59 protein-coding genes and 1 tRNA gene (1 of these 60 only partly in view) are annotated in these 55055 nt (G+C 63.2%); 40 read left to right on the top strand and 20 right to left on the bottom strand.

Annotated features, from left to right (window positions below; all coding sequences use genetic code 11):
- Nucleotides 1-425 carry the 3' portion of a DNA repair protein RecO gene (gene recO / locus AC5I5I_RS16630; protein WP_495975019.1) on the top strand. The gene continues 310 nt to the left of window position 1, outside the view, so the window shows 425 of its 735 coding nt (coding positions 311-735); its start codon lies beyond the left edge, outside the window; the stop codon is at nt 423-425.
- Nucleotides 426-494: 69 nt separating this feature from the next.
- Here the strand turns inward: recO and AC5I5I_RS16625 are convergent, their stop codons facing one another.
- Together AC5I5I_RS16625 and AC5I5I_RS16620 are read right to left on the bottom strand one after the other, a co-directional pair.
- Nucleotides 495-755, bottom strand: coding sequence for a hypothetical protein (locus AC5I5I_RS16625; RefSeq protein WP_495975017.1), 261 nt, complete (start codon nt 753-755; stop codon nt 495-497).
- A 247-nt stretch (nt 756-1002) separates the two neighbouring features.
- Nucleotides 1003-1278: a hypothetical protein gene (locus tag AC5I5I_RS16620; RefSeq protein ID WP_495975015.1), complete on the bottom strand. Its 276-nt coding sequence runs from the start codon at nt 1276-1278 to the stop codon at nt 1003-1005.
- Nucleotides 1279-1649: 371 nt separating this feature from the next.
- Here AC5I5I_RS16620 and parC point away from each other — a divergent pair, with 371 nt between their 5' ends.
- Both parC and AC5I5I_RS16610 read left to right on the top strand, forming a co-directional pair.
- Complete coding sequence (gene parC / locus AC5I5I_RS16615; protein WP_495975013.1) at nt 1650-3911, top strand: DNA topoisomerase IV subunit A; 2262 nt, start codon at nt 1650-1652, stop codon at nt 3909-3911.
- Between the two features lie 158 nt (nt 3912-4069).
- Nucleotides 4070-4960 (top strand): outer membrane protein, encoded by an 891-nt coding sequence (locus tag AC5I5I_RS16610; RefSeq protein ID WP_495975011.1) that lies wholly within the window; start codon nt 4070-4072, stop codon nt 4958-4960.
- Between the two features lie 24 nt (nt 4961-4984).
- On the opposite strand, the gene AC5I5I_RS16605 is transcribed toward AC5I5I_RS16610, so the two are convergent.
- Both AC5I5I_RS16605 and AC5I5I_RS16600 read right to left on the bottom strand, forming a co-directional pair.
- The gene (locus tag AC5I5I_RS16605; protein ID WP_495975009.1) at nt 4985-5728 is read right to left on the bottom strand and encodes an arginyltransferase; all 744 of its coding nucleotides are present in this window, start codon (nt 5726-5728) and stop codon (nt 4985-4987) included.
- A 51-nt stretch (nt 5729-5779) separates the two neighbouring features.
- Nucleotides 5780-6328 (bottom strand): RDD family protein, encoded by a 549-nt coding sequence (locus tag AC5I5I_RS16600; protein WP_495975007.1) that lies wholly within the window; start codon nt 6326-6328, stop codon nt 5780-5782.
- 92 nt (nt 6329-6420) lie between these two features.
- On the opposite strand from AC5I5I_RS16600, the gene AC5I5I_RS16595 reads away from it, so the two are divergent.
- Nucleotides 6421-7641 carry a threonine ammonia-lyase gene (locus tag AC5I5I_RS16595; protein ID WP_495975005.1) on the top strand — a complete coding sequence of 407 codons (1221 nt, stop codon included), beginning with the start codon at nt 6421-6423 and terminating at the stop codon, nt 7639-7641.
- Nucleotides 7642-7758: 117 nt separating this feature from the next.
- Here the strand turns inward: AC5I5I_RS16595 and hemB are convergent, their stop codons facing one another.
- The gene (hemB, locus tag AC5I5I_RS16590; RefSeq protein WP_495975003.1) at nt 7759-8814 is read right to left on the bottom strand and encodes a porphobilinogen synthase; all 1056 of its coding nucleotides are present in this window, start codon (nt 8812-8814) and stop codon (nt 7759-7761) included.
- Nucleotides 8815-8989: 175 nt separating this feature from the next.
- Between hemB and AC5I5I_RS16585 the strand changes: the two genes are divergently transcribed.
- Genes AC5I5I_RS16585 through mmsB form a run of 4 tightly spaced genes read left to right on the top strand, consistent with a single transcriptional unit; the run spans nt 8990 to nt 12583 of the window.
- Nucleotides 8990-10129 carry an isobutyryl-CoA dehydrogenase gene (locus AC5I5I_RS16585; protein WP_495975001.1) on the top strand — a complete coding sequence of 380 codons (1140 nt, stop codon included), beginning with the start codon at nt 8990-8992 and terminating at the stop codon, nt 10127-10129.
- A 1-nt stretch (nt 10130) separates the two neighbouring features.
- The gene (locus tag AC5I5I_RS16580; protein ID WP_495974999.1) at nt 10131-11192 is read left to right on the top strand and encodes an enoyl-CoA hydratase/isomerase family protein; all 1062 of its coding nucleotides are present in this window, start codon (nt 10131-10133) and stop codon (nt 11190-11192) included.
- Complete coding sequence (locus AC5I5I_RS16575; RefSeq protein WP_495974997.1) at nt 11189-11647, top strand: DUF6163 family protein; 459 nt, start codon at nt 11189-11191, stop codon at nt 11645-11647. Before AC5I5I_RS16580 ends, AC5I5I_RS16575 begins: the two co-directional genes overlap by 4 nt.
- Nucleotides 11648-11695: 48 nt before the next feature.
- Entirely contained in the window at nt 11696-12583 is an 888-nt protein-coding gene (mmsB, locus tag AC5I5I_RS16570) for a 3-hydroxyisobutyrate dehydrogenase (RefSeq protein ID WP_495974995.1), read from the top strand.
- Nucleotides 12584-12598: 15 nt separating this feature from the next.
- Here mmsB and AC5I5I_RS16565 read toward each other — a convergent pair whose 3' ends face one another.
- Nucleotides 12599-13189 carry a dihydrofolate reductase family protein gene (locus AC5I5I_RS16565; protein WP_495974993.1) on the bottom strand — a complete coding sequence of 197 codons (591 nt, stop codon included), beginning with the start codon at nt 13187-13189 and terminating at the stop codon, nt 12599-12601.
- A 148-nt stretch (nt 13190-13337) separates the two neighbouring features.
- Here AC5I5I_RS16565 and AC5I5I_RS16560 point away from each other — a divergent pair, with 148 nt between their 5' ends.
- The 6 genes from AC5I5I_RS16560 (at nt 13338) to ldtR (ending at nt 16896) form a co-directional block, all read left to right on the top strand.
- Nucleotides 13338-13763 (top strand): DUF4174 domain-containing protein, encoded by a 426-nt coding sequence (locus tag AC5I5I_RS16560; protein ID WP_495974991.1) that lies wholly within the window; start codon nt 13338-13340, stop codon nt 13761-13763.
- A 45-nt stretch (nt 13764-13808) separates the two neighbouring features.
- On the top strand, nt 13809-14519 hold the full coding sequence (gene folE / locus AC5I5I_RS16555; RefSeq protein ID WP_495974989.1) for a GTP cyclohydrolase I: 711 nt from the start codon (nt 13809-13811) through the stop codon (nt 14517-14519).
- A 7-nt stretch (nt 14520-14526) separates the two neighbouring features.
- Nucleotides 14527-14958 (top strand): BLUF domain-containing protein, encoded by a 432-nt coding sequence (locus AC5I5I_RS16550; RefSeq protein ID WP_495974987.1) that lies wholly within the window; start codon nt 14527-14529, stop codon nt 14956-14958.
- 157 nt (nt 14959-15115) lie between these two features.
- A complete protein-coding gene (locus AC5I5I_RS16545) occupies nt 15116-15853 on the top strand; it encodes a Crp/Fnr family transcriptional regulator (RefSeq protein ID WP_495975326.1) in 738 nt (245 codons plus the stop codon).
- Nucleotides 15854-15986: 133 nt separating this feature from the next.
- Entirely contained in the window at nt 15987-16199 is a 213-nt protein-coding gene (locus tag AC5I5I_RS16540; RefSeq protein ID WP_495974985.1) for a hypothetical protein, read from the top strand.
- 181 nt (nt 16200-16380) lie between these two features.
- Entirely contained in the window at nt 16381-16896 is a 516-nt protein-coding gene (gene ldtR, locus AC5I5I_RS16535) for a transcriptional regulator LdtR (RefSeq protein WP_495974983.1), read from the top strand.
- A 107-nt stretch (nt 16897-17003) separates the two neighbouring features.
- On the opposite strand, the gene AC5I5I_RS16530 is transcribed toward ldtR, so the two are convergent.
- The gene (locus tag AC5I5I_RS16530; RefSeq protein ID WP_495974981.1) at nt 17004-17162 is read right to left on the bottom strand and encodes a hypothetical protein; all 159 of its coding nucleotides are present in this window, start codon (nt 17160-17162) and stop codon (nt 17004-17006) included.
- Nucleotides 17163-17435: 273 nt separating this feature from the next.
- Between AC5I5I_RS16530 and AC5I5I_RS16525 the strand changes: the two genes are divergently transcribed.
- From AC5I5I_RS16525 to AC5I5I_RS16460, 14 genes are all read left to right on the top strand, one after another.
- On the top strand, nt 17436-18722 hold the full coding sequence (locus AC5I5I_RS16525) for a L,D-transpeptidase family protein (RefSeq protein ID WP_495974979.1): 1287 nt from the start codon (nt 17436-17438) through the stop codon (nt 18720-18722).
- Nucleotides 18723-18746: 24 nt separating this feature from the next.
- Nucleotides 18747-18935 (top strand): DUF6898 family protein, encoded by a 189-nt coding sequence (locus AC5I5I_RS16520; protein ID WP_495974977.1) that lies wholly within the window; start codon nt 18747-18749, stop codon nt 18933-18935.
- Between the two features lie 124 nt (nt 18936-19059).
- Entirely contained in the window at nt 19060-20361 is a 1302-nt protein-coding gene (gene glyA, locus AC5I5I_RS16515; protein ID WP_495974975.1) for a serine hydroxymethyltransferase, read from the top strand.
- 12 nt (nt 20362-20373) lie between these two features.
- The gene (gene nrdR / locus AC5I5I_RS16510) at nt 20374-20859 is read left to right on the top strand and encodes a transcriptional regulator NrdR (protein WP_495974973.1); all 486 of its coding nucleotides are present in this window, start codon (nt 20374-20376) and stop codon (nt 20857-20859) included.
- Nucleotides 20856-21959, top strand: a complete 1104-nt coding sequence (ribD, locus tag AC5I5I_RS16505; RefSeq protein WP_495974971.1) for a bifunctional diaminohydroxyphosphoribosylaminopyrimidine deaminase/5-amino-6-(5-phosphoribosylamino)uracil reductase RibD — start codon at nt 20856-20858, stop codon at nt 21957-21959. Before nrdR ends, ribD begins: the two co-directional genes overlap by 4 nt.
- The gene (locus tag AC5I5I_RS16500) at nt 21960-22568 is read left to right on the top strand and encodes a riboflavin synthase (RefSeq protein WP_495974969.1); all 609 of its coding nucleotides are present in this window, start codon (nt 21960-21962) and stop codon (nt 22566-22568) included.
- Nucleotides 22569-22633: 65 nt separating this feature from the next.
- Nucleotides 22634-23209, top strand: a complete 576-nt coding sequence (ribH, locus tag AC5I5I_RS16495; protein ID WP_495974967.1) for a 6,7-dimethyl-8-ribityllumazine synthase — start codon at nt 22634-22636, stop codon at nt 23207-23209.
- Entirely contained in the window at nt 23206-23703 is a 498-nt protein-coding gene (gene nusB / locus AC5I5I_RS16490; protein WP_495974965.1) for a transcription antitermination factor NusB, read from the top strand. The genes ribH and nusB overlap by 4 nt, the downstream gene beginning before the upstream one ends.
- 12 nt (nt 23704-23715) lie before the next feature.
- Nucleotides 23716-24705, top strand: coding sequence for a thiamine-phosphate kinase (gene thiL / locus AC5I5I_RS16485; RefSeq protein ID WP_495974963.1), 990 nt, complete (start codon nt 23716-23718; stop codon nt 24703-24705).
- A 51-nt stretch (nt 24706-24756) separates the two neighbouring features.
- Nucleotides 24757-25992, top strand: coding sequence for an alpha-hydroxy acid oxidase (locus tag AC5I5I_RS16480; RefSeq protein WP_495974961.1), 1236 nt, complete (start codon nt 24757-24759; stop codon nt 25990-25992).
- A 70-nt stretch (nt 25993-26062) separates the two neighbouring features.
- On the top strand, nt 26063-27280 hold the full coding sequence (locus AC5I5I_RS16475) for an MFS transporter (protein WP_495974959.1): 1218 nt from the start codon (nt 26063-26065) through the stop codon (nt 27278-27280).
- Nucleotides 27281-27368: 88 nt separating this feature from the next.
- The gene (locus AC5I5I_RS16470; protein ID WP_495974957.1) at nt 27369-28352 is read left to right on the top strand and encodes a Bug family tripartite tricarboxylate transporter substrate binding protein; all 984 of its coding nucleotides are present in this window, start codon (nt 27369-27371) and stop codon (nt 28350-28352) included.
- A gap of 2 nt (nt 28353-28354) precedes the next feature.
- A complete protein-coding gene (locus tag AC5I5I_RS16465; protein ID WP_495974955.1) occupies nt 28355-30130 on the top strand; it encodes an adenine deaminase in 1776 nt (591 codons plus the stop codon).
- 279 nt (nt 30131-30409) lie between these two features.
- Complete coding sequence (locus AC5I5I_RS16460; protein WP_495974953.1) at nt 30410-32536, top strand: sodium-translocating pyrophosphatase; 2127 nt, start codon at nt 30410-30412, stop codon at nt 32534-32536.
- A gap of 109 nt (nt 32537-32645) precedes the next feature.
- On the opposite strand, the gene AC5I5I_RS16455 is transcribed toward AC5I5I_RS16460, so the two are convergent.
- Both AC5I5I_RS16455 and AC5I5I_RS16450 read right to left on the bottom strand, forming a co-directional pair.
- Nucleotides 32646-34055 (bottom strand): allophanate hydrolase, encoded by a 1410-nt coding sequence (locus tag AC5I5I_RS16455; RefSeq protein ID WP_495974951.1) that lies wholly within the window; start codon nt 34053-34055, stop codon nt 32646-32648.
- 39 nt (nt 34056-34094) lie between these two features.
- Nucleotides 34095-35720, bottom strand: coding sequence for an ABC transporter substrate-binding protein (locus tag AC5I5I_RS16450; RefSeq protein WP_495974949.1), 1626 nt, complete (start codon nt 35718-35720; stop codon nt 34095-34097).
- Nucleotides 35721-35915: 195 nt separating this feature from the next.
- Here AC5I5I_RS16450 and AC5I5I_RS16445 point away from each other — a divergent pair, with 195 nt between their 5' ends.
- Entirely contained in the window at nt 35916-36824 is a 909-nt protein-coding gene (locus AC5I5I_RS16445; protein WP_495974947.1) for a LysR family transcriptional regulator, read from the top strand.
- 37 nt (nt 36825-36861) lie between these two features.
- Here the strand turns inward: AC5I5I_RS16445 and AC5I5I_RS16440 are convergent, their stop codons facing one another.
- Nucleotides 36862-37335 carry an outer membrane protein assembly factor BamE gene (locus tag AC5I5I_RS16440; RefSeq protein WP_495974945.1) on the bottom strand — a complete coding sequence of 158 codons (474 nt, stop codon included), beginning with the start codon at nt 37333-37335 and terminating at the stop codon, nt 36862-36864.
- An 83-nt stretch (nt 37336-37418) separates the two neighbouring features.
- Here AC5I5I_RS16440 and AC5I5I_RS16435 point away from each other — a divergent pair, with 83 nt between their 5' ends.
- From AC5I5I_RS16435 to AC5I5I_RS16410, 6 genes are all read left to right on the top strand, one after another.
- Complete coding sequence (locus AC5I5I_RS16435) at nt 37419-37964, top strand: ubiquinol-cytochrome C chaperone family protein (RefSeq protein WP_495974943.1); 546 nt, start codon at nt 37419-37421, stop codon at nt 37962-37964.
- The gene (locus AC5I5I_RS16430; protein WP_495974941.1) at nt 37961-38518 is read left to right on the top strand and encodes a YceD family protein; all 558 of its coding nucleotides are present in this window, start codon (nt 37961-37963) and stop codon (nt 38516-38518) included. Before AC5I5I_RS16435 ends, AC5I5I_RS16430 begins: the two co-directional genes overlap by 4 nt.
- A 109-nt stretch (nt 38519-38627) precedes the next feature.
- Nucleotides 38628-39686, top strand: coding sequence for a phosphate acyltransferase PlsX (plsX, locus tag AC5I5I_RS16425; protein WP_495974939.1), 1059 nt, complete (start codon nt 38628-38630; stop codon nt 39684-39686).
- Nucleotides 39680-40657, top strand: coding sequence for a beta-ketoacyl-ACP synthase III (locus AC5I5I_RS16420; protein WP_495975325.1), 978 nt, complete (start codon nt 39680-39682; stop codon nt 40655-40657). Before plsX ends, AC5I5I_RS16420 begins: the two co-directional genes overlap by 7 nt.
- 165 nt (nt 40658-40822) lie before the next feature.
- The gene (locus tag AC5I5I_RS16415) at nt 40823-41152 is read left to right on the top strand and encodes an integration host factor subunit alpha (RefSeq protein ID WP_495974937.1); all 330 of its coding nucleotides are present in this window, start codon (nt 40823-40825) and stop codon (nt 41150-41152) included.
- Nucleotides 41153-41173: 21 nt separating this feature from the next.
- Entirely contained in the window at nt 41174-41665 is a 492-nt protein-coding gene (locus tag AC5I5I_RS16410) for a MerR family transcriptional regulator (protein WP_495974935.1), read from the top strand.
- 156 nt (nt 41666-41821) lie between these two features.
- Here AC5I5I_RS16410 and AC5I5I_RS16405 read toward each other — a convergent pair whose 3' ends face one another.
- Complete coding sequence (locus AC5I5I_RS16405) at nt 41822-42775, bottom strand: cupin-like domain-containing protein (protein ID WP_495974933.1); 954 nt, start codon at nt 42773-42775, stop codon at nt 41822-41824.
- A complete protein-coding gene (locus AC5I5I_RS16400; RefSeq protein WP_495974931.1) occupies nt 42772-43983 on the bottom strand; it encodes a GNAT family N-acetyltransferase in 1212 nt (403 codons plus the stop codon). The genes AC5I5I_RS16405 and AC5I5I_RS16400 overlap by 4 nt, the downstream gene beginning before the upstream one ends.
- Before the next feature lie 297 nt (nt 43984-44280).
- Between AC5I5I_RS16400 and AC5I5I_RS16395 the strand changes: the two genes are divergently transcribed.
- Complete coding sequence (locus AC5I5I_RS16395) at nt 44281-44475, top strand: hypothetical protein (RefSeq protein ID WP_495974929.1); 195 nt, start codon at nt 44281-44283, stop codon at nt 44473-44475.
- Between the two features lie 62 nt (nt 44476-44537).
- On the opposite strand, the gene AC5I5I_RS16390 is transcribed toward AC5I5I_RS16395, so the two are convergent.
- Nucleotides 44538-45071: a VOC family protein gene (locus AC5I5I_RS16390; RefSeq protein ID WP_495974927.1), complete on the bottom strand. Its 534-nt coding sequence runs from the start codon at nt 45069-45071 to the stop codon at nt 44538-44540.
- Nucleotides 45072-45358: 287 nt separating this feature from the next.
- On the opposite strand from AC5I5I_RS16390, the gene AC5I5I_RS16385 reads away from it, so the two are divergent.
- A complete protein-coding gene (locus AC5I5I_RS16385) occupies nt 45359-45760 on the top strand; it encodes a hypothetical protein (RefSeq protein ID WP_495974925.1) in 402 nt (133 codons plus the stop codon).
- 5 nt (nt 45761-45765) lie between these two features.
- Here the strand turns inward: AC5I5I_RS16385 and AC5I5I_RS16380 are convergent, their stop codons facing one another.
- Nucleotides 45766-46554: a DUF2189 domain-containing protein gene (locus AC5I5I_RS16380; protein WP_495974923.1), complete on the bottom strand. Its 789-nt coding sequence runs from the start codon at nt 46552-46554 to the stop codon at nt 45766-45768.
- Between AC5I5I_RS16380 and AC5I5I_RS16375 the strand changes: the two genes are divergently transcribed.
- Both AC5I5I_RS16375 and AC5I5I_RS16370 read left to right on the top strand, forming a co-directional pair.
- A complete protein-coding gene (locus tag AC5I5I_RS16375) occupies nt 46553-46984 on the top strand; it encodes a c-type cytochrome (RefSeq protein WP_495974921.1) in 432 nt (143 codons plus the stop codon). The genes AC5I5I_RS16380 and AC5I5I_RS16375 overlap by 2 nt on opposite strands.
- Before the next feature lie 141 nt (nt 46985-47125).
- The gene (locus AC5I5I_RS16370; protein ID WP_495974919.1) at nt 47126-47386 is read left to right on the top strand and encodes a PilZ domain-containing protein; all 261 of its coding nucleotides are present in this window, start codon (nt 47126-47128) and stop codon (nt 47384-47386) included.
- 431 nt (nt 47387-47817) lie between these two features.
- On the opposite strand, the gene AC5I5I_RS16365 is transcribed toward AC5I5I_RS16370, so the two are convergent.
- The 5 genes from AC5I5I_RS16365 to AC5I5I_RS16345 form a co-directional block, all read right to left on the bottom strand.
- Nucleotides 47818-48789 carry an ABC transporter substrate-binding protein gene (locus AC5I5I_RS16365; protein WP_495974917.1) on the bottom strand — a complete coding sequence of 324 codons (972 nt, stop codon included), beginning with the start codon at nt 48787-48789 and terminating at the stop codon, nt 47818-47820.
- 22 nt (nt 48790-48811) lie between these two features.
- On the bottom strand, nt 48812-49633 hold the full coding sequence (locus tag AC5I5I_RS16360; protein ID WP_495974915.1) for an ABC transporter ATP-binding protein: 822 nt from the start codon (nt 49631-49633) through the stop codon (nt 48812-48814).
- Nucleotides 49630-50370, bottom strand: a complete 741-nt coding sequence (locus tag AC5I5I_RS16355) for an ABC transporter permease (RefSeq protein WP_495974913.1) — start codon at nt 50368-50370, stop codon at nt 49630-49632. The genes AC5I5I_RS16360 and AC5I5I_RS16355 overlap by 4 nt, the downstream gene beginning before the upstream one ends.
- Complete coding sequence (locus AC5I5I_RS16350) at nt 50363-51712, bottom strand: amidohydrolase family protein (RefSeq protein ID WP_495974911.1); 1350 nt, start codon at nt 51710-51712, stop codon at nt 50363-50365. Before AC5I5I_RS16350 ends, AC5I5I_RS16355 begins: the two co-directional genes overlap by 8 nt.
- Before the next feature lie 351 nt (nt 51713-52063).
- Nucleotides 52064-53020 carry a LysR family transcriptional regulator gene (locus AC5I5I_RS16345; RefSeq protein ID WP_495974909.1) on the bottom strand — a complete coding sequence of 319 codons (957 nt, stop codon included), beginning with the start codon at nt 53018-53020 and terminating at the stop codon, nt 52064-52066.
- A 210-nt stretch (nt 53021-53230) separates the two neighbouring features.
- On the opposite strand from AC5I5I_RS16345, the gene AC5I5I_RS16340 reads away from it, so the two are divergent.
- Nucleotides 53231-54451, top strand: coding sequence for an acyl-CoA dehydrogenase family protein (locus tag AC5I5I_RS16340; protein ID WP_495974907.1), 1221 nt, complete (start codon nt 53231-53233; stop codon nt 54449-54451).
- 475 nt (nt 54452-54926) lie between these two features.
- On the opposite strand, the gene AC5I5I_RS16335 is transcribed toward AC5I5I_RS16340, so the two are convergent.
- Nucleotides 54927-55004: transfer RNA gene (locus tag AC5I5I_RS16335), tRNA-Pro, on the bottom strand.
- Nucleotides 55005-55055: the final 51 nt, after the last annotated feature.

Raw genomic sequence — 55055 nt, 5'->3', positions numbered from 1 at the left:
GCGATCCGCATGAAATCGTGTTCGACGGTCTGGAATCGATCGTATCGCATCTGCATGACCCTGCGCTCTGCGCCGCGCTGATCGTGCGGTTCGAATTGCTGATGCTGACCGAACTCGGTTTCGGCCTCGATCTGGAGTCCTGCGCCTCGACCGGCGCGCGCTCCGAGCTGATTTATGTGTCGCCAAAATCCGGCCGCGCGGTGTCGCGTGAGGCGGGCGCGCCGTGGCGCGAACGGCTGCTGTCGCTGCCGGCCTTCGTCACCGGCGATGTCGAGCGCGTCGGCGCCAGGGACATCACCGATGGCTTTGCGCTGACATCGTTCTTTCTTGCACGGCATGTTCTGGAGCCGCGCGGGATTACGCTGCCGGATGCGCGGGCCCATTTTATCGCCGCGATATGCCGGCGGCTGCCGGACGCCGCGTAGCCAGTCCGGAAAAGAAAAAGGCCGGCCCTGACGGACCGGCCCGATCTTGGATCGTCTGCGAAATGCCGATTAGCGGCAGACGCGTTCGCGCCAGCAGCGCTGATAGGGGTAGTAGCCGGAGCAACGGCGCTCGTACCAGCAATGTTGACGATAGCCGTAGCCACCGCCGCCGTAACCGCCGCCATAGCCGCCACCGTAGTACTGGGCCGGTGTGAACTGACCCTGCACATGCAACTGGTTGCCAGTTGCACTGAGCGGTGCGGCAGAGGCCGCGCCGGCGCCGAGGCCAAGCCCTGCTGCAACGATCAGGGCGGTAACAAACTTCTTCATGAGCTGATCTCCATCAATCGACGACGCGCAGCGGTGTCCACTGCGCATTGACCGGCAGCGAAAGCCACCGGACGCGTGATCCGCGACCCGAACGTGAATAGGCGCGGTTTGAAGCCACCCTGCCGCAAAATTGATCCCCTCCGCGGCCGCGCCACATAATTACCATAAAATTTGGCGGGCAGCGCACGTTTTTCGCTGCCCGCCAATAACGCATGCGTGACAAGGATGCTGTCAGCCTGGGTGCCTATCAGTAGCGGTAGTAGCGGTACGGCCGGTAGTAAGGCCGATAGGGCCGATAATACGGGCGGTAATAACGCGGCGCGGTATAGAAGCAGCGACGCTTGCAACCATAGGGGCCGCACCAGCGGCGGCAGACATAGGCGGTCGCTTCAGCCTGACTGCCGATGACGTCGGCCATCGCAGCCGGTGCCGTCAGGGTCATGGCTTCCGCCCGGTTCGGCGCGAGAGACCCGAACGAAAGGATCGCGGCGGCGGCCGCGATGACGAACATCAGTTTTCTCATGTTTCACTCCGGATGATGGGTCGCCCGGACGATATCGTATGTCGCCGCGGCGCTTCGTCCCCGTCGTGAATTAAGTCATAGAATCAATGAACTGCGTGGGTCTGCGATGTTCAGCGGCGGTTCATTGCGAGCCGGTGGCGAAACCCCGAGTTTCGCCGCACCATTAATGTCGACGCCTCGCCGGCGAGCCGTCTTCTTGTCGCGTCAATAGCGGTAACCCCGGTAGAGACGGTCTGCACCCATCCCCTGCGACGCTAGCGTCATCGCCTGCGCGGGTTTTGGTGAAACGATGCTGGTCAGACGGCGTCGGAGAGGCGCCCGCTCGCGCGTGCGTCACTTGTTCGCGACGGCGATGCGCGGTACCGAAACTCATGGGTACCAGGCTGATTCCTCCGCCGGACAAGGACGTCCAGGACATTGCGCTGCAAGACGCGCTCGAAGAGCGTTATCTGGCTTATGCGCTGTCGACCATCATGCATCGCGCGCTTCCCGACGCGCGCGACGGGCTGAAGCCGGTCCATCGCCGCATTTTGCATGGCATGAATCTGTTGCGGCTTGATCCGGGTTCTACGCCGAAGAAATCCGCCAAGATCGTCGGCGACGTCATGGGTAACTTCCACCCGCATGGCGACCAGGCGATCTATGACGCGCTGGTGCGGCTGGCGCAGGACTTCTCCTCCCGCTATCCGCTGATCGACGGGCAGGGAAACTTTGGCAATATCGACGGCGATAACGCCGCCGCCTACCGCTACACCGAAGCGCGCATGACCGAGGTCGCGCGGTTGCTGCTTGAGGGCATCAACGAGAACGCGGTCGACTTCCGTCCGAACTATGACGGGCTCACGGAAGAGCCGGTGGTTCTGCCGGGCGCGTTCCCCAATCTCCTGGCCAACGGTTCGCAGGGCATCGCCGTCGGCATGGCGACCTCGATCCCGCCGCACAATGCAGCCGAACTCTGCGACGCCGCATTGTTCATGATCGACAACCCGAACGCGCGCAGCAAGACGCTGCTGAAATACGTTCCGGGGCCGGATTTTCCGACCGGCGGCGTGGTAGTCGATTCGAAAGAGGCGATCGCCGAGGCCTATACGACCGGGCGCGGCTCCCTCCGGGTGCGGGCGCGCTGGAGCAAGGAAGACACCGGCCGTGGCGGCTACCAGATCGTGGTCACGCAGATTCCCTACCTGGTGCAGAAGTCACGGCTGGTGGAGCGCATCGCCGAACTGCTCAACGAGCGCAAGCTTGCGCTGGTGGCCGACATCCGCGACGAATCCGCAGCCGATATCCGTCTTGTGATCGAGCCGAAGTCGCGCACCGTCGATCCGGTGCTGCTGATGGAATCGCTGTTCAAGGTGAGCGAGCTGGAAAGCCGCGTGCCGATGAACATGAATGTGCTGGTCAAGGGCCGGGTGCCGAAGGTGCTGGGCCTCGCGGAGGCGTTGCGCGAATGGCTCGATCATCGCCGCGACGTCCTGGTGCGACGTAGCCAGCACCGGCTGGAAGCGATCGAGCATCGCCTCGAAGTGCTGGGCGGCTACCTGATCGCCTATCTGAACCTCGACAAGGTGATCAAGATCATCCGCACCGAGGACGAGCCGAAGCCGGTATTGATCCGCACCTTCAAGCTCACCGACGTCCAGGCCGACGCCATCCTCAACATGCGGCTGCGCAACTTGCGCAAGCTCGAGGAAATGGAGATCCGCAGCGAGGACAAGAATTTACGCGACGAACTGAAGAAGCTGAAGGCGCTGCTTAAATCCGAAGATGAGCAGTGGAAGACGGTTGCCAGCGAAATCCGGAAGGTGCGCGAGACCTTCGGGCCCAAGACCGAGCTCGGCAAGCGCCGCACCAGCTTCGGGCAGGTGCAGGACGTCGAGCAGGAACTCGCCGAAATGCTGGTCGAGCGCGAGCCGGTCACGGTCGTGGTGTCGGAGAAGGGCTGGGTGCGGGCGTTGCGCGGTCATGTCACCGACCTGTCGGCCGTTGCGTTCAAGTCCGACGATTCGCTGCAATTCCATTTCCACGCCGAGACCACGTCGAAATGCGTGTTCTTCGCCTCGAACGGAAAGTTCTACACCATCGATGCATCGAAGCTTCCGGGCGGCCGCGGCCACGGCGAGCCGGTGCGGCTGTTCTTCGATCTCGAACAGGACGCGTCGATCGTTGACGCCTTCAAGCACCAGGGCGGACGCAAATTCCTGCTCGCGTCGGCCGAGGGCAAGGGCTTCGTGGTGCCGGAGGATGAGTGCCTCGCCAACACCCGCAAGGGCAAGCAGGTGCTGAACGTCAAGGCGCCGGACAAGGCGGTGGCGATCACGTTGGTCGAGGGCGATCTGGTCGTTGCCATCGGCGAGAACCGCAAGATGATCGTTTTTCCGATCAACCAGGTGCCGGAGATGACGCGCGGCGCCGGCGTGCGGTTGCAGCGCTACAAGGACGGCGCCCTGAGCGACATCATGACGTTCGAGTCCAAGGGCGATGGCATGAACTGGTTCGACTCAGCCGGCCGCGCGCAGCTGACGTCGTTGAAGGACCTAGCGGAATGGCGGGGCAATCGCGGCGATGCCGGACGGGTCAGGCCGAACGGATTTCCGAAGACCAACAGGTTCGGCAAGACGATCGGCCAGGGCTGACCGGGTGAGCCAGTAGGGCTTTGCGTTTGTCTCGCGTCGCCTTGTTTGCGTAGCTGCATCTGCTGGGGCGCGGACAGCAGTTCATCTGGTCTTCGTTGCGCGAAGTGGGATGCGCGGCTGCAACTGCCGCGTTGGCGCGCTGTCACCTTGAGGGGCTTATGAAAAATTTCGGGCTGATTTTGTCGGCGCTCGCGGCGGGTTTCGTCGTCGGCGGCGCGGGGATGGCGCGGGCGCAATCCGCCGATCCATCCGGGTCCGGTATGCCGCGATCCGCGTTTTATGTTGGCGCCGGCGCCGGCTATGCTTTCGGCCAATTCGGTACGCAATCGTACTACAACAAGGGATATTCAGAAACCTATCAGGGTGGGGTGCTGGTTGCGACAGGAACGGCGGGCGGCCCGCCGGTTCCTGTTTCCCTTGGCAGCGACTCCAGCCTCACTCCCGGGGTTCAATTCGGATATTACCAGCATCTCGGCAATACGGACTGGCTGCTTGGCGTGAAGGCCTCGTACAATTATCTCGGTTTGAAACGCTCGATGTCGGATGTGAACGTGCCGCAATACGGCACGTCAACCCAGAACGGCGGCTCGACATTCGACGGCAATGCAGTCACGAATTCGTACTCCGTCGAGGTCCGGCACCAGTTCGCATCGCTGCTTTATGCGGGGCGCTCCTTCGGCAACGGGTTCGTCTATGCCGGCGGCGGCTTGTCGTTTTCGCAGATGAAGTTGCAGGTGGACGATGTCGTCGGCTACGCGACGCTCAACGGTGTGCTCACCAATGTCTCCGGCGCGCCGCAGAGTTTTTCCGATACGGACTGGCGGGTGGGTGGCGCCGTGACGGCCGGCATGACCTATTTCGTCACGCCATCGTGGTTCGTCGATGTCGCCTATCTGGTCAGTTTTCCCGCATCCCGCACGTTCGACATAAGATCGCCATTCAACAATCCCGGCAATCCGGACACGTTCAAGGGCTTGCTGACGGGGACGGCGACGTCGAACGTCGAAAATGTCCAGACCATTACGCTGTCGCTGAACAAGGCGTTCTGACGCTTCGCGCGTGAGCGCGGAGCCTCACATCTCCGCGCGCACCCAACCCTGCGACATCAGCCGCTCCTGCGGCAGGAAGCGGCTCTTGTAGTCCATCTTGCGAGAGCCGCGTACCCAATAGCCGAGATAGACGTAGGGCAGCCCCATGCGCTTCGCCCGCTCGATGTGATCGAGGATCATCAGCGTGCCGAGCGAGCGGTCCTCGTGGTCGGGATCGAAGAACGAATAGACCATCGACAGCCCGTCGCCGAGCACGTCGGTCAGCGCCACCGCGATCAGTTCGCCGCTGCGGCGGCCGGCGGGCTGCTTCGGCGTGACGCGGTATTCGACCATGCGGGTCTCGACATGCGAATCCTCGACCATCATCGCGTAATCGAGCACGGTCATGTCGGCCATGCCGCCATCGCGGTGACGCTCGTCGAGATAGCCGCGAAACACCGAATATTGCTCCGAGCTCGGCACCGCCGCGCGCATTTCGCCGGAAACATCCGCGTTGCGCTGGGCGATCCGGCGCATCGAGCGGCTGGGGACGAAATCGTCCGCCACCACCCGCACCGACACGCAGGCGCGGCAGGTCTCGCAGGCCGGGCGGTAGGCGATCGACTGGCTGCGCCGGAAACCGCCATGGGTGAGCAGATCGTTCAGGCCCGGCGCGCGGTCGCCGACCAGATGGGTGAATACCTTCCGCTCCTCCTTCCCGGCGAGATACGGGCAGGGCGAGGGCGCCGTCAGGTAGAATTGCGGCGTATCGCGGGAATGCTGGGTCACGGTCCGGTCAGTTGCTCCGAAACAGAGTCTGACCCGGCAAGGGCGCTCTCGTCAAACGGTACCACGATCCGGTCCTTCCGGACGCACGGTCGCGGCGCGGCCGGTGTTGTTGACCACCACCGTGCCGACGAGGAAATCGTGCATCAGGCGTCCGCGCTTGTTGAAGAAGCAGACCAGCAGGATCAGCGGCGTCAGCACGCTGGTGGAGACCCAGAACAGGCCGGCATGGATCACCGCCAGCACGAAATAGGATGCGCCGCCGTCGGCGGTGCGCATCTCGATATCCAGGGCGCGCATGCCGATCGTGGCAGAACGCGGGCCACCGAGAGTGGTGCCGTAATAGAACGCCGCCCAGATCAGGGTAATCAACGGCATCAGCGCGAACAGGCCGAAGCCCAGGCCCAGCGTCACGATCCCGATGGCGAAAAAGAACAGCCAGACCAGGATCAGCGGAATCGCCATGATCACCAGGTCGATGATGAAGGCGAGCACCCGCCGCGCCGGCACGCCGTCGAACAATTCCGGATGGATGTCCGGGTCATAGACGTGCGGCTTCGCGTTGTAACCGACGCCGGCCCGGTCGCGTTCGTCCGTCATCATGTCCCTCGAACCTGTCGATCACGGCTCCCGAAGAGTCTAACGCATCGCCACTCGCGCGCCTATAGTACGGCCGGAGAGGCGGACGAGGATCCATGATCAGGCTGAGCGACATCGAGGATGCCCAGACAATTCTCGACAGGCGGATTTTGCGCACACCGATGCTGCCGGCGCCGCGGCTGTCGGAACTGACCGGCGCGGAGGTCTTCGTCAAATACGAGAACCTGCAGGTCACCAATTCGTTCAAGGAGCGCGGCGCGCTCAACAAGCTTGCGAGCCTCTCGGCCGCCGACCGCGCCCGCGGCGTGATCGCGATGTCAGCCGGCAATCATGCGCAGGCGGTCGCCTATCATGCGGCCAAGCTCGACATCGCCGCGACCATCGTGATGCCGGTGACGACGCCCGCAGTGAAGGTCGCGGCGACCCGGGCCTATGGCGGGACCGTGGTGCTGCATGGCGAGACCATTGCCGAAGCGCAGGCGCGCGCCGAGGAACTGCAGACGCGGAACGGGCTCGTGTTCATTCACCCCTATGACGACCCGCGCATCATCGCCGGGCAGGGCACCATCGCAATCGAGATGCTGGAAGAGCGCCCCGATCTCGATTGCCTGATCGTGCCGATCGGCGGTGGCGGCCTCATTTCCGGCAATGCCATCGCCGCCAAGGCGATCAATCCGGCAATCGACGTGGTCGGCGTCGAGGCCGAGCTCTATCCGTCGATGTGGAATGCGCTGCACGGCGAGAGCAGGCCGTGCGGTGGCGCGACGCTCGCCGAAGGCATCGCGGTGAAGAATGTCGGCAAGCTGACCCTGCCAATCATCCGCGACCTCGTGTCCGACGTCGTGCTGGTGAGCGAGACGCATCTCGAGCGCGCGGTGAATGCCTATCTCACCTTGCAGAAGGCGATGGCGGAGGGCGCGGGCGCGGCGGGACTTGCGGCGATGCTGAAGGAGCCCGCGCGGTTTGCGGGCAAACGCGTCGGCCTGATCCTGTGCGGCGGCAATATCGATCCGCGCATCCTGGCGTCGATCATGGTGCGCGAACTGGAACGCGGCGAGCAGATCGTGTCGTTCCGCCTCACCATTCCCGACCGGCCCGGCGTGCTCGGTCAGATCGCGAGCCGGCTGGGCGACCTCGGCGCCAACATTCTCGAAGTCGACCACAAGCGGCTGTTTCTCGACGTGCCGGCAAAGGGCGCGCGGCTCGACGTCACGGTAGAGACCCGCGACCATGCGCATGCCGAGGAGATCATCGCCGCGCTGGCGGCGGAGGGCTTCCACCCGGTGCGCATTCACGCAAGCGACGTGATGGAGTAATCGGGAACGCTCGCTCCAGGTCGTCGTTTCCGCGATGGCGGGGACCCGTAGCCACCGCTCTGGGATATAGGTCCCCGCTTTCGCGGGGACGACGACGTTGCTTGATAGCTGAGATTGTTATTTCCGCAGCATCTCGGCGGCTTTCGGCGCGAAATAGGTCAGGATGCCATCCGCGCCAGCACGCTTGAACGCGAACAGGCTTTCCAGCATCGCCTTGTCGCCATCGAGCCAGCCATTCTGCACGGCGGCGGTGATCATCGAATATTCGCCCGAGACCTGATAGGCGAAGGTGGGTACGCCGAATTCGGACTTCACGCGGCGCACGATATCGAGATAGGGCAGGCCGGGCTTCACCATCACCATGTCGGCGCCTTCCTCGAGATCAAGCGCGACCTCGCGCAGCGCCTCGTCGGAATTGCCGTAATCCATCTGATAGGTGCGCTTGTCGCCGGTCAGCGTTTTGGACGAGCCGACCGCGTCGCGGAATGGCCCGTAAAAGGCCGAGGCATATTTCGCCGCATAGGCCATGATGGCGACATTCTGGTGTCCGGCATCGTCAAGCGCCATCCGGATTGCGCCCACGCGTCCGTCCATCATGTCGGACGGCGCGATGATATCGCAGCCGGCATCGGCCTGGACCAGAGCCTGTCGCGTCAGGACCTCGACCGTTTCGTCATTCAGAATCACACCGTCCTGCAGCAGCCCGTCGTGGCCGTGGCTGGTGAACGGATCGAGCGCCACATCGCAGAGGATGCCGACTTCAGGCACCGCCTGCTTGATCGCGCGCACCGCGCGGCAGACCAGGTTCTCGGGGTTGACGGCTTCGCTTCCGCCTTCGTCGCGCAATCCAGGGTCGGTATAGGGGAAGATCGCGACACAGGGGATCGCGAGTTTGGCCGCGCGTTCGACGTCGCGCACCGCTTCCTCGATCGACAGCCGGTCGACGCCCGGCATGGATGGCACCGGAGTACGCTTGGCCTTTCCGTCGACCACGAAGATCGGCCAGATCAGGTCGGATGCCGTCAGCTCGTTCTCGCGCACCATGCGGCGCAGCCACTCGGTCTGCCGCAGCCGCCGCGGCCGGTGCGACAGGTCGAGCGGCAGGTGAGGGGGCGTTTCGACCGGAACCACGCGGGTCCGGTGTTCGAGCGGGCGACCGTATTTGATTGCCATTTCTATTTGCCTTCACTCTCGGTCCGCTCGTCCCCGCGCCGGCGGGGACAAGAACTCACGCGCACTGGACTCCCGCTTTCGCGGGAATGAGCGGGCAAACATTAGCCGTTCGGACGGCAGACCGCTACCGGTCGCCACAATTGACGCCGCCCGCGGCCAAACCTATCCGTGAGTGATGGACTTCACCCTCACCGAGGACCAGCGCGCCTTCCAGGCCACCGCCCGGCAATTCGCCCGTGACGCGATGATGCCGCAGGCGGCGCATTGGGACGAGTATGAGATCTTTCCGGTCGAGACGCTGCGGGAGGCCGCCGCGCTCGGCTTCGGCGGCATTTACGTAAAGGGCGACGTCGGCGGCTCGGAGCTGACCCGGCTCGATGCCGCGATCATCTTCGAGGAACTGGCACAGGGCTGCACCTCGACCGCCGCCTATATCTCGATCCACAACATGGCGGCCTGGATGATCGACGCCTTCGGCAATGAGGCGCAGCGAAAGCGCTTCCTACCGAAGCTCTGCACGATGGAGCATTTCGCGAGCTATTGCCTGACCGAGCCGGGCGCGGGTTCGGATGCGGCAAGTCTTTCCACCCGCGCGCAACGCGACGGCGATTATTACATCCTCGACGGCTCCAAGGCCTTCATCTCCGGCGGCGGCACCTCCGACATCTATGTGTGCATGGTGCGGACCGGCGGCGCGGGGCCGAAAGGCATTTCCTGCATCGTGGTGGGGAAGGGCACGCCGGGACTGTCATTCGGCGCGCGCGAGAAGAAGCTCGGCTGGAAGTCGCAGCCGACCGCGATGGTGATGTTCGAGAATTGCCGCGTACCGGCAGAGAACCTGATCGGCAAGGAAGGCGACGGTTTCAGGATCGCGATGATGGGGCTCGACGGCGGGCGGCTGAACATCGCGGCCTGTTCGCTCGGCGGCGCGCAATTCTGTCTCGACCGCACCGTTGACTACATGCGCGACCGCAAGCAGTTCGGATCGCGGCTGTCGGATTTCCAGGCCCTGCGATTCAAGATTGCGGATTATGCGACGGAGCTGGAGGCGGCGCGGCTGATGGTGCGGCGTGCCGCGCATGCTGTGAGCGAGGGCGAGCCTGGCGCGACGCGGCTTGCGGCGATGGCGAAGCGTTTCGCAACCGATGTCGGGTTCGACGTAGTGAACGGATGTCTGCAATTGCATGGCGGCTACGGATACCTGCGCGACCATCCGATCGAGCGCGTGCTGCGCGACGTGCGCGTGCATCAGATCCTCGAAGGCACCAACGAGATCATGCGCCTGATCGTCAGCCGCGATCTGCTGGACAATTGACGTGAGCGAAACCGACGACATCCTGTTCGAGCGGCGCGGCTCTGCCGGCATCGTTATTATCAATCGGCCGAAAGCGCTGAATGCGATCACCCGTGATATGGTGCGTGCGCTGGCGGCCAAGCTGCACGACTGGGCGCAGGACGACGCGGTGACGCGCGTTATCGTCACCGCCAACGGCGAGCGCGCCTTCTCCGCGGGCGGAGACATCCGCGCGCTCTACGATCTCATCATCGCCGGCAGGCACCAGGAGGCGCTGTCATTCTTCCGCGAGGAATACACGCTCAACGCCGCGATCAAGCGCTATCCGAAGCCTTATGTCTCGCTGATCGACGGCATCGTCATGGGCGGCGGGGTTGGAATCTCGATCCACGGTTCGCATCGTGTCGCGGGTGAGAAGTATGCGTTCGCGATGCCGGAGGTGGGCATCGGCTTCTTTCCGGATGTGGGCGCGACCTATGCGTTGCCGCGGCTGGCCGGCGAGATCGGGACCTGGCTCGCGCTGACCGGCGAGCGGATGAAGGCGGCGGACGCGGTGCTGTCGGGTGCTGCAACGCATCATGTGAAGTCGCATCGCCTCGCCGATCTGAAAGAGGCCTTGTGCGGGACCGATCCGGTGAACGCGGTGCTCGCCGATTTCATGGAGAGCGCGGGACCCGGCGAAGTGATGCCGCGGCGGCGGGTGATCGATCGGACATTTTCGTGGGGCAGCGTGGATGCGATTGTCGACGCCCTGCATAGGGAGTCGCAGATCATCTCCGACCAGTCGGAATGGTCTGCAAGAACTTTGCGGGCCATCCGCGCCAAATCCCCCACAAGTCTTGTTCTGGCGCTGGCCCAGATGCGCTACGGGCGAACGCATTCCTTCGAGGCCTGCATGGCCGCCGAGTTTCGCATCGTGTCCCGGATCGTCTATGGTCCCGACATGGCCGAGGGGGTACGCGCCGTCATCGTCGACAAGGATAACGCCCCGCGCTGGTCGCCGGGCGATCTGTCCGCCTTGCCGGACGATCTGGTCGCGCGGCATTTTGCGGTTCTGCCCGCCGATGAACTGGAGCTGACATGAGCGAACCCGCTGCGACCGCACCACAGCAGCAGCCCGAGGAGCTTGCGCCGGTCCATGCCGACGACGAGAACAAGGGCGTCGGGCAATGGACGCGCTGGCTGATCTGGTTTCTGCGCGCGATGGCGGTCGTGTCGATGCTGAAGGGGCTTTATCACTGGTCCGTGGTTCTGGGCATCGGTGAAGGACCTGATTCACGCTTTTCGACGGAATCGATTCCGTGGCAGACGGCGACGGTCTATTTCGCGATCATCGATCTGGTGGCGGCCGTTGGGCTGTGGCTCGCGGCTGTCTGGGGCGCCGTGGTCTGGCTGACGGCGGTGGTCTCGATGGCGGCGGTGCAGGTGTTTTTCCCACAGATCTACGGCGGATCGTGGTTTGTGGTGGTGATAGAATTGGTCCTGCTCTGCAGCTATCTGGTGCTGGCGCTGCAATCGGCGCGCGAGCACCCGCATTGATGTCATGCTCGAAGAAGCAGGGAAGCTCGGACCGGAGGATTGGGTGAGATGGCGCAGATAGCCTTTATCGGCCTCGGGAATATGGGCGGCCCGATGGCGCAGAACCTGATCAAGGCCGGTCACGCGGTCCTGGGCTACGACATCAGCCTTGACGCGGTCGGCAAGCTCATTGCCGCCGGCGGGGTCGCTGCCGGCAAGCCGGGTGCGGCGGCGGACGAGGCCGAGGTGATCGTCACCATGCTGCCGTCGGGCGCCGAGGTGCGCGAGACCTATCTCGGACCGGATGGTCTGATCGAACGCGCCCGCGCCGGCGCGCTGCTGATCGACTGCTCGACCATCGATGTCGAGACCGCACGCGAGGTTGCAGCGGCCGCCGAAGCGAGAGGCCTGCTGATGGTCGACGCGCCGGTCTCCGGCGGGGTCGGCGGCGCGCAGGGCGGCACGCTCACCTTCATGGTCGGCGGTTCGAACGCCGCCTTCGAGGCGGCCAGGCCGATCCTCGAAGCCATGGGCAAGACCATCGTGCATGCCGGCGGCGCCGGTAACGGCCAGGCCGCGAAGATCTGCAACAACATGATCCTCGGCATTTCGATGATCGGCGTGTCGGAGGCCTTCGTGCTGGCCGAGAAGCTAGGTCTCGACGCGCAGAAGCTGTTCGACATCTCGTCGAAGTCGTCGGGCCAATGCTGGTCGATGACGAGCTATTGCCCGGTGCCGGGACCGGTACCGACCTCGCCCGCCAACCGCGACTATCAGGCCGGCTTCACCGCGAACATGATGCTGAAGGATCTGAAGCTGTCGCAGGATGCGGCGAAAGCGGCGAAGGCGCCGACCCCGCTCGGCGCCGGTGCGGCGGCGATCTATGAGCGCTATGTAGAGGCCGGCGAGGGCGCCCGCGATTTTTCCGGCATCATCCGGTACCTGCGGGGGGAGTGAGGCGGCGCAATACGCCTAGGGTGAGCTCTTCCGCTCGCCGACGCTCCGCCGCCACGTCACGACACTCGCGCCCGTCGCATCATCCAGTATTCGCCGCGGGCCGGGTGTCAGTCCATGCGCGGATAAAATCTCCTCCGGCGTCTGGTCAGGGACACCGGGAAAAACCGCGCGCCCGCCGGGGAGGCGAAGCCCCGGCAGGCGGGACAGATGGAAGATGTCGTAGTGCGGCAGGAAGCGCCCATAGACCTCGGTGCCGCCGAGAATGGCCGCCGTGCCGCTTTCGACCCCGAGCCGACTGGCGGCGTCGTCGAGCGACAGGCCGGCCGGATTCCAGTACAGGGCGTTCGGCATTCCGGCGACGGGCCCGCTGGCGACCACGCCACGGGTGGCGATCAGCCTGCGCCGCCGGAGTGACGGTGGCTGGCTTTCAAAGGAATTGCGCCCATGCACCAGGATCGCGGCGCGATCCAGGGCGGCCGACAGGAACGCCTGATCGGCATCGACCAGCAGGGCCGGCGGCATCACCCCGTTCGAATCCGCCAGCATCCCGTCGTCGGAAACGATCGCCAAGCCTTCGATTGTCAAGCCTTCGACCTGCAGCCCCATATCAATCGTCGACCGCCATAATGACTTGTTCAAAGCCTGACCTTGTTCTTATCCACCATGACAGCCACATCCGGTTCTGGCTACGTCCGCCTTCGACCTTCGCAGGCTTCTGGCCAAGCCCTCTATCTAGGCCCCTCTGGAGTAACCGATGACATCGCGTTCCGGCGCCGCCGCAATCCTGGCTGTCCTTGCCGGTACGGCGCCGGCATTCGCAATGACCGATTACAAATGGAAATACCGGCCACTGCTGGTGTTCGCCGACAGCGAGGCGAGCGGGCCGCTCTCCGATCAGCGCGGGATCGTGGCCGCCAGCCGTTCCAGCCTCACCGAGCGCAACGTGGTGGTCATCTGGGTGGTGGGAGACAAGGTCTCGGCTGAGCTCGGGCCGCATCCGCGGGAGAGCGCCAAAGCGCTTCGCGCCCGGTTCGGCGCGTCAACGTCCGGTTTCCGTGTCGTTCTGGTCGGCAAGGATGGCGGGACGAAACTGAACACCGTTTCGCCTCTCGGCACCGGCGCGCTATACGCTACCATTGATGCGATGCCGATGCGGCAAAACGAGATGCGCCGCGAATGATCAGCGTGCCGTCGTCGTGACGATCGGCAAGCCGCAAGGGTGACCATGGCTGACAGTGAAGACAAGCCGGACACGCCGGACCTCCCGGTCTCGGCGAAAATCCGGGACCGCCTGCGGCGTGCCGGCCGGCGGTTCAACGCCAACGATAACATCGCGGCCTTCATCGAGCCGGGCGAAATCGAGCGCCTGCAGGATGAGGTGGCCGCCAAGATGCGGACCGTGCTGGAAAGCCTGGTGATCGATATCGACAACGATCACAACACCCAGGACACCGCGCAACGGGTCGCGAAGATGTATCTGAACGAGGTGTTTCGCGGGCGTTATTGGCCGTCGCCCCGGGTGACAGAATTCCCCAATGTCGAGAGCCTCAACGAGTTGATGATCGTCGGCCCGGTGACGGTGCGCAGCGCCTGCAGCCATCACTTCTGTCCGATCATGGGACGATTATGGATCGGGCTGATGCCCAACCAGCATTCGAACCTGATCGGCCTGTCGAAATATGCGCGCATTGCCGAATGGATCATGACGCGGCCGCAGATCCAGGAGGAAGCAATCACGCAGGTAGCGGAACTGCTGATGGATATGGTCAGGCCGGACGGGCTGGCGGTGGTGATGGAGGCCGATCACTTCTGCATGCACTGGCGCGGCGTCAAGGACACAGCGGCCAAGATGACGAACAGCGTAATGCGCGGGTCGTTCCTGAAAGACCCGTCGCTTCGCCGGGAATTCCTGTCGCTCATCGCGATGAACAGCTGAGGGTGTGATGCTCGTTCGATGTCTCTATGCCAGCCGGCCGACGAAACCGGTACAGGCCGATCTGCTGGACCGGATTCTGGAGCAGTCGCGCCGGAACAATCCGCCGCGGGGAATTACCGGACTTCTGTGCTTCACCAGCGACGTATTCGTTCAGGTGATCGAAGGCGGACGCGACGAAGTCTGCGACTTGTACAATGCGATCGTGCGCGACCAGCGGCACGGGCATATCCGGCTGCTGTCCTATGAAGAGATCGGCGAGCGGCGCTTTTCCGGCTGGACCATGGGACAGGTCAATGTGGATACCGTCAACCGCGCGCTGCTGCTGAAATATTCCGAGAAGGCGGCGCTCGATCCATTCGGCTCGCCCGCCCAGGCGACCATGGCGCTACTGACCGAACTGGTCGCCAGCGGCTCGATCCTGACGCGCCAGGGCGTGTGATGTCTGCTGGCGATCGCTGGACCTCATCACTTCGCGCGCGTTAGATAGATATCGCGCGTCAGATCGCGTTCCGCTCCAGCCTGCGATTGTTCGAATGCCTACCGTATCCAAGAAGCGCACTGCCGCTCACAACAAGCCGGGTACCGGCGTGGTTGCCATGCCGGGCCGGCAGGTGCCGTGCGAGCATTGCCCTCTGCGCCCGATGCCGGTGTTGCGGGACTTCACGCCCGAGGAACTCGATTTCGTCCGGACCTTCAAGTCGGGCGAACTCAACATCGAGGCCGGCAGCAGCATCCTCCTGCAGGGCACCAACTCCGCCTATCTCTACACCGTTCTGGTCGGCTGGGCGTTCCGCTACAAATCGCTGCCGGACGGACGGCGCCAGATCCTCAATTTCTCGATGCCCTCGGACTTCCTTGGGCTGCAGGGGACAATCGCCGACGAGATGCAGCATTCGGTCGAAGCGCTGACCGACATGACGCTGTGCATCTTTCCGCGCGAGAAACTCTGGGGCCTGTACAGCCGGTTTCCCGCGCTGGCCTATGATGTGACCTGGCTCGCCGCGCGCGAAGAGCAGATCCTCGACGAAAGCCTGCTCAGCATCGGCCGTCGTACCGCGATCGAGCGCATGGCCTACCTGTTCCTGCATCTGTTCGTGCGTGCGAAGGAGGTGTCGCTATCCAAGGGCCACACCATCCAGTTTCCATTCACGCAGCAGCACGTCGCCGACACGCTCGGCATGTCGCTCGTCCACGCCAACAAGACGTTGAAGAAATTGTCCGCCACACGCACCATGCGCTGGAAGGGCAGGGTATTCGAAATTCTCGATCGCGAGGGCCTCGCGCGTATTGCGAATTTCGAATTCCCGGGCGAGCACAAGCGGCCGTTCATCTAAAGCGCGACAAGGCCGAGACAGGCGACGCGCCGCACGCAGCAAGGCGGCGCGGTCGCATACGGGTGTGTCAAACTTAATTCGCGATCTGTTCCGCAGCATCTAGGTTCGTCCCGAAGAGGGACAGGCTGCAACAATGGCGACAATCTATACCTCGTGTCCGAATACGGGACACGACATCTCCACCGGCATCGAAATCGAGCCGGAATGTTTCGCGGATCTGCCGGATGTGATTACCCGCGTGCATTGCCCGCATTGCGGCGAACGGCACAATTGGTCGAAATACAACGTGTTCTTGCGCGAGGGCGCGGACGTGCAATTGCCCCGTGCGACGACGGGCGAACGGTGAATCGCGAGTTACGAAAGACGCTGCAATTGCAGCTTCAATTGACCGTTCACCGCGCCAAATAAACCTTCTCTTTATGTTGTTGTTTAAGTCGATTTTAGATCATCGTCTGTAGTTTCGGTTCTTAAGCGGGGAAACAGGGCCTCGCACAAAGACTGAAAAAAACTACACAGGAAGGCGTCACATGAAAGCCGTTATGAAGCCGGCCGAGCAACCCGCGCAGAATGCGCAGCGCTTCGAGCATATCCGGCCACTCTATCTTGAAGCACTGACCTTGGTGGAGCGTCTGCACCGGCGGCTGCTCGACGTGATCAAGGACGAGTTCGATCGCCGCGGCCGCGCCGACATCAATTCGGTCCAGGCCCTTCTTCTCTACAACATCGGCGACAAGGAGCTGACGGCGGGAGAACTGCGTACGCGCGGCTATTATCTCGGCTCCAACGTGTCCTACAATCTGAAGAAGCTGGTCGAGATGGGCTTCCTCGATCACCAGCGTTCGCGTGTGGATCGCCGTTCGGTCCGCATCAAGCTGACCGACAAGGGCCGGGAGGTTCGCGACATTGTCGAGAACCTGTACCAGAAGCATGTCCGCACCGTCGAACAGGTGGGCGGCATCGCGGCCGAGGAGTTCAGCACGCTGAACAAGTCCCTGCACCGGCTCGAGCGTTTCTGGACCGACCAGATCCTGTATCGGCTCTGACGCGCACCTGTTCTCAATAAGCCAGAATGTGTCGACCTTAACTGCCCCGGCGGAAACGCCGGGGCTTTTTGCGTCGGGGACGCGCGAGGCTCGTCGCGACGGAGTCGCTACTTGGCGTAGCCCTGCGACCGAAGCCAGCCGATGCGCCGCTCGCCGTTGAGCCAGTCGTCGACATCGGCCTTGCTGGTCAGGCCCTTGATGATACGGTCTTCCACGCCCGGATATTCGGCGATGATCTGCCAGTCATCCGCGGCGATCCGCTGCATTCTGAAGTTCACTTTTGCTTTTGCCATTGCCCCTTATGCGCGGGCGGGGCGCGAAAATCGACTCCCTTGTTCAAGGCGCGGTGCACAGCCCCAGTCGGCCGGACCATCTTGATGCCGCATTGAGCGTTATCGTCGGTTCTATTCCGATTTCTCGGGCGCGGGCGCTCTCCGGCCGCGACGGATGCCGGATCCGCGGTCGATTTCCGTCAGGGCCATTGCCAATCCGGCGGCTCCGGTCTTAATTCCAGCAGTCAAGGGCTCACGGACCAGCGCATGACCGACCGGCCGGACCTCTCTCGATACTGGAACCGTCGCACGCTGCTGCGCCATCTTGGCCGCGGCGCGCTGGGGGCGGGCGCGGCGCTCGCCGCAGGCCGGGCCGAGGCCCAGGACCAGATGCTGCAACTGCTGATGGAGCAGACGCGGCGCAGCGATTTCGGCCAGACCTACGATTCGGGCATCCGCTCGGTGCGGATGCCGAAATCGTCGCTGCCGACATTGTCGCCTGCGACCGTCCAGACCACCGAGGCCGCAATCCCTCGCTATGAACAGCTGGCCTCCGAAGGCGGCTGGCCGATGGTGCCCCCGAACGAGCGGATGCGGCTCGGCAATCGGAGCAAGGCTGTGGTCGCGCTGCGTCAGCGGCTGATCGCGGGCGGCGATCTCGCGACCAGCGCCGGGGTCTCGGACGTCTTCGATTCCTATGTCGAGGCCGGGGTGAAGCGCTTCCAGGCGCGGCACGGCCTGACTGTCGACGGCCTGGCGCGCGAGGCGACGCTTGCCGCGATGAATGTTCCGGCCGAGGCGCGGGTCGCGCAGCTGAAGACCAACCTGGTCCGCCTGAAGAACTTGTCCGGCAAGCTCGGGTCGAAATTCGTGATGTGCAACATCCCGGCTGCCCAGATCGAGGCGATCGAGAACGGCGTCGCGGTGACCCGCCACACCGCAGTGGTCGGCAAGCCAGACCGCGCCTCGCCCGACATCAACAGCCGCATCGTCGAGGTGAATTTCAATCCGTTCTGGACCGTGCCGGTGTCGATCGTGCGGCGCGACCTGATCCCGAAGATGCAGGAAGAGCCTGATTACCTCACCAAGCAGCGGATCCGCATCATCGACGCGCGCGGCAACGAATTGCAGCCGACGCAGATCGACTGGAGTACAAACGAGGCGGTCAATTACAAGTTCAAGCAGGACCCGGGCGACTTCAATTCGCTCGGCGCGATCCGCATCAATTTCCCGTCGGCGCATGGCGTCTACATGCACGATACGCCGTCGCGCAATCTGTTCGGCGAGGATTTCCGCTTCCATTCGTCGGGCTGCGTGCGGGTGCAGAATGTGCGCGAACTGGTGACTTGGCTGCTGGCAGGAACGCCGGGCTGGACGCGGCAGCAGATCGACGACGTGATCCGCTCCGGCGACCGCAAGGATGCCCGGCTCAAGGCGGCAGTGCCGCTCTACTGGGTCTATGTCACCGGCTGGGCGACGCCGGACGGCGTGGTGCAGTTCCGCGACGACATCTACGGACGCGACGGTATCGGCTCACCCATCAGTCGCGGGTAGACCAGTGGCGCGGCGCAGACGGGCATGACCGAATCCCGCGAGGTGCTGTTCGAATTCACCGCCGTGGGTGCGGTGATGAAGGTTGCCGCCATCGACGCCGCGACGGGTATCGAGGTGATGGTCATGGGACCGGTCCACGCCTCGCGCGCCGATTTGCAGAAGCTGGCGCTGGCCAAGCTGCGCCGCCGGCTGCAAGGCTCGGATTCCCGCTAGATATTGCGGCTTATCGTCTGATAGAAGCTATTGCTTGGCGGCCGGCGGGCTCTCGTGGTAGTGCGCCCGTCCCGGGACGCCCGGAAACCTGAGCCCGAATTGCCTGAAGCCCAAGGAGAGCAGCATGTCGGCAACCGATGCCGCCGGCGCTGAGCGCAGCGATATGTTCACCGCCACGCTGCGCCAAAGCGACCCCGAAATCGCGGCCGCGATCGCGAGCGAACTCGGCCGCCAGCGCGACGAGATCGAGCTGATCGCCTCGGAAAATATCGTCAGCCGCGCCGTCCTCGAGGCGCAGGGTTCGGTGCTGACCAACAAATATGCCGAAGGCTATCCGGGGCGGCGCTATTACGGCGGCTGCCAGTTTGTCGATATCGCCGAGCAGCTCGCGATTGACCGCATCACCCGATTGTTCGGCTGCGCCTTCGCCAATGTGCAGCCGCATTCCGGCGCCTCGGCCAATGCGGCGGTGTTCTTCGCGCTGATGAATCCGGGCGATACCTTTCTTGGCCTGAATCTGGCTGCCGGCGGGCATCTGACCCACGGCATGAAGATCAATTATTCCGGCAAGTGGTTCAACGCGGTCGCCTATAATGTGCGGCCGGACGACCACCGCATCGACATGGACGAGCTGCGCACGCTCGCGCATCAGCACAAGCCGAAGGTCATCATCGCCGGCGGCTCGGCCTATCCGCGCATCATCGACTTCAAGCGTTTTCGCGAGGTCGCGGATGAGGTGGGGGCCTATCTGTTCGTCGACATGGCGCATTTCGCGGGGCTTGTTGCCGGCGGCGTGCATCCGTCGCCGTTCCCGCATGCCCATGTGGTAACCACCACGACCCACAAGACGCTGCGCGGACCGCGCGGCGGCGTCGTGCTGACCAACGACGAGGAGATCGCCAAGAAAATCAATTCGGCGGTGTTTCCAGGCCTGCAGGGCGGGCCGCTGATGCATGTGATCGCGGCGAAGGCCGTGGCCTTCGGCGAGGCCTTGCGGCCGTCGTTCAAGGTCTACGCGAAGAACATCGTGGAGAACGCGAAGGCGCTCGCCGAAACCTTGAAGGCGGCTGGCTATGACATCACCTCGGGCGGCACCGACACCCACCTGATGCTAGTCGATCTGCGGCCCAAGCGGCTGACCGGCAAGGTGTCGGAAGCGGCGCTCGGGCGCGCGCATATCACCTGCAACAAGAACGGGATCCCGTTCGATCCGGAAAAGCCGACGATCACCTCGGGCATCCGGCTCGGTACGCCGGCCGGCACCACGCGCGGCTTCGGCGTCGCCGAATTCAAGCAGGTCGGCGACATGATCGCGGAGGTCCTCGACGTGCTGTCGCAGAAGCAGGCGGACGAGGATTCGCTGGTCGAAGCTGCGGTCCGCGACAAGGTGAAGGCGCTGGTCCAGCGGTTTCCGATTTATCAATAGGCGAAACGCGTCATGCGCTGTCCGAGCTGCGGCAGTCTCGATACCCAGGTGAAGGACTCGCGTCCGACCGAGGATTCCAACGCGATCCGGCGCCGCCGTGTGTGTCTGACCTGCCAGTTCCGCTTCACTACCTTCGAGCGGGTGCAGTTGCGCGAACTGGTGGTGATCAAGCGCAACGGCCGGCGCGTGCCGTTCGACCGCGACAAGCTGATGCGCTCGCTGCAGATCGCGCTGCGCAAGCGCAATGTCGATCCGGAGCGGCTTGAGCAGATGGTCTCTAAAATCGTCCGCGAACTGGAAAGTCTTGGCGAAAGCGATATCTCCACCGACGCCATCGGCGAGGCGGTGATGGCGCATCTGCGCGAACTCGACGATGTGGCTTATGTCCGCTTCGCCTCGGTCTATCGCAATTTCCGCGAGCCGAAGGATTTCGAGGACGCGCTCGCCGAACTCGCCAGCGAAGAGGATGGCAAGGCCGTACCGCCGCAGCGCAAGTGAGTGCCGCACCCGACGATCTTCGCTTCACGCAACTGGCGCTGACCCTCGGGCGGCGCGGGCTTGGCAACACATGGCCCAATCCCGCGGTCGGCGCGGTGGTCGTGAAAGAAGGCGTCGTGCTCGGACGCGGCTGGACCCAACCCGGCGGGCGCCCGCATGCGGAGACCGAGGCTTTGCGGCGTGCGGGCGAACGGGCACGCGGCGCGACACTTTACGTCACGCTGGAGCCCTGTTCGCATCACGGCAAGACGCCGCCCTGCGCGGATGCGGTCGTCGCGGCCGGAATTGCGCGGGTAGTCTGTGCGCTCGGCGACCCCAATCCGAAGGTGGCCGGCGACGGTTATGCGCGGCTGCGGGAGGCCGGCATAGCGGTGACCGAAGGCGTCTGCGCTGAAGAAGCGCGACGCGACCATGCCGGTCACATCCGCCGCATTCTCGATGGCCGTCCTTATGTCATGCTGAAGCTTGCGGTCTCGGCAGACGGCAAGGCGGCGCTGCCCGGCGGCAGGCCTGTCGCGATTACCGGCGAGGCGACGCGTGCGCGCGTGCATCTGATGCGTGCGATGAGCGACGCGATCCTTGTCGGGATCGGCACGGTGCTGGCCGACGATCCGGCGCTGACCTGCCGGCTTCCCGGAATGCTGAAGGCATCGCCGGTGCGGGTGGTGCTCGATCCGGGTTTGCGCATACCGGCGCGGTCGCAGCTTGTCTCCAGCGCCAGGGAGGTTCCGGTATGGGTCTTCTGTGCGAGTGACGCGCCGGCCGAGCCCGAGCGCATGCTGACCGGTCTTGGTGTGACGGTGATCCGGAGCCCGGCCGGTGAGGGCGGTCTCGATCTTCACGCGGTGCTGCGGGCGCTGGCGGAGCGCGGGATCACGCGGCTGATGGTGGAGGGCGGTCCCAAGGTCGCGGCTTCATTCCTGCGTGCCGGCCTCATCGACGAAGCGGTGCTGCTGCACGGATCGCTGACGATTGGGCCCGATGGCGTGGATGCGCTTGACGGGCTTGCGCTCGGCGCTCTAACCGCTTCCCCTGTTCTCGTGCTGTCCGATACCCAAACGATCGGTGGCGACAAACTCGAACGATATGAGCGGCGTTAGATGTTCACCGGCATTGTCACCGATATCGGCGAAGTCGCTTCGGTCGAAGCGAAGGCCGACGGGCTGCGACGCATTGTCATCGCTTGCAACTACGACCGCGACACGATTGCGATCGGTGCATCCATCGCCTGCGCCGGGGTGTGCCTCACGGTCGTGGAGACCGGGCTGACCGGAAACCGCACCTGGTTTGCGGTCGATGCCGCGGCCGAGACGGTCCGTCTCACCAACGTGCGTGAGTGGCAGAACGGCAGCCGGATCAATCTCGAGCGCGCGCTGAAGATCGGCGACGAGCTCGGCGGGCATATCGTCACCGGCCATGTCGATGGCGTCGCCACGATCAAGTCGCGTGAAGACCTCGAAGGCCAGGTGCGGTTTGTGCTCACGGCGCCGCAGGCGCTTTCTGCGTTTATTGCAAAGAAGGGGTCGGTGGCGCTGGATGGTGTGTCCCTCACCGTGAACGAGGTCGATGGCAATGACTTCTCGGTTATGATCATCCCGCACACGCTGGCGGTAACCACGCTGGAGAACTGGCAATCCGGCACAGCGGTCCATCTCGAGGTTGACATGATGGCGCGCTATGCTGCGCGTCTGATGGAGGCGCGGAGATAGCGCCCCTGGCGCCCTTGCGGTGCGCCGCGCGGTGTAGTTAGTGGCGCCGCAACGGAGATCAGGGAATGGCCGGGCCACGTCAGGCAAAGAGCGACAAAGCGGGCACGAGCGTGGCGGGCGCGAACCTTAAGGGCGCGCGCATCCTCGTCGTCGAGGCGCGCTATTACGAGAAACTGGCCGACGAACTTCTCACAGGTGCAACCCGCGCGCTGGACGCGGCGGGTGCTGCCTTTGACGTCATCACCGTCCCCGGCGCGCTCGAAATCCCGACCGCACTCGCCATCGCGCTCGATGCCGCCGCCGCAAAGAAGAAGCCCTATGACGGCGCGGTCGCGCTCGGCTGCGTGATCCTGGGCGAGACGTTTCATTTCGAAATCGTGTCGGAACAGTCGGCGCGCGGGCTGATGGATGTGTCGATCGCACGCAAGATTCCGATCGGCAACGGCATCCTAACCGTGGATACCGAGGCGCAGGCCTGGGCGCGCGCACGGGTGAGCGAAGGTGACAAGGGCGGTGGTGCCGCGCAGGCGGCGCTGGCGCTAATCGAAATCAAGCGCGCCGTCTCCAAAACCGCTGTCTCCAAGACCGCCGCTTCCAAGACTGCCGCCTCCAAGACCGCCGTTGCGAAGGCGAAGCGATGAACGCTCCGCGCAGCGACGAACGCAAGGACGAGCGCAAGGCTAACCGGCGTGGCGCCGCGAGGCTGGCCGCGGTGCAGGCGCTCTACCAGATGGACATTGCCGGGACCGATCTGAGCGAGATCCTCGCCGAATATGAGAGTCATCGCCTCGGCGGCGAGGTCGATGGCGACAAGTATCTGCCGGCCGATGCCAACCTGTTCCGCGAGATCGTGCGCGGCGTCGTCGCCGATCAGCGCGCGCTCGATCCGGTGATCGACAACGCGCTGACCAAGGGCTGGCCGCTGAAGCGGGTGGAGGCGCTGGTGCGCGCGGTGCTGCGCGCGGGCTGTTTCGAGCTGCAAAACCGCAAGGACATTCCCGCCCGGGTGATCGTCTCGGAATATGTCGACGTCGCCAATGCCTTCGTCGACCGCGACGAAACCGGGATGGTGAATGCCGTGCTCGACATGCTGGCGCGCAGTGCGCGGGTGGACGAGTTCGGCGCGTCTCCATAACCGGTATCCGCCATGCCGTCAGGCGAAGACGAACTGATCGGACGCTATTTCAGGCCGCTGGCGACGGCGCCGGGAGCGCTCGGACTCTCTGACGACACCGCCTTCTACACCCCGCCCGACGGCCATGACCTCGTTCTCACCGCCGACGCCATCGTATCCGGGATCCATTTCCTTCCCGACGATCCGCCGGAAACGGTGGCGCGCAAGGCGCTGCGGGTGAACTTGTCCGACCTCGCCGCCAAGGGCGCGCATCCGGCCGGCTGCCTGCTGACGCTGGCCTTGCCGGCGGGCATCGCCGAGGCATGGCTGCCTGGCTTCGCATCGGGGCTGCAATCGGATTGCGATCTGTTCGGCTGTCCGCTTTATGGCGGCGACACGGTGCGAACCGAGGGACCGGTGTGGCTCTCGGTGACGGCCTTCGGCATCCTGCCGCGCGGAACCATGGTCAGGCGCGCCGGCGCCAGGCCGGGCGACCGCATCGTCGTGACCGGCACGATCGGCGATGCCGCGCTGGGCCTTCGCATGCTGCGCGAGCCGGACCTGATCGGACAATGGTCGCTCGGCGAAGACGACGCAGCGCATCTCGCGGGCCGTTACAGAGTGCCGCAGCCTCGCAACGCGCTGGCGGATGCGGTGCGTGCATTCGGCTCGGCAGCAATGGATGTATCGGACGGGCTTGCCGGCGATCTTGCCAAACTGTGCGATGTCTCCGGCGTGTCGGCGCGGATCGAGGCGGCGCGCCTGCCGCTGTCGGCTGCGGCGTGCAAGGCGCTGGCGGCAGACCCGGGTTTGATCGAGTCGATCGGAACCGGTGGCGACGATTACGAGATCCTCGCCGCCATTCCCGCCGACAGGCTCGCGGCGTTTCGCGAGCAGGCCAACGCCGCCGCGATCCCGGTGACCGAGATCGGCGAAATCGTCGACGGCCGCACACCCGTGCGGGTGATCGGTGCCGACGGCACAGAGCTGACATTCGCGCGCGGCTCGTTCAGTCACTTCTGAATGTCTGCCAGAACATGGGCGCGCTACAAGAACGCCGGGGAGAGAGACGCCATGCATGACCGCACCGCAGTAAAGGCCGCGCCGACCGGCTGGGGCGTGTCCGGCAATGCGCGCGAGGCGCAGCTGCGCCGGCGTTTTCCGACCGTCGAGGATCTGCGCAAGGCCTCCGAGCGCCGGGTCCCGTCGCTCGGTTACGAAACCGTGGCGGGCGGTAACGGCCAGAATCTCGCCGTCAAGCGCAACGCCGACGCGCTGGATGCCATCCAGATGGCGCCGCGGACCGGCGGCGACCGGGGACCGGTTGCAACCGATGTCACGCTGTTCGGCCGGCATTATGCAGCGCCGCTCGGCATCGCCCCGATGGGATTGCAGAGCGTGTTCTGGCCCGGCGCCGAACGGCATCTGGCGCGCGCAGCGCAACGCGCCCGCATCCCCTATACCGCCGGGACCGTCAGCGGCATCGCGCTGGAGGAGGCCGCCAAACTCGCGCCGGACGTGGTCTGGTTCCAGCTTTACCGGCTGGCACGCGACGATCACAAGGTCGGCTTCGATCTGGTGCGCCGCGCGCAGGCCGCCGGCGTGCATGTGCTGGTGATGACGGTCGATACCCCGGGTCGGGCCAAGCGGCCGGGCGAATTGCGCAACGGACTGACGCTGCCGTTCCGCCCCACGCTGCACACCATCATGCAGGCGGCGGTGAGGCCGAACTGGATGCGCGCGCTCGTGAGCAACGGGCAGCCAAGCTTTCCTTGTCTTGCGCCATATTGCGGCGCCAATCCGAGCAAATCGGACATCGCCTGGTTCGCCCAGAACGAGGTCGGCGGCGCCTTCACCTTCGAGGAACTCAAGCGCTATCGCGACGCCTGGAGGGGACCGATGGTGATCAAGGGCGTGATGCATCCCGCAGATGCGGAAAAGGCGATATCCATCGGGCTCGACGGCGTTCAGGTGTCCAATCATGGCGGCCGTCAGCTCGAAGCGGCGCCGGCGGCGATCGACGTGCTGCCCGCGATCGTGAATGCCGTCGGCAACAAAGGAACCGTGCTGTTCGACAGCGGCGTGCGCTCGGGGCTCGATGCCGTGCGCGCGGTGGCGCTCGGGGCGCAGGCGGCGCTGGCGGGAAGGGCATTCCTCTATGGAATCGGTGCGGCCGGCGGCGACGGCGCCAGTTACGTGACCGACATGCTGGTGGAGGAAGTCTCGGTTGCAATGCGGCAACTCGGAACCCCTGACATCGCCGCATTGCGGGCGCTGTCGATCCGCCATCCGGGTGCATGGCAGTTCTGACTTGCCGTTTTCGCGCTGGTTTATATTCAACCGGCCGGATATGTAGGGCGCCCTTGCCGGGGATTCCTTCATGTCGGTAGCCGCCCAGGGCCCGCACCATCTGATTGACGACGCGCTGGCGCGTCGCAACGCGATCGTGCTGTCGATCGCGCAGGCGATGGCCGGCGGCAACAACACCGTATTGCTTGCGACCGGCGCCATCACCGGTGCGATGCTGGCGCCCGACAAGATTCTGGCGACGGTTCCGATCACCGTTTACGTCATCGGCATGTGGCTCGGCACGCTTCCGGTCGGTGCACTGGCCCGCCGCTTCGGCCGCCGCACCGCATTCCAGATCGGCACCATCTGCGGCGTACTGACCGGGCTGATCTGCTGCGCCGGCGTTCTCCAGGGTTCGTTCTTGCTCTTCAATATCGGCGCGTTTTTCTCCGGCCTCTACGCAGCCGCGCATCAGGCCTATCGCTTCGCCGCCGCCGACACCGCGAGTGACGCGTTCCGGCCGAAGGCGATTTCATGGGTGCTGGTCGGCGGGGTAGCTGCGGCCATCGTCGGTCCGCAGGTCGTGATTGCGACCAAGGACATGCTGTCGCCTTACCTGTTCGCGGCGACCTATCTCGCACAGGCGGCGATCGCCGTGGTCGCAGGGCTCGTCCTGATGCTGCTGAAAATCCCGATGCCTTCGGCGGCGGCGCGGGCCAATGCCGGGCGCCCGCTCTCCGAGATCGCGCGGCAACCGAAATTCATCGTCGCCGTGGCCTGCGGCATCGCCAGCTATTCGATGATGAATATGGTGATGACCGCGGCCCCGCTGGCGATGATCGAATGCAATCATACGGTCACCGATGCCGCGCTCGGCCTGCAATGGCATGTGCTTGGCATGTTCGTGCCGAGCTTCTTTACCGGGTCGCTGATCGCGCGCTTCGGCGTCGAACGCGTCATCGCCGCAGGCTTCGCGATCCTGCTGGCCAGCGCGGCGATCAGCATCGCGGGCATTACGCTGTGGCATTTCTGGGTCGGTCTCGTGCTGCTGGGGATCGGCTGGAATTTCGGCTTCGTCGGCGCGACCACGCTGGTCACCCAGACGCATCGGCCGGAAGAGCGCACGCGGGTGCAGAGCTTCAACGACTTCCTCGTGTTCGGCTCGATGGCGATCGGCTCCTTCGGTTCCGGCAAGGTGCTCGCGATCTATGGCTGGGCGGCTGTGAACGAAATCGTTTTCCCGGTGGTGCTGACGGCCGCGATGCTGCTCGGCTGGCTGGCGCTGAGGCAGCGTCGCAACCCTGTCTGAGCGACGCAACTTTCGGGGCACTTGCGGCAGCCGCTTCAGCGGCGCAATCTGCATATAGCTGCCGGGCCATCGTCGAGAGAACATGCCAATGCACAATGCCGTCCGTGTTTCCATCGCAGCCGCCATCGCAGCGTCAGCCCTCTGGGTGTTCCCCGCACAGGCGCAGACCTATCCGACGAAGCCGATCACCATGATCGTGCCTTATGCTGCCGGCGGCAGCGTCGATGCGGTCGCGCGCCTCGTGTCCGACCGGCTCGCGGCGAAACTCGGTGGGACCATCATCATTGAGAATGTGCCCGGCGCCGGCGGCGTGGTCGGAACCACGAGGGCGACGCGCGCGGCACCGGACGGCTACACGCTTCTGTTCTCTGTCGAGAGCACGATTGTGATTGCCAAACTCGTCTCGCCCAAGACCGTGCAATACGACGCGCTGACCGAGTTTCAGCCGATCTCGATGGTGGGGTCGTCGCCGCTGGTGCTGCTCGGCCGCAAGGATTTCCCGGCCAACAACCTCGCCGAGCTGATGAAGCTGCTGAAGGACAATCCCGGCAAGTACAATTACGCCACCTCCGGCGTCGGCACCTCGCTGCATGTCGCGGGCGAGATGATCAATGCCGAGGGCAAGGTGAACATGGTGCACGTGCCCTACAAGACCGGCGCGCAAATCCCGACCGACCTGATGGGCAACAATATCGACCTCGCGGTGCTGCCGCTGGTGATGGCGATGCAGAACGTGAAGGCGGGCAACATCAAGGCATTCGGGATCACCGAGCCGAAGCGGTTCGAACTCACCCCGGACGTGCCGAGCCTCGCCGAACATCCCGACCTGAAGAACGTGTCGGTCACCGTCTGGTACGGGCTGTTCGCGCCGGCCAAGACCGATCCGGCGATTGTCGAGAAGCTGCACAAGGCGCTGGCCGAGGTCGTGAAGGAGCCGGGTATCGTCGAGAAGCTGACGGCATCGAACCTGATTCCGGTCGGCAATTCGCCGAAGGAATTTGCCGAATTCCTGAAGGCGGAGAACGAGAAGTTTTCCGCGCTGGTGAAGGCCGCCGGCATCAAGGCCGAATAGTCGTGTTGGAGCCGATTGCGTTCGAGGTTCGCAGGCGCGCGATCGAGGCTGCGCAGGGCAGGGCGCCGTTCGACCTGCTGCTGCGCGGTGCGCGTATTGCCGATGTCGCGACCATGGAGATCCGCGAAGCCGATATCGGCATCGTCGGCCCGATGATCGCGAGTGTGCACGCGCCGGGTGCGTTCACGGAAGCCGCGGTGACTCACGACCTGTCGGGTCTGATCGTCGCCCCGGGCTTCATCGATGCCCATGTGCATGTCGAATCCTCGCACATGCTGCCGCATCGCTATGCCGAGGTGGTGGTGCCGCAGGGCACGACAACGATCTTCTGGGACCCGCACGAACTCGCCAATGTGCTTGGCCTCGACGGCATCCGCTATGCGGTCGAAGCGTCGCGCAATCTGCCGCTTCGCTTCATCGTGCAGGCGTCGTCCTGCGTGCCGGCGGCGCCGAGCCTTGAAATATCGGGCGCCGATTTCGTTGCGGACGACATCCGCGAATTGATGTCCTGGCCGGACGTGGCCGGGCTGGCCGAAGTCATGGACATGCGCGCGGTGCTGGAAGCGCAGCCGCGGATGATGGGCATCCTCGAAGCCGCCAACGCTTCGGGCAAGATCATCGAAGGGCATGCACGCGGCCTGACCGGGCCCGGCCTGATGGCCTATCTGTCGGCCGGCATTTCCGGCGACCACGAAATCACCTCGGGCGCCGATGCGCTGGAAAAGCTGCGGGCCGGCTTCACCGTCGAGATCCGCGGTTCGCATGACTATCTGCTGCCCGACGTGGTCGCGGCCATCAACACGCTGCCGGTGATCCCGACCAGCCTGACGATCTGTACCGACGACGTGTTCCCGGATTATCTGGTCGAGCATGGGGGCATCAATGACGTGCTGCGGCGGCTGATCCGCTACGGGCTCGATCCGCTGCAGGCGATCCGCTGCGCCACCATCAACAACGCGATCCGGCTGCGCCGCGACGATCTCGGTCTGGTCGCGGCGGGCCGGCGCGCGGACCTGGTTGCTTTGTCCGATCTGACTGCGGTTGCGGTGGAAGCGGTCTATAGCGGCGGCCGCCACGTCGCTCAGGGGGGACAGCTGATCGTCCCGCTGGCGGATACGCCACCGCCGCTCGTCAACACGATGAAGGTCGGTCCGCTGACGGCCGACGACTTCCGCATTCGTGTGCCGGGCGTCACCAACGGCCCGGCGCTGATCCAGGCCATCAAGGGCGCGCGCTTCAACTCGTGGAGCGAAGTCGAGGTCGAGGTGCGGGACGGCTTCGCTTTGGTGCCGTCGGATCTCAGCGTGATGGCGATCGTGCATCGCCACGGGCGCAACGATCCGAGGCCGCAGCTCGCCATCATCGAGGGGTGGGACCGCTGGGGTGGCGCTTTCGCCACCTCCTATTCGCACGATTCCCACAACCTGATCCTGTATGGCCACGACCCGGAGGAACTCGCGCTTGCAGCCAATACCGTGATCGGCATGCAGGGCGGCATCGTGGTGGTCAGGGATGGGCAGGTGGCCGCGCAGCTCGCCTATCCGGTCGCCGGGATGCTGTCGCTGGGCGACCCGGACGACGTGGCGGCTGCCCACAAGCGCATCGTCGAGGCCGCGGGCGAAATCTGCGCCTGGCAACCGCCTTACCGGACCTTCAAGGCGCTGAGCGGCCAGTCGCTGGCCTGCAATCCGGGTCCGCATCTCACCGACCTCGGGCTGACCGACGGGACCACCAAGGACATCCGGCCGATGCTGATCCGGGCAGGTGACGTTCACTGAGCTTGTCACCGGGCGTGTCATGGAGCTAGTCGGGATGGGCCGAGGCACGACGGAAATGAGGCCGGTAGGCCAAGGCTTGCGCGCAGCGCGCAAGTCTTTGGCGAGCCCCCGAAAACCCCAAGGAAATCGGCGATTTCCCCGGTTGCTTTGCAAATTCCTTTTTGGCAATGTCCGCGCGATTTTGAGGCAGGGCGGAGGCGATTCCGCACGTCCGGCATCAATGAAGCACAGCCGGACTTGGGGAAGTTCCGGCACATTCAAGTCCAATCGAGGGTTACTATGACAGCTTTGTGGGTGATCATCGCCTGCGGTTTGCTTGCCATTGTCTATGGCATCTGGGCCACGATGTCGGTGATGAAGGCCGATGCCGGCTCGGCGAAAATGCAGGAGATCGCCGCCGCCGTCCGTGAGGGCGCGCAGGCCTATCTGAAACGCCAGTACACCACGATCGGTCTGGTCGGCGTGGTGATCTTCGTCGTCGTCGGGCTGCTGCTCGGCTGGCTGGTCGCGATCGGCTTTGCCATTGGCGCGATCCTGTCCGGCGCCGCGGGCTTCATCGGCATGAACGTGTCGGTGCGCGCCAACGTCCGCACCGCGCAGGCCGCGGTGAAGTCGCTGGCGGGTGGACTGGAGATCGCCTTCAAGGCCGGCGCCATCACCGGCATGCTGGTCGCAGGCCTCGCGCTGCTTGGCGTCGCCGTCTATTACATGATCCTGACCGGCCCGCTGGCGCTTGCGCCGAACAGCCGCGTCGTGGTCGACGCGCTGGTGGCACTCGGGTTCGGCGCCTCGCTGATTTCGATCTTCGCCCGTCTCGGCGGCGGCATCTTCACCAAGGGTGCGGACGTCGGCGGCGACCTCGTCGGCAAGGTCGAGGCCGGCATTCCCGAAGACGACCCCCGCAACCCGGCCACCATTGCCGACAACGTCGGTGACAATGTCGGCGACTGCGCCGGCATGGCGGCCGACCTGTTCGAAACCTATGCGGTGACCGCGGTCGCCACCATGGTGCTGGCCGCGATCTTCTTCGCCGGCCAGCCGGTGCTCTCTTCGATGATGATCTATCCGCTCGCGATCGGCGCGGTCTGCATCATCACCTCGATCGCAGGCACCTTCTTCGTGAAGCTCGGCGCCAACCAGTCGATCATGGGCGCCCTGTACAAGGGTCTGATCGCCACCGGCTTGCTGTCGCTCGTCGGCGTCGCGATCGTGACGCACATCATGCTTGGTTTCGGCACCGTGCTGAAGACCGGCGGCGGCGTGACCTTCACGTCGACGGCGCTGTTCATCTGCGGCGTCGTCGGACTCGCGGTCACCGGCCTGATCATCTGGATCACCGAATACTACACCGGCACCAATTTCCGTCCGGTGAAGTCGATCGCCGAAGCCTCGGTGACCGGGCATGGCACCAACGTGATCCAGGGCCTCGCCATTTCGATGGAATCGACGGCACTGCCGGCGCTGGTGATCATCGCCGGCATCCTGGTCACCTACGCGCTGGCCGGCCTGTTCGGCATCGCCATTGCGACCACCACGATGCTGGCACTAGCCGGCATGATCGTTGCGCTCGACGCCTTCGGCCCGGTCACCGACAATGCCGGCGGCATTGCCGAAATGGCCGGTCTGCCGAAGGAAGTGCGCAAGTCGACCGACGCGCTGGACGCTGTCGGCAACACCACCAAGGCGGTGACCAAGGGCTACGCGATCGGCTCCGCCGGTCTCGGCGCGCTGGTGCTGTTCGCGGCGTATAACGAAGACCTGAAATACTTCATCGCTGCGAAGAACCCGTATTTCGTTGGCGTCGCTCCGGACTTCTCGCTGAACAATCCGTATGTCGTGGTCGGCCTCCTGTTCGGCGGCTTGCTGCCGTACCTGTTCGGCGCGATGGGCATGACCGCGGTCGGCCGTGCAGCCTCCTCGATCGTCGAGGAAGTCCGCCGGCAGTTCCGCGAAAACCCTGGCATTATGAAGGGCACCAGCAAGCCGGATTACGGCCGCGCCGTCGACCTTCTGACCAAGGCTGCGATCAAGGAAATGATCATCCCGTCGCTGCTGCCGGTGCTGTCGCCGATCTTCGTCTATTTCGCCATCTACTTCATCGCGGGCGGCGGAGCGGCCGGCAAGTCGGCGGCCTTCTCGGCGGTCGGCGCGATGCTGCTCGGCGTGATCGTGACCGGCCTGTTCGTCGCGATCTCGATGACCTCGGGCGGCGGTGCCTGGGACAACGCCAAGAAGTACATCGAGGACGGCCATTTCGGCGGCAAGGGTTCCGAGGCCCACAAGGCTGCGGTGACCGGCGACACCGTCGGTGATCCCTACAAGGACACGGCCGGTCCGGCGGTTAATCCGATGATCAAGATCACAAACATCGTGGCGCTGCTGTTGCTCGCCATCCTCGCGCACTGACGCGGCGAGCAACTCTCCGAAACGTAAGAGCCCCGCGAAAGCGGGGCTCTTTTTTTGAAAAGATTGCCTCGAACTGCAAACCGTCGGTTGGGCCGTGATCCAGTCCGGGTCAGGCCGGCATCGCGTTGGATGACGCGCCGAGGGGCAGGCCGGTTGCGCGATGCGCTGCATTGGCAATCTTCGCGGCGGTCGCATCCTGAAACGGTTGCGCCAGCACAGTAATGCCGAGCGGCATCCCGTCGCTCCTGAATCCCGAAGGCACAGCGGTGCCGCACATTTCCAGCAGATTGACGAAGTTCGTGTAGATGCCGAGTCTCGCATTGAGACGGATCGGATCGGCCAGCACATCGCTTGTCCGATAAACGGTCGGCGTTGTCGGGAGCATGGCGACATCGAAATCCTCGAAGATCCGTCGCGCCTGCCGCTTCAGATCTGCAAGCTCGTGAATCGCCCGATAGACATCGACCGCCGTCCATTCCTGCGCGGTATCGAGGATGGCGCGCGTCACCGGATGGAGTTCGTCGACACGCCCGTTGACGACCTGATCGACGACGGCCTTGCGCTCGGCAAGGAACGGTCCCTCGTAGAGCATGCGCTGAACCTTGTCGAAGGGCGTGTAGTCGAATTCGATCGCCGTTCCGCCGAGGCGCTCCAGCCGGCTTACCGCTTGCTCGTACAGATCCGCAGCGTCGGTATCGCCGAAGAAATCCAACTGGCTCGCGCGTGGCACTCCGAAACGGAAGAATGTGTCGAGCGGAGTCTGATCGAGGTTGCAGGTGTCCGCCTCGCGCTTCGAAAACAGGTCGTCAGGATCGTAGCCGGAAATCAGGTCCAGAACCGACATGCCGTCAGCGACCGTCAGCGCGAAAACTGAAATCGTTTCCAGCGTCTTCGCAGTGCCGCCGCCGACCACCGAGGTATTGCTGACCAATCCCGGTGTCGGCTTCACACCCACGATATTGTTGAACGCAGCCGGGACCCGCCCGGAGCCGGCGGCGTCATTTCCCAGGGCGAATGACACCAGGCCCGCGCCAACCGCGACGCCGGAGCCGGAGCTTGAGCCGCCTGGAATGAAGTCCGGGTTGAACGGATTGCGCGCGACTCCATAGGGGCTGCGGACGCCGACCAGTCCCACAGCGAGCTGATCCATATTGGTCTTGCCGATGACGACGGCGCCGGCGGCGATGAGCCGCGCTACGGCCTGTCCGGTACCCAACGCTATGCTGCGCGCGGGCGGGAAACCGCTGGTGCTCGGCAGGTCGGGGACGTCGATATTGTCCTTGATCGCACAGGGGAGGCCCCAGAGCGGCGCATCGCGCGAGACATGCCGCTCGATGGCATCGCAGCGCGCCAGCGCTTCCTCTCGCGGGACCAGGTGGATCCAGACATGGTCGTCGCCGCGCGCGGCGATCCTGTCGTAGACCGCGTTGATGACCTCGCGCGGCGACAGCGCGCCGGAACCATACCCTTGCCGAAGTGTCGTGAAATCAAGACTGCCGTCCGCCGCCGACCAAGCCACGTCCTCACCCCTGTAATTTTTTGAATGTCGAATCCGGTGTCAGACTCGGACCAGCGATCGGTAGTCGAGCTGGCGATGGAACCAGAACCGGTATCCTGCCATGTCTTTCTTCATGGCGACGCTGAGTTCGGGCTGATACAGCGGAATCCGCGGGACTTCTTCGAAGGCGATGTCGATGAATGCCTTGGCGCTGGTGTCGTATGCGCTCATGTCGCCCTCCGCAGCCTGCGTGCGGGCTGCGTTGATGAGCTGATCCATCGCCGGATTCTTGTAGCTCATCGTGTTGAACAGCGCATTCTGGCCGTGATAGCACCAATAAAAGAAGTAATCGGCGTAATCGAGCCATCCCGAAAAGAAGTTGGAGATCATCGGCATCTCCTTTTTCAGGAGTTCGCCGCGCCAGTTGGCGCCCGGCACTTTGTTGATGCTGGCTCGGATTCCGATCTGCCCCAGCGATTCCTGAACCAGGATGGAGAGCGGCTCGTTGATCGCCGCTGCGCCGAGGTCGTAGGACAGCGTGGTCTCGAAGCCTTGCGGGTAGCCTGCTTCGACAAGCAGTTGCTTGGCCTTGGCCATATCGGTGTTGTAGCCATGCGGCTGTGGCCAGTCGCTGCTGGTGGCTTTGTTGGTCGCAGCTCCATAGAGTGGCCTTGCAATGCCGTAGAGCACCGCGTCCATGATCTTCTGGTAGGGAATGGCGTAGGCGACAGCCTGCCGGACCTTGACGTTATCGAACGGCGGCTTGGTTACGTTCATCCCGATATACTGGATGCCGTTGCTGATCGGCGTCGACACCATTTTCAGCTGATTGAGTTGCTTCAGTTCGACAAAATCCTTGGCAGGGATATCGAACGAGATGTCGGCGTCGCCTCGCTCCATTAGCGCCCGGCGCGTACCGGCGGATGGCACGATGCGCCAGATCACGCGCGCAAAATCCGGTCTCTTGCCGCTGCGCCAGCCGTCGAAGCGCTCGTAAACGACCTCCGATCCCGGCACGGCTTTGGCCACCTTGTAGGCGCCGCCGCCGGCAACGTTATTCTTGGTATATTCCAGGCCCCACGGATCCCTTTCCGTGGCGTTCTTCTTCACCTGTTCGGAATTCATGATACTTGGAACGATGGTGGCGATCACCGGCAGCGCCAGCCTGTCCTTGCGAATGAAATCGACGCGGAACGTATGGTCGTCGACCGCGACGAATTGTTCCGGCTTCTCCAGCGAGCCGACTTTCATGGTGAAGGTGGGAAAGCCGCCGACGGTGACCGCGCGATCGAACGACCATTTCACGTCCTTCGCGGTGACCGGCGTGCCGTCGTGGAATGTTGCGTCCTTGCGCAGCTTGAACGTGACCGACATCGGGCCGGCTGTCCATTCCTCGGCAAGCTCCGGCGTGAACTTGTCCTTGTCGTAGCTCTCTACGCCATTATCGAGAGTCTTGAAGCCATGCGAGATCAACCGGTCGTAACAATTCCATGCCACCTCGTAGCCGGGCCGATTGGTGCCCACGCCCTGAATGTCGAAATTGTTCGGTGCGTTTTCCGAGACCAGCACCATCGTATCGCGACGACTCTGCGCCCGGGCCGGTCCGGTCAGGCCGGACGTCGACGCGTCCGTTCCGAGCGCGACCGTGGTCGCCGTCATTGCCTTGATGAACTTGCGGCGATCCATGACCCAAACCTCTTTGCCGGAATGCGCTTCAAACAAAGCTGATCACAAACGAAATTGATCCAGAAGATCAAAATATCTTGCAGGGCGTTGCCGTTTCAGCAACGCTCGATCACGCCAGAGATTTGCTGTTCAATCATGCGGCAGCGCATGCCGCTTTCATGTTCAAATCACTCATCGCGGTTCGGAGAATTCGGAATGTCGCTTACGCATCTGCGCTACTTCGATGAGGTCGTTCGGACCGGCTCGATCCGCCTGGCAGCGGAACGCCTTCGCATCACGCCGTCGGCCATCAGTCGGCAGGTGAAGAAGATCGAAGACCAGATTGCGGCGCCGCTATTCGTCCGCAATGCGCGCGGCGTCGTGTTGACATCAGCCGGCGAATTGTACGCCAGCTATGCGCGCGCAGCGCTGGTTGAACGCGATCGCATTCATGGGGAAATCGATGACCTGAAAGGATTGCGGCGCGGCCACGTGCGCATCTGCTCGGCAGAGGGCATCGTCGACGAACTCACGGCCGCGATCGCCAGCTTTCGCGCCCGCCACCCGGGCGTCACCTTCCATCTCGTCGTCGTCGGATCCGAGCAAATCCATCAGATACTGGGCGCGGGCGATGCCGATGTCGGAATTGCCTATACCGCAACCGCGCAACCCGGCATTCGATTCGCATCGCGACGCCGGGCTCCGATCTTTGCGGTGATGACACGAGAGCATCCGCTGGCAGCCGCGCGGCGCCTTTCGCTCGCTGCGACCATGGCGCATCCGATCGCTGTGCCGGACAAGACGTTTGGTCTTCGCCGGCTGCTCGACAGTCAGTGTCAGGCGAGCCGGCTCACGCTGCGGCCGGTGATGGAGGCCAATTCGATTCAGGCGCTGCGAATGTTTGCCCGGTCTGGTGGGGGCGTCACCTTTTTGCCGTTGGTCACCATTCGGCGTGACATCGAACAGCGCGCCGTGGTGGCCGTGCCGATGACGAGCGACCGGCAATTGGATAAAGGGACGCTGGATGTCTGCGTTTCGGAAAGCCGGAAGCTTCCCAAGGTTGCAGCGACATTCGTCGCGCATCTGCAGCTATCGCTGATGGAACTCGGCGCGTCGCTGGCCTAGCCGGTTCGCATGCAGTCTGCTGCCGCGCTGCGAACCGCTAGTTCTGCAGACCGACGATCTTGAAGATGTAGGTGAGGTAGGACATCTCGCTGCCGCCGGTCGGCGTGGTCTTGCTGACGAAGTCGAAGACCTTGCCGTCCTTGATGCCGTAATCGGCCAGCCGGTTGACGCGGCGCTCCTTGTCGAAATAGACGGCGATGACCCGCTGATCGACGACCTTCTGCGGCATGAAGGCCGCGGCTTTCTCGCCCCGCTGGGAAATGTAGTAGAAGACCTCGCCGGTCACGGTCGCGACGGTGGAGGGGGTGCCGAGCACGATCAGGACCTGTTCCTGGCTCGAGCCGAGCGGGATCTGTTCGAGCGCACCTTCGGGCACCACATAGCCGCGCTGGAAGGTCTGTTCGGTGGCCCCGCAGCCGGCAAGCGCCAGCGCACAGGCCAGCGTCAGCGCAACTGCGCCGGTGCTACGGCGTCGGATGATCCGCGCCCATATACCGCTCCCGAACCTCATGTTGGCTCGATTAGCCCCCAAAGCCAGCGATTGCAACGTCTTGGCACTGGCGATACGCCCCAACCGGACCTAGAACAGGACCGATGCTGACGATATTTCGCCGGAACCCCCAAGCTCCTACCATCGAGGCGCTCTATGGCGCCATCGTGGCGCAAGCCCGCGCTCCTGTCTTCTACCGCGATCTCGGGGTCGCAGACACCGTGAATGGACGGCTCGATTTGCTGATGCTGCATCTGGGCCTCGCATTCGACCGGCTGTCGCGCGGCGAGGAACCGGCCAAAGCCGCGGGGCAGGCGGCTTTCGACCGATTTTGCCAGGATATGGACGACCATCTGCGGCAGGACGGGATCAGCGACCTGAGGGTGCCGAAGGATATGCGGCGCCTCGCGGCAGCTTTTTTTGGCCGGCAGCGGGCTTATATCTCGGCTTTGAAGGCCGGCGATCGCGACGCCTTGCGGTCGGCGCTCTGCCGGAACGTCTATGCGGACGAGGACCGGCCGGGTCTGGATGGACTGACCGCCTATGTCGAGGCGGCCGCGCGGGGCCTGGACGGTCAGGATGCGACGGCGATTGCCAGCGGCCGGATCGCCTGGCCCGACCCTGTCCCGCAAGCGGGAGGACTGCCATGACACACCCCGATCAGCCGCCATGGAGCCATCGCATTGCGCTGGCCGAGGTCCCCGACGAGGGACTGCATGTCGCGCTCGAGGCCGATGCCGATGTCCGCGCCATCCTCGCGCGCACGGCGAACCTGCGCGAGCTACCCCGTCTGGAAGCGAGTTTCGATTTGCGCCGGAAGGGCGCGGGCGTTCTTCATGTGACGGGTGAAGTGATTGCGACGGTTGGTCAGAACTGCGTGGTGACGCTTGATCCGGTTGAGCAAAATCTGCATGAGCTGGTCGACATCACGTTCTCGCCGGACGCTGCGGACACGCTGGGCGACGGCGATGGCGAGGCCAGCTTCGCCATGACGGATAGCGACGCGCCGGAACCGCTGGCGGACGGATATGTCGATCTCGGCGCCATCGCCACCGAGTATTTCCTGCTTGGAATCGATCCCTATCCGCGCAAGGACGGCGCGGTGTTCGAATCCGAGGTGGCAAGGGATCCGCGGGAAAGTCCGTTCGCGGCGCTGGCGGAACTCGCTGACCCGCAGAAAAAGCGACCGCCGGAGAGGAAATAGGCGCGGTGGTTGTATCCTCCGCGACAATGGCTATGGTCCGCGCCCGTGCCGGGTTCCGCCGCCTTCCTTTGTTCCCGGGCCACCGGCAATGGAGCCACTAGGGTCGGCAATGCCAGACAAGGTTCGCATCGCGCTCGATGCCATGGGAGGCGACCATGGCCCGTCCGTGGTCATTCCCGGCGCGGCGCTCGCGCAGGTGCGCCATCCGGATACCGAGTTTGTTTTCTTTGGCACGGCGCCCGAGATCGAGGCGGCGCTTGCCGCGCATCCGAAACTGAAAGCGGCGTCGCGCGTCATCCATACCGACGTTGCCGTGAAGATGGACGACAAGCCGAGCCAGGCGCTTCGCCAGGGGCGAGGGAAGTCGTCGATGTGGCTCGCGATCGACGCGGTGAAGCAAGGCGAGGCCGATGTGGCGGTGTCGGCTGGCAATACTGGCGCGCTGATGGCGATGGCCAAAATCCATCTGCGAACGATGGCCGGAATCGAGCGTCCGGCGATCGCGGCGATCTGGCCGACGCTACGCGGCGAATCGGTGGTGCTCGATCTCGGCGCCAATATCGGTGCCGATGCGCAGCACCTGATCGACATGGCGGTGATGGGCAGCGCGATGGCGCGCATCCTGCTCGATATCGACCGGCCGACCGTCGGGCTTCTGAATATCGGCGTTGAAGAAGTTAAGGGTCTGGATGAAGTGCGGGAGGCGGGCCGTATTTTGCGCGAGCGCGACTTGCCGCACCTCCAATATTCGGGTTTCGTCGAAGGCGACGACATCGGCAAGGGTACGGTCGACGTGGTGGTAACCGAAGGTTTCGCAGGCAATATCGCGCTCAAGGCGGCCGAAGGAACGGCGCGCCAGATCGCGGGCTATCTCAAGGCCGCGATGAAAGAGACCGTATTCACCCGGATCGGCTATCTGTTTGCCCGCGGTGCGTTCCGCAAACTCGCGGCCAAGATCGACCCGAGCCGCGCCAATGGCGGGGTCTTTGTCGGCTTGAACGGGATCGTCATCAAGAGCCACGGCGGCGCCGATGCAAACGGGTTTTCCGCCGCGGTCGATATCGGCTACCAGATGGTGCGCAACGATCTGAAGGCCAAGATCGAACAGGCGCTGGTGCCCGAAGCCCGCGTGGTGGCTGAACTGCCTGAGGCCGGAGCGGCATCGTGACATTGCGGTCCGTGATTATCGGCTCCGGCTGCTACCTGCCGGAGCGCGTCCTGACCAATGCCGAACTCGCGACCCGGGTCGACACGTCCGACGATTGGATCGTGCAGCGCACCGGCATTCGCGAACGCCATGTCGCCGCCGATGGCGAATTCACGTCCCATCTCGGCATCAAGGCGGCACTGGCGGCGCTCGCCGATGCGGGACTGGCGCCGCAGGATATCGACCTGATCGTATGCGCGACCTCGACGCCCGATAACACCTTTCCGGCAACCGCCGTGTCGATCCAGGCCGGTCTTGGCATCACCGGCGGCTTTGCCTTCGATATCCAGGCGGTCTGCTCGGGCTTTGTCTATGGCCTCGGCACCGTCGATGGATTGCTGCGGAGCGGGCTGGCCAAACGGGCTCTGCTGATCGGCGCGGAGACGTTCTCACGCATTCTCGACTGGACCGACCGCACCACCTGCGTCCTGTTCGGCGATGGCGCCGGCGCCGTCGTGATCGAGGCGCAGGAGCAACCCGGCGCCATGACCGACCGGGGAATCCTGACCACGCATCTGCGATCCGACGGCCGCCACAAGATGAAGCTGTATGTCGACGGCGGCCCGTCCTCGACCCAGACCGTCGGTCACCTGCGCATGGAAGGCAAGGAGGTCTTCAAGCATGCGGTCTCGATGATAACCGACGTGATCAAGGATGCATTCAAGGCCACCGGCTACACCGCGCACGATCTCGACTGGTTTGTGCCGCATCAGGCCAATCGCCGCATCATCGACGGATCGGTCATCAAGCTCGGGCTCGATCCGGCCAAGGTGATCATCACCGTGGACCGCCACGGAAATACCTCGGCCGCCTCGATTCCGCTCGCGTTATGCGCGGGCATTGCCGACGGTCGCATCAAAAAGGGCGATCTGGTGATGTTCGAGGCGATGGGCGGCGGCTTTACCTGGGGTGCGTCGCTGGTTCGGATGTAAAAAGTTACCCATCCGTCGATGCCGCAACGCGGCGTGAATATCCCGCATCGTGATACCCGGGTCGCCTAATCGCGGCTTGGCAGCCTTTCTTCGGTTGACCGTGGAAAAGTAAGTCCATATCGTCTTGTAAAATAACAAGGATCGCCGAGTAGGGGCTGCGGGGCGATGACGGCAAAAACAGTTACACGAGCGGATCTGTGTGAGGCGGTTTACCAGAAGGTGGGACTGTCACGGACGGAGTCTGCCACCCTGGTCGAGCAGGTCCTCAAGGAAATCACCGATTGCCTTGAGCGCGGCGAGACCGTGAAGCTTTCGTCGTTCGGCTCCTTCGTCGTGCGCAAGAAGGGACAGCGGGTCGGCCGTAATCCGAAGACCGGCAAGGAAGTTCCGATTTCCCCGCGCCGGGTCATGGTGTTCAAACCGTCCGCCATTCTCAAGCAGAAGATCAACGGCGACAGCGGTCCGGACGTCGCCGACGATACCGACAGTCACTGACGCAACTGATTGGGGGCTTGGTTGGATAAGGCGCCCGACGCATTTCGCACCATCAGCGAAGTGGCTGACGACCTGAAGGTCCCGCAGCACGTGCTGCGGTTCTGGGAAACCCGCTTCAACCAGATCAAGCCGATGAAGCGCGCGGGCGGCCGCCGCTATTACCGGCCCGATGACGTCGATCTGCTGCGCGGCATCCACCATCTGCTGTATGGCGAGGGATATACCATCCGCGGCGTGCAGCGGATCCTCAAAGACCAGGGTCTGAAATTCGTTCAGAATGTCTGGCAGCCCGGCGCCGAACAGCCGGTTCATGGTCCGGTCGACGATGACGACCATCCGGAAGAACCGGTTCCGGAGGAGACTCTTGCCCCATCGCGTCTGCAGGCAACGCCCGCCGCCATCCGTGCCCAGATGTCGCGCGAGGATCTGCGGCGGCTGCAGGCGACGCTGTTCGAACTGAGCGAGTGCCGCCGCCTGCTCGACAATGCGATGGAGAAGACGGCGTCAGACTGACTCAGGTCCGCCGATCGCAAGGCGCGGCCCGTCCGCACGGCGCTATCGTTTGAGATGCCCTACGGCGGACAGGCCCGGAGCGTGGCCGCGCCTGCTTCTCAGTCGCACCGCAATCCCCGGCGGTTCACGCGCTGGTGAGGCCGCCGGGGTTTTTTCTCAGGATGCCTTCGCGTCCGGCGCGTTCTTCGGCTCGCGTAGGTAATAATTGGCATCGCGGCCCTTCACGAGGCGGCGGATCGTACGCCGCATGGTCTCGTTGCGGCGCAACGGTTCAACCGCGGCTGACGCGGCGCGAAACGCTGCCACTTTGGCACTATCGAGCGCCGGATTCACACCCGGCGCGCTCTGTGGCATGCCGAAGCCGCGCAGCATGGCGTTGACCGCAAAGATGTCGTTCCTCCGGCGCACGGCGTCGGATTTCCAGGTCAGCGACAGCGAGATCGAATAGCTGTCGGCGGTACGCACCCAGTGCGGCCATTGATACGGCACGAAAACGCCGTCGCCAGGCTTCAGCTTGTAGGTGGTGCATTTCGCATCGAACCGCGCTTCGTAGGGCAGGTTGCGATGCTTGATCGCGCTCGATTCCAGCGCCTCCTCGGAGGCGATCGATCGATCGCGGTTGTCGTAGACGTGGAAGAATTTGTCGCCGTGAATCTGGAAGAAGAAATTCTCGTCGGCGTCGGCGTGGAACGGCGTCGTCGAATTGGCCGACGACACGAAGATGAAGCCGCGGATATCCTCGAAGCCCGCGGCCTTCAGGCTGTCATGGCCGCGGGTGCGCGCGACCTCCATCAGCGCATCCTCGATCAGCTTGCGATAGGCGGGATCCTGCTCGACCGATTTCAGCACCATCCAGGCTCCGGCGCTCTCGATGTTGCGCACGATCTCTTCCGGCGCGAGATCGACCGTTGGTGTGGTCTCGGGCGTCTGGCTGATCGCAGCCTTGCCGGAATTATATTCCAGCCGGTCGCGCGGCAGCTGGCGCACAAGCTCGGCAAGAACCGGCAGGGTCAGCAGCGGATTGCCGACAAAATGATGCTTGAGCCCGAACGGCAGGTTCGGAAAGTCGTGCGTCAATGCGGCCGTGTCGGTCGGCTCGAAGAACGTCATGGCAGCTTCTCCCTGATCCGGCGGATGGCTTTGAGGAAATCGATGGTGCGCATGCGGGCGCCAACCAGCGCCCTGATGGCGAGGGCGCTGGGTTCACGCCGCGACAGCGGTACGAACACGTCGGCGATCTCGATGCGCTCGCGCCAGATGTGATCGATCATCGGGTGTTCGCCGTCGGCGGTGGAATCGGCGAAGGCGATGGCGGGATCGGCACATAGGTGCCGGGTGAGGTCGAGCGTGAGCTGAACGCCGGGGGATGTCCGCGCCTCGCTTTCGTCCATCGCAATCTTGAAGAAGAAGGCGCGGCCGGCATCGCGCAGGATCAGGCCGGAGGCGAGGGTCTCGCCATTGCGGGTGAGGCTAACGATCTCGAACTGCCCGGTTGCGGCGAGTGCGGAAGCCGCTTCGCGGATGAAGGCGGCGTCACCGCCATGCCGCAGGAGTGCGGTGCCGCGGTTGCCTTTCCACCCTTTGTCTTCCAGCGTCAGAAATGCCTCGAGCGCGGGTCCGATGCGCTCCGGTTCCGATGCCACTTCGAACACCACCGGCCCGGTATCCTCCAGCCGGTGACGCTGACGGCGCAATTCCTTCAGCTTCTTAGCCGACAGCGCGTCGCGCAGGACCGTCTCCGCGTCCTTGCGCGCATCGAGGCCGGCCCGGCGGAAGCTGCGCAGGATCTCCGGTGTCAGGCCGCGCCGCTCCAACGCCGCGCGCATCGCGGCATAGGCCGCGCCGTCGGTCGGAATGTTCTGCAGCAGCAACGCGCGCGCGCCGGCGGCTTTCGCCCCATCGAGCAGCGCGCCGGCCGCCTCGATCGGACAATCGCGATCAAGCAGCGGCGCCGAGAACGGCGCATAGGCATTCCAGGATACCAGCAGCGGCACCGGCAACGAGAGCGCGCGGCTGGCCCAGCGCACCGGCATCAGGCCGGTCAGACGATCCGGAGCGGTGGTGTCGAACGCCGTCAGCGCCAGCGCATCGTTGCGGCCGCGTGCGTGGCGCGACACGGCCAGCGCCCAGAACGGCAGGTAACAGGCATTCGGCTCGACCGCATCCGCGGCGAGGGCTGTCCAGTCCGGGATCGAGACCGAGGCGAGCGCGGTCAGGGACGATGGCGCCGCCGGCGCCGACGTCACCGGACGGGCGTGCCTCTGCCGCGCGGCTGAAGCGGCGCCGTGAACCTGATCCACATGGATCGGGGCACTCATGCGAAAACCTGGGCCATGATCGTGATCGATGGCCGTGAGATAAGCCCGAACCGTGACCGTCGGCTTTACCCGGTGGCTTCGCGCGCGGCTTTGGCGCCGGACAGTTAACGAACCGATGCTCCGACAGATGAAAGCCGGCGGCAGGTGTTGCAGCGGGGCCGCATAACGAATTCGTAACGCTAATTGCGGCCGAAATTCCTCGCATTTACCTCAAATTCGCCCGGACCCGGCGCGATTGAACCGGCCGAGGCCCGGACGCGACCAACGGTTATCGGGCTTTTGCAAGGGAATGCCGCTATGCCGCTGACCACGTTTCAGATTTCGCAGCTCAAGACGCTTCTCACCGGCGAGATGCCGCTGAAGGTGTTCTGCGACACGATCGAGGGCGAGAAGCTGTGCTGGAGCGGCCTGGTCGGAATCCGCGCCAACGAACTTCGCTCCACCGTGACGCTCACGGAGCGGGGACGCGCCGCCATCGCCGGCCTCGACTGATCCAGCTTTGCAAGATCCAGGCGCGGTGCTGTGCCCGCGCCTGAACGTGAGATCGACTTCGCTCAGGCAAATTCCTGCTGATGCACCCAGGCCGCCTGGCGCGGCGGCTGCTTGGTGCGATCCCATTCATCCAGCATGGCAGGCGCGATCTTCTTCAATTCCTCGAGCTGACCGGGCTTCGACGTCATGTAGGTGACCTCGCAGCGGTTGCCGCTCGGGTCGAAGAAGTAGATGGACTGGAAGACCGCGTGATCGGTCGGACCAACTACCTCGCAGCCGATCGCTTCCGCATTGGCCTTGGCTTCCAGCATCGACTCGCGGTCTTTCACGCGGAACGCGATGTGCTGGACCCAGTCCGGCGTATTCGGATCGCGGCCCATCGGCGGTGATTTCGGCAATTCGAAGAAGGCGAGGATGTTGCCGTTCCCGGCGTCGAGAAAGACATGCATGTACGGGTCCGGCGACTTGGTCGACGGCGCGCGGTCTTCCGCCATCGCCATCAGGAAATCCATGCCCAGTACCTTCTGATAGAAGGCGACCGTTTCCTTCGCATTCTTGCAGCGATAGGCGACGTGGTGAATTTGTTCGACCTTCATGATGTCCTCCCGGAAAATTTGATCGATTTCACCCGGTCGCGCGCTGCGCTGCGTTGATCGAGGTCAACGGTTTCCCAGCGATCGGCCTTTCGTCCCGTCGTTACGTGCTCACGCAGCGACGATGCGCCCGCCGCGCACTGACGGGTACGATGATGCATGGCCACAGGCCTGCGCCATCACCTCACCCCAGTTTCGACCACGGTCATTCACGGCGGGACCATACTTCGATGGTTCGTTCCGTGATGGTCTTCAGACCACCGGGGGTCCTCAGAAAGAGGAGGGGTGCCATGAAGCGATTGCTGATGGTGAGCGCGAGTCTCGTGGCCTGCGCCATGTTGCTGTCGTCCGCCGCAAACGCTCAATCGATCGAATGTGCCGTGGACGTCCCGAAGCCAGCAAAGGGGCAGTGGTATTACCGCCTCATCGATGGACGGAAATGCTGGTATGAGGGCAAGCCGATGATGCCGAAATCCTCGCTGCACTGGCCGAAGCAAAAGCCGGTGGTCGAGGCCGAAGTGGCAACGCCCGCGCCCGCGCAAGAAGTCCCACTATCGACCGACGGGCGCAACGTCAGCGACGTCAGCGCCTCGCCGCCGTCGTCGGATCCCAATATCTGGCCGGCGCCGGTAAACGCCCTCGACGATACGAGCTTCGAATCGCGGTGGCAGGCCTTGAAGCCGCGGGACTAGGACGCTCACACGTTTCCTGCCTCTGCCGGCACGATGAGACGCCGGTAGAGGTGCCAGGTCGTATGTCCGAGAACCGGCAGCACCACGATCAGCCCGACAAAGAACGGCAGCGCCGCCAGGATCAGTAGCACCACGATCATCAATGCCCAGGCGAGCAGCGGAACCGGACTTTGCGCGACGGCGCGAACGCTTGTGATCATGGCGGTGACGCAATCGACGTCGCGGTCCAGCAGCAGCGGAAACGACACGACGGTCAGCGAGAACAGTACGATCGCCAGAAAAGCGCCGACCATGTTGCCGACGAGCAGGAAGATCAGGCCTTCGGTGGTGGTCAGCACCGTGGTGATGAATTGCGGAAGCGAGGAGAAGGACGCGTTCAGGCCGAAGAACAGCGCCATCAGGAAGCGCGCCTGGTACATCCACATGATGAAGATGAAGAGCGTGACGAAGGCCATCCAGCCGATTTCCGGACGGCTGGTCATCGCGGTGCGAATGTCGGAAAGACTTGCGGTCTGACCGGTCTCGCGCTTGCGGCTGATCTCGTAGAAGCCGACCGCAACGAACGGGCCGAGCAGCGCAAAGCCTGCAGCCAAAGGATAGGCGAGGTAACTCATGCCGAGCGAGGTGACGCTGAGCACGATCGCAATCCCCGCGACGCAGTACAGCGCGCCGAGCGCCATCCCGTAAAGCGGCGCCGCCTGAAAGTCGCGCAGTCCCTGGACCAGCGCCTCGACAACGTCGCCGAAGGAAATCTGCCGCACGACCGGGTCGGTTTTGCCCGAGATTGTGGTCATGGATCCTCCCCAAGATATAACATTGGGCGTTTCGCAATTCGTCGCCTTGATCGGAATCAAGGCGCTGGCGCCGCCGAAGTCTCAGATGAATGCGGAGGATCCTGTGATGTGGCGGACCATGACGCTTGCGGCGCTGTCGGCGGCTTTGGCCGGAGGCGGCGCCGCCGTCGCTCAAGACCTCGGCGATCCGGCGGCCGGGCGGCGGTTGGCCGAGGCCTGGTGCATGGAATGCCACGCCATCGGCCCGAAAACCGTGAAGGGGACAAGGCCCGGCCCGGACTTTGTTGCGGTTGCGAACCGGCCGTCAACGACGCCGCTGTCCCTCAACGTGTTTCTGCGCTCCAATCACGAGAACATGCCGAACTTCATCCTCACGCGCGGCCAGGCCGACGATATCGTGGCCTATATCCTGACACTTGCCGAGAGATAGGCGCGTCCGATCCGGGCACCGGCGTCGCGACGCCGCCGGAGCGATCCAGCCGCGTGCCGGCTCGCGAACCGCGAATACAACGTGGTTGTACCGAATCCGTCGGTCCATTAGGATTTTGGATCGCCATCGAGCGAGGGGGCCATGGCAGATCCGGCGGTGCAAATGCTCGAGATGCGCCAGGCGACGCGCCGCAAGGTGAACAAGGCCGGCCGTATCGCCATCGACGACACAAGTCAGTTGGATTGCCTTGTTCGGAACTTCTCGGACCGGGGCGCGCTCATTTCCGTCAGTCACACGAAGTATTTGCCGGACGAGATTGGCCTCACCATTCCGGACCTGAATTTCGATCGCCGAGCCCGGATCGTCTGGCGACGCGCGCACAGCATCGGCGTGACGTTCTAGACTGCCGGGTCAGCCAAACTGGCGCAATTCCCGGAGTTGCACGGAGTGGCGTGCCGCCCGCTGTCCGGTCTGCTTTGGCAGATCCAAGGCGGGAAACTAGTCCTCCTTTCGGACAACACTGCGGTTGTTGAGGAGCGTGGGGCCGGGTCAAGGAGGTTTGTTAGGCTGCCATGCGGGCGGGACTGGCTCTAGCACGGCGACTTATTCGCCCGATGGAAGGGTGGGGGGCTCGGCAAAATCAGAGGACGACCCCATGAACCGGGAGGGCCCATCGGTCGAGGAACTAGATGTCGTCCGCCGCTTATCCAACTTGCGCGGCGCTCTCCGCTGTGGCGCGAAGACGCGCGCAGGGAATGCCTGCCCAATGCCCCGCAATCCGCTAAGGTCGGCGACCCTCGAGCATTGCCCGCAAGTCGCCGTTCGCTAGATCCTCATTTGCGGGGATCGAATTTCGTAGAGAACGCTGCAGCTGGAACGGAGTCGAGATAGCCCGCCCCCATGACTTCGTTGGCCATTTCGCCGAAGCGCCGGAGGGAAGCGATGGTGGAGTCGTTCCAGGTCGTCGTGTAGTCCGCAATCACGCGATCACGAAGCAGAGCAACGGCCGCCGGTTCCAGACCATATTTCTTGCCGTAGGCTTCGAAGACCGCTGGATTTGACTTCACGAATTCAATGGCTTCGAGCCAGGCGCGGGTAAAGTTCGTCAGTGCTTCCGGGTTGCTCTTAATGAAGTCGTCGTTGGTTGAGTAACCGATCCAGAGAAAGTCATCTCCGGTACCAGCCTTGTAGGCGTCAGCGAGATTGCCGATCGACCGGTACTTGCCGGAGCCTATGAGTTTGGCTGCGATCGGATCAAACATGACCGCGGCGTCGATCTCGCCCTTGTCTAGCAAGGCCGGGAGCAGTCCGGGGCCGGCGAATTGCAGATCACCCGTCTTTCCCGGATCGAAGCCGTGGAATTTCGACGCAATGACACGGAATAACACGGTCGCGGTGCCGGCCGCTCCTGCGAACGTCCCGACCTTTTTCCCTTTGAGCTCAGCGATGCTTTTGATCGGTGACGCGGCCGGCACGACCACATCGACTGTAACACCGCGCCCGACCGGGAACACCATGGTGACCGGAAAACCCTTGCTGCGGAATTGAGCGATTGCTGTCCACCCGCCGAAGCCGACATCGACATCTTTGCCGCGGATCGCGGTGAACAGCCCGTCGAGGGTTGGGTAGGCCCGGTATTCGGCGGCGATGCCGTATTTGCGGTCGATCCCCTGATCGATCATCGCCCGGGAGGCGATTTCATTCAGGGATTGTGCGAGGTCTCCGATCTGCACTTTTACCTGCGCAGAAGCGCTACTGCAGGCGGCGAGGGTGGCGATGGCAAGGATTCCAATACGCGACAGCATGGTCATTCCTCCTCGATAATGGTCAGATTTTGAATCGGACGGCCGCACTCCGTTCGAGGCCCTCGGCCGATCTAGGCTCCGAAACTGGTTCGGCAAACCGCGTCGCCGCCTCCCGATCGATCTCATCCCCGAAAGCCCTGATGAGGTCGCGGCTAAGTTCGAAGATCGCCAGATCGTCGTAGCTCCGGGGCCGCGCGATCTGAACGCGAAGCTCCTGACGAAACGCGCCGCCCGACATCACCAGGATGCGGTCTGCAAGGAAACAGGCTTCATAAGCATTGTGTGTAACGAAGACGATTGTCTTGCGCGTCTCGTGCCATATCGACAGAAGATCGGCGCGAATACGCTGTGCCGTGATCTCATCGAGTCCGGAGAAAGGTTCGTCCATCAGGAGGATGCCGGGCTCCACGCACAACGCCCGCACCAGGGCAAGGCGTTGCGCCATGCCTCCCGAGATTTGATTGGGATAGTAATCGCGAAAGGCCGAAAGTCCCGTCATCGCCAGATAGCGTGACTTCAATTCGTTCCATCGGTTGGCGGGCACCCGGCAGTTACTAAGTGCGAAGTCGAGATTTCCTTCTGCGGTAAGCCAGGGGAGCAAGCGCGGCTCTTGGAACATATAACCCACGCGGCTGCCACTCACGCTCACCTCGCCCTCGTAGGACTTGTCGAGCCCCGCAAGCACATTGAGCAAGGTCGATTTGCCACAGCCCGAGGCGCCCAGCACGCAGAGAAATTCGCCGTCGCCGACTTCCAGGTTGAGGTCCTTCAGCACCTGACGGGAGGCACCATCGTGGCCAGGAAAACTCTTTCGAAGCGAAACGACCTCGATAGCCGGCTTCATACCGTCACCTGTGGGCGCCACGCGAAGAGACGCTTCTCGATAGGCTTGAGAATGAGCAGCTCAATTATCAGCATGATGATGGTGAACAGAAGTGTCCACGCAAGGACTTGTCGCATGTCGGCCAATTGGTACCAGTAGAAGAGCTTGAAACCGACGCCGTTCGGGCGGCCAATCAACTCCACCAGAACGGTAATCTTCCAGATGATCCCGAGCCCGAAGCGGGCGGAAGCCATGATGTAGGGAACGATTTGCGGCACAAGCACGCGGCGCAGGATGACCGGCCGCGACGCCTCGAATACCCGAGCCATCGCGATGAGTTTCGTATCGATGTTCTTTACGCCTTCCCAAATGTTGATCGCAATCGCCGGAGCGGCAGTTATCCCTATGGCGATTATCGCCGCGGTCTCATTCAACCCAAACCACATGAAGGCGACAATGGCGTAGCAGAGGCTGGGCACAGTCAGCCCGACCATGACCCACACGTCCAAGACAGCTTCGGCCCGCCTGTTGAGCCCCATCAATATTCCGACAGGAATGCCGATTATCAGCGAGAGCAGGAGGCCGCCCACGACTCGCAACATCGTCATGGCCAGATCCAACTCGACGCGACCACCCACAATCTCGCCCCACAAAACCTGTGCGGTCTCAATTGGGCCTGGGAAGATTTCCGGCGGAAGCGTCAGGGACATCAATCCCCAGACGATCAGGGCAGCGAGTATGGAAACCAGTTTAAGCATGTACAGAGATCTGGGTGTTTAGCGTCGGGAGTTTAATGCCCGCTCGCTCGGCACAGCGGCGTGCCATCCGTCCGGCTTCCACGAGGAGAGCATCTTCATCGATCGTCACGAACTTGCGGTTTTGCATGACGACCTTTCCGTCGATCACGGCATCGCGGACGTCGCTACCGCGTGCGCTGTAGACAAGCGCTTTCACCGGGTCGAGGAGCGGCGTGAGGTGCGGCTGGCGCGTTTCAACCGTGATCAGGTCAGCGCGCTTGCCAATTTCGATTGAACCGGTTTCGGGACGACCAATAGCCCGCGCGCCCTCTACGGTCGCCATCCGCAGTGCCCGCGCAGCAGTCAGCGCACGGGGATCGTTCGCGGCTGTCTTGGCCGTCGCGCAGGAATATTTCATGCTTTCGAAAATATCCTGGCCGCAATTGGCGGCGGCGCCGTTGGTCGCAACACCGCAGGTTACGCCCGCGGTCAGGAAATCTCCGATCGGTGGAAATCCGGTGCCCCAGAAGAGCCGTGTCGGTGAGTCAAACAGGACGGCGGTGCCGCTCGCGGCCAATAACTCAATCTCCCGCGGGGAAACATCCGAGCAGGCAACAGCCTGAACATCCGGGCCGAGACAACCAAACTCCTCTAGTAGCTCGACCTGTCGAATCTCGCGTCCGAAGTGACGTGAGATCATGTGGTTGAATTCAGGAGATTCGGCTACGTGCATGTGTAGCGAGAGCCTGTTTTCGCGTGCAATCCGGCGAGTCTCACGGAACCCGCGCTCGTCCATGACCCATGGGAGCAGGGGGCCGATCGAAAGGTGCAGACGGTCGTCCTCGGACCCGTGCCATTTTGCGGCAAGACGCTCAACGCGCATCGCCTGCTCGGCCGGCGTCTCGCAGAACCGTTGGTCAAAATGGCGCATTTCGGTTGCGCGCGCGACGGTACCGCGGATTCCACTATCGCGCAGTGCGCGGAACGCCGCGTCCTCGGGATCAGAGGCCGCGTGAGGCGGCATGAATATATTTTCGACAAGGCTCGTATTGCCGTTCTTGATATTCTCGACGCAACCGAGCAGCTCGGCGATGTAGAGGGCTTCCCCGTCCATCGCGGCCATGATTGGCATCAGCAATTCAAGCCATTCCAGAAGGCGCCGCTCCGGGCCGATAGTGCGGCCGAAAACCATGCAGAGATGCGTATGCGAGTTGATCAGCCCTGGCATTACAATCTTGCCCGCAGCATCGATCACCACATCGCAATCTTGCAAGGGCTCGCCGTCAGATTGCTCGACCGCGGCGATATGGCAGCCCTCGAGGACGACCCGTCCGTTCTCGATGACGCGATTGTCACGATCCATTGTAAGGATAAGCCCGTGCTCAATCGCAATACGCGTCATACGTTCAGACCAAGCTCCCGTCCGCGTGAGCAGGTTTGTCACGCACCACGCATCGCCAAACACGATGTCGATAGCGCAGCGCGATTGTTCGTCGAGGGATATGCGCTTCAGCCCCTAACAGCGCAAAAGTTTGATGTTGTTAGCAACCAAGCTTCCAGATTATCTCCCTCGGCATACTTAGTCCAATTCATGGCGATAATTCGCTGTATGAACACTGATAATGCGCCGCCGCGAATGGTCTTGTTGCGCATCATCCGTCGGGCGAAGGGGCTGCGCGTCTGCATCGGTCAGGCGAACGGTTTGTTGCCAACATTATGGACGGCCGTCGATGGTAAGGGTTTTCCTGGCGGCCGAAGTGCTGATGGAGCTCTTAAGCAGCGCTGTGCATGTTTGGCACATCCATTTGATGCCGGTGTCGTTGGCGAAGCGCATGTGGCTATGCACTTTAACTTCTATCGTGGGCAGTTCGAACGGGAGATTCAGGAGCCGGAAGTCTTTGGCCCGATGAAGGCTCAGCGCCAGCTGTCTTGGAAAGATGGCCGCCAGATCTGAATTGCGAACGATCTCAGGAGCGGTCGTAAAGTGACCGCGCACAGCGATCCGGGGACGGGCATCTTCATCGCCGAGGGATTGCTCTGCCAGCTGATAAATCGTTGATGTGGTTCTCGCGAAGAAGAACCGAAGCTTTGCGAAATTTTCTCGCGTGAGGTGAGACTCTGCGATCGGATGCTTGGAACGAACCATGCAAATATAACTGTCTGAGAACGTATCAATGCTCGTCAGATCTTTTGAGGACGAGTTCACGGCACCAATCGCCAAATCTATTTCTCCGGAGCGCATGGAGCTTGGAAGGCGGTCCGGGACCAGCGGGACGATGTCGACGCGGACAAAAGGAGAGCGGCGCGACAGTTCTCCCATGAGGCGGGGCAACATATAGGCCTCCGCGATATCCGACATGGCAACTCTGAAGGTTCGTTCTGTGACTTTCGGGTCGAAAGTCGCGCTGCTCTGTAGGGCACGGTTCAGCAGCGCAAAGGCTTGATCGAGCGGTTCATGCAACCGGACGGCGGCGTCGGTTGGAAGCATCCGATTCGCAGCTCTGATAAAAAGTGGATCCCCGAAACGGTCTCTCAAGCGCCTTAGCGCGTGGCTGATGGCGGGTTGGGTCAGACCGAGGCGATCGCCCGCTGCAGTGAGACTTCGGAGATCCCAGATAGCGAAGAAAACCCGAAGCAGATTGAGATCGATATGTTCATTACTCGGCTTCATGCAGGAAATTATAACTATGAATTTGACTTTGGGGCAACAAGGTCGCCATCCTGACAAAGATTAGAGGTGCTACCAGAAAAGCTGAGACGTGCGAGATCATGGGATGGCGTCGATCGCTCAGTCGGAGTGATAAGCGCGGAAGAGCGCAGAGCCCAGCTCTGGAGCCATTGCTGTTCGCTCGGAGCGTGCGTCGCAAGGCAGGAGATAAAAATGAGCAGTGCGGTCGCGCGGAACGCGGTTGAGAGGCCGAGTAATCTTGGCTCCGATTTCGATTACAAGAGCGCGACGCGCTCTATCCTTCCCCGCCTCGCAGCAACGACCAATGAGAGCGACCGGATGCGTCGTCTGAGCAATGACGCAGCGAACGCGCTCAGGGAATCGGGATTGTCGCGTCTGATCACGCCCAAAAAGTACGGCGGATACGAGCTTTCGCCAAGCTCACTGATTTGGACATGCGCGGAAATCGGCAACGTATGCTCGGCAGCGAGCTGGGTGCTGATGGTGTGCGTGGCGCACGACTACATCATCGGAAGGTTTCCGGAGGAATGTCAGCGGGAAGTTTACGAAGGCGACGCTGACAATCTGGTCGCCGGTTCGCTGGCGCCTGGGGGCACTTTGGAGCCGGTAGAGAACGGCTGGCGCCTCACAGGACGCTGGATGTTCGGCAGCGGGTCTGATCACTCTCCCTGGTTCATCGTCGGTGCAAAAAATGGTAGGCCCGGTGACAGCGACCCGATCATGCACCATGTCATGGTTCCGCTCGCGGATGTCGAACTGGAAGACACTTGGCATACGCTGGGAATGCGGGGATCGGGCTCGAAGGATATCATCGTAAAGAACGCCTTTGTGCCGAAGCATCGGGTGGTTCCGACGTTCCCAACATTTCTTGGCCTTAGCCCGCACACGAAGTCGCCTGTGTATCGCTTATCGGTTTACTCGGGTCTGCCCGCCATGCTGTCGAGTTCGGTTCTCGGAATGGCGGAGGGCGGATTGAGGGCGTTTGTCGATATGACGTCGACGCGGAAGAATCCTTACGGTGTTGCCAAGGCGAAGAACCCGCACATGCAGAAGCGGGTTGCCGAATCGGCAGCTGAGATCGCCGCGGCACGGCGCCTCATCAACGACATGTGCGATCGCTTCGACGCTTTTATAGTGGTCGACAAGGCGCCGATGTCTGCGGAGGATCGCATTCAAATGCGATGGGATGCCGCATACGTTGTCGAGTTGAGCAGGCGAGCGATAGAACGGCTTTATGCTGCGTCAGGCGCGCTTGGTCTTTATGAGGGCAATCCGGTTTATCGCGCGTTTCGTGACATCAGCACCGCGTGTCATCACGCGGTTGTGGACTTCGACACTGTATCGAGCCTGATGGGGCAACTCCAGCTTACGGGTGACCTCGGTGAAGACCCTCGCATGCAACCATTTGCTTGAAGTTAGATTCGTAGCGAGTGCCAAATTAGTGTGAAATCTGGTCGTGTCGTTATATCGGATGAACTCCGAGCGATGCGGCGCGACAGGGATCTGCGCGACTTCGCCGCTTCGAAGTTCGACGAGTGCGTAGTCGCGGCCGGTGAGCCGCGCTAGTCGAACAGTATTATGCCCGGTCTTGGTGGGATCGAAGACGTATCTGACGCGAAGTCGCGGCTGAGAGAAGTCGATTGCTCGCGAGCATTGCTCGGTGTTTGTGCTCGCTCGACGCCCCGAGACCGAGCAAGTTTGTCACGTCGACGAGCAATTTCCAGGCTGGTTGTAGTCTTAAACCTCTTCATCCTTCAGTGGCGGACTGCAATGAAACTCAAGCGTCAACCCCGCCGGGGGCGGTGGCGACATGTGCGACACCGCTGAGCTCACCCACGCGAACGTAGCGAAATAGAAAGCAAAAACGATTTAAAATCATAGAGTTAAATGGTCGGAGCGGCGGGATTCGAACCCACGACCCCTAGTCCCCCAGACTAGTGCGCTAACCGGGCTGCGCCACGCTCCGACCGTTTAAAACCAATGGCTAGCTTAAGCCATTGCAGTCCCAGTTGACCCG

This window comes from Pseudorhodoplanes sp., from assembly GCF_059499825.1.
Note: the sequence above shows the minus strand (reverse complement) of the source record. Positions and strands in the feature narration are given on the sequence as shown.

Coding starts and splice junctions, on each gene's coding strand:
- AC5I5I_RS16595 (WP_495975005.1), top strand. CDS start 6,421: ATGATCAGGCTGAGCGACATCGAGGATGCCCAGACAATTCTCGACAGG.
- AC5I5I_RS16385 (WP_495974925.1), top strand. CDS start 45,359: ATGAAGCGATTGCTGATGGTGAGCGCGAGTCTCGTGGCCTGCGCCATG.
- AC5I5I_RS16440 (WP_495974945.1), bottom strand. CDS start 37,335: ATGAGGTTCGGGAGCGGTATATGGGCGCGGATCATCCGACGCCGTAGC.
- AC5I5I_RS16520 (WP_495974977.1), top strand. CDS start 18,747: ATGACCGAATCCCGCGAGGTGCTGTTCGAATTCACCGCCGTGGGTGCG.
- ldtR (WP_495974983.1), top strand. CDS start 16,381: ATGAAAGCCGTTATGAAGCCGGCCGAGCAACCCGCGCAGAATGCGCAG.
- AC5I5I_RS16415 (WP_495974937.1), top strand. CDS start 40,823: ATGACGGCAAAAACAGTTACACGAGCGGATCTGTGTGAGGCGGTTTAC.
- AC5I5I_RS16610 (WP_495975011.1), top strand. CDS start 4,070: ATGAAAAATTTCGGGCTGATTTTGTCGGCGCTCGCGGCGGGTTTCGTC.
- AC5I5I_RS16345 (WP_495974909.1), bottom strand. CDS start 53,020: ATGAAGCCGAGTAATGAACATATCGATCTCAATCTGCTTCGGGTTTTC.
- AC5I5I_RS16390 (WP_495974927.1), bottom strand. CDS start 45,071: ATGAAGGTCGAACAAATTCACCACGTCGCCTATCGCTGCAAGAATGCG.
- nrdR (WP_495974973.1), top strand. CDS start 20,374: ATGCGCTGTCCGAGCTGCGGCAGTCTCGATACCCAGGTGAAGGACTCG.
- nusB (WP_495974965.1), top strand. CDS start 23,206: ATGAACGCTCCGCGCAGCGACGAACGCAAGGACGAGCGCAAGGCTAAC.
- AC5I5I_RS16575 (WP_495974997.1), top strand. CDS start 11,189: ATGAGCGAACCCGCTGCGACCGCACCACAGCAGCAGCCCGAGGAGCTT.
- AC5I5I_RS16600 (WP_495975007.1), bottom strand. CDS start 6,328: ATGATGACGGACGAACGCGACCGGGCCGGCGTCGGTTACAACGCGAAG.
- AC5I5I_RS16480 (WP_495974961.1), top strand. CDS start 24,757: ATGCATGACCGCACCGCAGTAAAGGCCGCGCCGACCGGCTGGGGCGTG.
- AC5I5I_RS16435 (WP_495974943.1), top strand. CDS start 37,419: ATGCTGACGATATTTCGCCGGAACCCCCAAGCTCCTACCATCGAGGCG.
- AC5I5I_RS16620 (WP_495975015.1), bottom strand. CDS start 1,278: ATGAGAAAACTGATGTTCGTCATCGCGGCCGCCGCCGCGATCCTTTCG.
- AC5I5I_RS16530 (WP_495974981.1), bottom strand. CDS start 17,162: ATGCAGCGGATCGCCGCGGATGACTGGCAGATCATCGCCGAATATCCG.
- AC5I5I_RS16565 (WP_495974993.1), bottom strand. CDS start 13,189: ATGGGGCTGCAGGTCGAAGGCTTGACAATCGAAGGCTTGGCGATCGTT.
- AC5I5I_RS16560 (WP_495974991.1), top strand. CDS start 13,338: ATGACATCGCGTTCCGGCGCCGCCGCAATCCTGGCTGTCCTTGCCGGT.
- AC5I5I_RS16365 (WP_495974917.1), bottom strand. CDS start 48,789: ATGCTGTCGCGTATTGGAATCCTTGCCATCGCCACCCTCGCCGCCTGC.
- folE (WP_495974989.1), top strand. CDS start 13,809: ATGGCTGACAGTGAAGACAAGCCGGACACGCCGGACCTCCCGGTCTCG.
- AC5I5I_RS16445 (WP_495974947.1), top strand. CDS start 35,916: ATGTCGCTTACGCATCTGCGCTACTTCGATGAGGTCGTTCGGACCGGC.
- parC (WP_495975013.1), top strand. CDS start 1,650: ATGGGTACCAGGCTGATTCCTCCGCCGGACAAGGACGTCCAGGACATT.
- AC5I5I_RS16360 (WP_495974915.1), bottom strand. CDS start 49,633: ATGAAGCCGGCTATCGAGGTCGTTTCGCTTCGAAAGAGTTTTCCTGGC.
- AC5I5I_RS16405 (WP_495974933.1), bottom strand. CDS start 42,775: ATGACGTTCTTCGAGCCGACCGACACGGCCGCATTGACGCACGACTTT.
- AC5I5I_RS16625 (WP_495975017.1), bottom strand. CDS start 755: ATGAAGAAGTTTGTTACCGCCCTGATCGTTGCAGCAGGGCTTGGCCTC.
- AC5I5I_RS16380 (WP_495974923.1), bottom strand. CDS start 46,554: ATGACCACAATCTCGGGCAAAACCGACCCGGTCGTGCGGCAGATTTCC.
- AC5I5I_RS16585 (WP_495975001.1), top strand. CDS start 8,990: ATGGACTTCACCCTCACCGAGGACCAGCGCGCCTTCCAGGCCACCGCC.
- AC5I5I_RS16430 (WP_495974941.1), top strand. CDS start 37,961: ATGACACACCCCGATCAGCCGCCATGGAGCCATCGCATTGCGCTGGCC.
- AC5I5I_RS16375 (WP_495974921.1), top strand. CDS start 46,553: ATGGATCCTCCCCAAGATATAACATTGGGCGTTTCGCAATTCGTCGCC.
- AC5I5I_RS16395 (WP_495974929.1), top strand. CDS start 44,281: ATGCCGCTGACCACGTTTCAGATTTCGCAGCTCAAGACGCTTCTCACC.
- thiL (WP_495974963.1), top strand. CDS start 23,716: ATGCCGTCAGGCGAAGACGAACTGATCGGACGCTATTTCAGGCCGCTG.
- AC5I5I_RS16550 (WP_495974987.1), top strand. CDS start 14,527: ATGCTCGTTCGATGTCTCTATGCCAGCCGGCCGACGAAACCGGTACAG.
- AC5I5I_RS16540 (WP_495974985.1), top strand. CDS start 15,987: ATGGCGACAATCTATACCTCGTGTCCGAATACGGGACACGACATCTCC.
- AC5I5I_RS16545 (WP_495975326.1), top strand. CDS start 15,116: ATGCCGGGCCGGCAGGTGCCGTGCGAGCATTGCCCTCTGCGCCCGATG.
- AC5I5I_RS16370 (WP_495974919.1), top strand. CDS start 47,126: ATGGCAGATCCGGCGGTGCAAATGCTCGAGATGCGCCAGGCGACGCGC.
- AC5I5I_RS16355 (WP_495974913.1), bottom strand. CDS start 50,370: ATGCTTAAACTGGTTTCCATACTCGCTGCCCTGATCGTCTGGGGATTG.
- AC5I5I_RS16400 (WP_495974931.1), bottom strand. CDS start 43,983: ATGAGTGCCCCGATCCATGTGGATCAGGTTCACGGCGCCGCTTCAGCC.
- AC5I5I_RS16450 (WP_495974949.1), bottom strand. CDS start 35,720: ATGGATCGCCGCAAGTTCATCAAGGCAATGACGGCGACCACGGTCGCG.
- AC5I5I_RS16340 (WP_495974907.1), top strand. CDS start 53,231: ATGAGCAGTGCGGTCGCGCGGAACGCGGTTGAGAGGCCGAGTAATCTT.
- AC5I5I_RS16470 (WP_495974957.1), top strand. CDS start 27,369: ATGCACAATGCCGTCCGTGTTTCCATCGCAGCCGCCATCGCAGCGTCA.
- AC5I5I_RS16525 (WP_495974979.1), top strand. CDS start 17,436: ATGACCGACCGGCCGGACCTCTCTCGATACTGGAACCGTCGCACGCTG.
- mmsB (WP_495974995.1), top strand. CDS start 11,696: ATGGCGCAGATAGCCTTTATCGGCCTCGGGAATATGGGCGGCCCGATG.
- ribH (WP_495974967.1), top strand. CDS start 22,634: ATGGCCGGGCCACGTCAGGCAAAGAGCGACAAAGCGGGCACGAGCGTG.
- AC5I5I_RS16475 (WP_495974959.1), top strand. CDS start 26,063: ATGTCGGTAGCCGCCCAGGGCCCGCACCATCTGATTGACGACGCGCTG.
- glyA (WP_495974975.1), top strand. CDS start 19,060: ATGTCGGCAACCGATGCCGCCGGCGCTGAGCGCAGCGATATGTTCACC.
- AC5I5I_RS16500 (WP_495974969.1), top strand. CDS start 21,960: ATGTTCACCGGCATTGTCACCGATATCGGCGAAGTCGCTTCGGTCGAA.
- AC5I5I_RS16460 (WP_495974953.1), top strand. CDS start 30,410: ATGACAGCTTTGTGGGTGATCATCGCCTGCGGTTTGCTTGCCATTGTC.
- plsX (WP_495974939.1), top strand. CDS start 38,628: ATGCCAGACAAGGTTCGCATCGCGCTCGATGCCATGGGAGGCGACCAT.
- AC5I5I_RS16350 (WP_495974911.1), bottom strand. CDS start 51,712: ATGGATCGTGACAATCGCGTCATCGAGAACGGACGGGTCGTCCTCGAG.
- hemB (WP_495975003.1), bottom strand. CDS start 8,814: ATGGCAATCAAATACGGTCGCCCGCTCGAACACCGGACCCGCGTGGTT.